The 57671-nt window shown below is 65.1% G+C and carries 50 protein-coding genes and 1 pseudogene (1 of these 51 running past the window's edge); 19 read left to right on the plus strand and 32 right to left on the minus strand.

Annotated elements, in window-relative coordinates; all coding sequences use genetic code 11:
* The 10 genes from JQ635_RS12225 to JQ635_RS12270 all read right to left on the minus strand — a co-directional run.
* Positions 1-304, minus strand: the 5' portion of a protein-coding gene (locus JQ635_RS12225; protein ID WP_211410105.1) for an ABC transporter permease. It extends 488 nt beyond the left edge of the window; only the first 304 of its 792 coding nucleotides appear in the window; the start codon lies at positions 302-304; the stop codon falls past the left edge of the window.
* Entirely contained in the window at positions 301-1074 is a 774-nt protein-coding gene (locus tag JQ635_RS12230) for an ABC transporter ATP-binding protein (RefSeq protein WP_246583469.1), read from the minus strand. Before JQ635_RS12230 ends, JQ635_RS12225 begins: the two co-directional genes overlap by 4 nt.
* A gap of 113 nt (positions 1075-1187) precedes the next feature.
* On the minus strand, positions 1188-2039 hold the full coding sequence (locus JQ635_RS12235) for an FAS1-like dehydratase domain-containing protein (protein ID WP_211410107.1): 852 nt from the start codon (positions 2037-2039) through the stop codon (positions 1188-1190).
* Between the two features lie 23 nt (positions 2040-2062).
* Positions 2063-3253, minus strand: a complete 1191-nt coding sequence (locus tag JQ635_RS12240; RefSeq protein ID WP_211410108.1) for a CaiB/BaiF CoA transferase family protein — start codon at positions 3251-3253, stop codon at positions 2063-2065.
* Positions 3250-4449 carry a CoA transferase gene (locus JQ635_RS12245; protein WP_211410109.1) on the minus strand — a complete coding sequence of 400 codons (1200 nt, stop codon included), beginning with the start codon at positions 4447-4449 and terminating at the stop codon, positions 3250-3252. The genes JQ635_RS12240 and JQ635_RS12245 overlap by 4 nt, the downstream gene beginning before the upstream one ends.
* Before the next feature lie 93 nt (positions 4450-4542).
* A complete protein-coding gene (locus JQ635_RS12250; RefSeq protein ID WP_211410110.1) occupies positions 4543-5748 on the minus strand; it encodes an FAS1-like dehydratase domain-containing protein in 1206 nt (401 codons plus the stop codon).
* 36 nt (positions 5749-5784) lie between these two features.
* Positions 5785-6675, minus strand: coding sequence for a succinate--CoA ligase subunit alpha (locus JQ635_RS12255; RefSeq protein WP_211410111.1), 891 nt, complete (start codon positions 6673-6675; stop codon positions 5785-5787).
* The gene (locus JQ635_RS12260; RefSeq protein ID WP_211410112.1) at positions 6672-7808 is read right to left on the minus strand and encodes an ATP-grasp domain-containing protein; all 1137 of its coding nucleotides are present in this window, start codon (positions 7806-7808) and stop codon (positions 6672-6674) included. The genes JQ635_RS12255 and JQ635_RS12260 overlap by 4 nt, the downstream gene beginning before the upstream one ends.
* A 533-nt stretch (positions 7809-8341) precedes the next feature.
* Positions 8342-8596 (minus strand): hypothetical protein, encoded by a 255-nt coding sequence (locus JQ635_RS12265; RefSeq protein WP_211410113.1) that lies wholly within the window; start codon positions 8594-8596, stop codon positions 8342-8344.
* Positions 8593-9447: a helix-turn-helix domain-containing protein gene (locus JQ635_RS12270; RefSeq protein ID WP_211410114.1), complete on the minus strand. Its 855-nt coding sequence runs from the start codon at positions 9445-9447 to the stop codon at positions 8593-8595. The genes JQ635_RS12265 and JQ635_RS12270 overlap by 4 nt, the downstream gene beginning before the upstream one ends.
* 467 nt (positions 9448-9914) lie before the next feature.
* Between JQ635_RS12270 and JQ635_RS12275 the strand changes: the two genes are divergently transcribed.
* From JQ635_RS12275 to JQ635_RS12305, 7 genes are all read left to right on the plus strand, one after another.
* Positions 9915-11792: a PAS domain-containing sensor histidine kinase gene (locus JQ635_RS12275; protein ID WP_246583470.1), complete on the plus strand. Its 1878-nt coding sequence runs from the start codon at positions 9915-9917 to the stop codon at positions 11790-11792.
* Entirely contained in the window at positions 11789-12460 is a 672-nt protein-coding gene (locus JQ635_RS12280; RefSeq protein ID WP_211410116.1) for a response regulator transcription factor, read from the plus strand. The genes JQ635_RS12275 and JQ635_RS12280 overlap by 4 nt, the downstream gene beginning before the upstream one ends.
* A 100-nt stretch (positions 12461-12560) precedes the next feature.
* Positions 12561-12938 carry a response regulator transcription factor gene (locus JQ635_RS12285; RefSeq protein ID WP_211410117.1) on the plus strand — a complete coding sequence of 126 codons (378 nt, stop codon included), beginning with the start codon at positions 12561-12563 and terminating at the stop codon, positions 12936-12938.
* A 170-nt stretch (positions 12939-13108) separates the two neighbouring features.
* Positions 13109-15004, plus strand: coding sequence for an FUSC family protein (locus JQ635_RS12290; RefSeq protein WP_211410118.1), 1896 nt, complete (start codon positions 13109-13111; stop codon positions 15002-15004).
* Positions 15001-15204 (plus strand): DUF1656 domain-containing protein, encoded by a 204-nt coding sequence (locus JQ635_RS12295; RefSeq protein WP_211410119.1) that lies wholly within the window; start codon positions 15001-15003, stop codon positions 15202-15204. The genes JQ635_RS12290 and JQ635_RS12295 overlap by 4 nt, the downstream gene beginning before the upstream one ends.
* Positions 15205-15215: 11 nt before the next feature.
* Positions 15216-16511 carry a biotin/lipoyl-binding protein gene (locus tag JQ635_RS12300; protein ID WP_211410120.1) on the plus strand — a complete coding sequence of 432 codons (1296 nt, stop codon included), beginning with the start codon at positions 15216-15218 and terminating at the stop codon, positions 16509-16511.
* Between the two features lie 250 nt (positions 16512-16761).
* Positions 16762-17757 (plus strand): helix-turn-helix domain-containing protein, encoded by a 996-nt coding sequence (locus JQ635_RS12305; RefSeq protein WP_246583471.1) that lies wholly within the window; start codon positions 16762-16764, stop codon positions 17755-17757.
* Between the two features lie 189 nt (positions 17758-17946).
* Here the strand turns inward: JQ635_RS12305 and JQ635_RS12310 are convergent, their stop codons facing one another.
* The 9 genes from JQ635_RS12310 to JQ635_RS12350 all read right to left on the minus strand — a co-directional run bounded on the left by JQ635_RS12310 (position 17947) and on the right by JQ635_RS12350 (position 25896).
* Positions 17947-18885 carry an acyltransferase domain-containing protein gene (locus JQ635_RS12310; protein ID WP_211410121.1) on the minus strand — a complete coding sequence of 313 codons (939 nt, stop codon included), beginning with the start codon at positions 18883-18885 and terminating at the stop codon, positions 17947-17949.
* Between the two features lie 9 nt (positions 18886-18894).
* A complete protein-coding gene (locus JQ635_RS12315; protein WP_211410122.1) occupies positions 18895-19845 on the minus strand; it encodes an AEC family transporter in 951 nt (316 codons plus the stop codon).
* Entirely contained in the window at positions 19842-20723 is an 882-nt protein-coding gene (mdcB, locus tag JQ635_RS12320; protein ID WP_211410123.1) for a triphosphoribosyl-dephospho-CoA synthase MdcB, read from the minus strand. The genes JQ635_RS12315 and mdcB overlap by 4 nt, the downstream gene beginning before the upstream one ends.
* On the minus strand, positions 20720-21400 hold the full coding sequence (gene mdcG, locus JQ635_RS12325; protein WP_211410124.1) for a malonate decarboxylase holo-[acyl-carrier-protein] synthase: 681 nt from the start codon (positions 21398-21400) through the stop codon (positions 20720-20722). The genes mdcB and mdcG overlap by 4 nt, the downstream gene beginning before the upstream one ends.
* A complete protein-coding gene (gene mdcE / locus JQ635_RS12330) occupies positions 21375-22097 on the minus strand; it encodes a biotin-independent malonate decarboxylase subunit gamma (RefSeq protein WP_211410125.1) in 723 nt (240 codons plus the stop codon). The genes mdcG and mdcE overlap by 26 nt, the downstream gene beginning before the upstream one ends.
* Positions 22084-23022, minus strand: a complete 939-nt coding sequence (locus JQ635_RS12335; protein WP_211410126.1) for a biotin-independent malonate decarboxylase subunit beta — start codon at positions 23020-23022, stop codon at positions 22084-22086. Before JQ635_RS12335 ends, mdcE begins: the two co-directional genes overlap by 14 nt.
* Positions 23019-23336, minus strand: coding sequence for a malonate decarboxylase acyl carrier protein (mdcC, locus tag JQ635_RS12340; RefSeq protein ID WP_211410127.1), 318 nt, complete (start codon positions 23334-23336; stop codon positions 23019-23021). Before mdcC ends, JQ635_RS12335 begins: the two co-directional genes overlap by 4 nt.
* Before the next feature lie 9 nt (positions 23337-23345).
* Positions 23346-24992 carry a malonate decarboxylase subunit alpha gene (gene mdcA / locus JQ635_RS12345; RefSeq protein ID WP_211410128.1) on the minus strand — a complete coding sequence of 549 codons (1647 nt, stop codon included), beginning with the start codon at positions 24990-24992 and terminating at the stop codon, positions 23346-23348.
* Between the two features lie 118 nt (positions 24993-25110).
* The gene (locus JQ635_RS12350) at positions 25111-25896 is read right to left on the minus strand and encodes an alpha/beta hydrolase (protein ID WP_211410129.1); all 786 of its coding nucleotides are present in this window, start codon (positions 25894-25896) and stop codon (positions 25111-25113) included.
* Between the two features lie 252 nt (positions 25897-26148).
* Here JQ635_RS12350 and JQ635_RS12355 point away from each other — a divergent pair, with 252 nt between their 5' ends.
* The 6 genes from JQ635_RS12355 to JQ635_RS12380 all read left to right on the plus strand — a co-directional run bounded on the left by JQ635_RS12355 (position 26149) and on the right by JQ635_RS12380 (position 33469).
* A complete protein-coding gene (locus tag JQ635_RS12355) occupies positions 26149-26508 on the plus strand; it encodes a hypothetical protein (protein ID WP_246583473.1) in 360 nt (119 codons plus the stop codon).
* A 111-nt stretch (positions 26509-26619) separates the two neighbouring features.
* On the plus strand, positions 26620-27147 hold the full coding sequence (locus JQ635_RS12360; protein ID WP_211410130.1) for a hypothetical protein: 528 nt from the start codon (positions 26620-26622) through the stop codon (positions 27145-27147).
* A gap of 20 nt (positions 27148-27167) precedes the next feature.
* Entirely contained in the window at positions 27168-28340 is a 1173-nt protein-coding gene (locus JQ635_RS12365; protein WP_211410131.1) for an efflux RND transporter periplasmic adaptor subunit, read from the plus strand.
* Positions 28337-31477 carry an efflux RND transporter permease subunit gene (locus tag JQ635_RS12370; protein ID WP_211410132.1) on the plus strand — a complete coding sequence of 1047 codons (3141 nt, stop codon included), beginning with the start codon at positions 28337-28339 and terminating at the stop codon, positions 31475-31477. The genes JQ635_RS12365 and JQ635_RS12370 overlap by 4 nt, the downstream gene beginning before the upstream one ends.
* Positions 31464-31880 carry a thioesterase family protein gene (locus JQ635_RS12375; RefSeq protein ID WP_211410133.1) on the plus strand — a complete coding sequence of 139 codons (417 nt, stop codon included), beginning with the start codon at positions 31464-31466 and terminating at the stop codon, positions 31878-31880. Before JQ635_RS12370 ends, JQ635_RS12375 begins: the two co-directional genes overlap by 14 nt.
* A gap of 215 nt (positions 31881-32095) precedes the next feature.
* Positions 32096-33469 (plus strand): sensor histidine kinase, encoded by a 1374-nt coding sequence (locus JQ635_RS12380; protein WP_246583474.1) that lies wholly within the window; start codon positions 32096-32098, stop codon positions 33467-33469.
* A 17-nt stretch (positions 33470-33486) separates the two neighbouring features.
* Here the strand turns inward: JQ635_RS12380 and JQ635_RS12385 are convergent, their stop codons facing one another.
* On the minus strand, positions 33487-35784 hold the full coding sequence (locus tag JQ635_RS12385) for an FdhF/YdeP family oxidoreductase (RefSeq protein WP_211410135.1): 2298 nt from the start codon (positions 35782-35784) through the stop codon (positions 33487-33489).
* A 246-nt stretch (positions 35785-36030) separates the two neighbouring features.
* Between JQ635_RS12385 and JQ635_RS12390 the strand changes: the two genes are divergently transcribed.
* A complete protein-coding gene (locus JQ635_RS12390; protein WP_211410136.1) occupies positions 36031-37278 on the plus strand; it encodes an oxalate decarboxylase family bicupin in 1248 nt (415 codons plus the stop codon).
* 76 nt (positions 37279-37354) lie between these two features.
* Here the strand turns inward: JQ635_RS12390 and cydB are convergent, their stop codons facing one another.
* From cydB to JQ635_RS12440, 10 genes are all read right to left on the minus strand, one after another.
* Positions 37355-38341: a cytochrome d ubiquinol oxidase subunit II gene (cydB, locus tag JQ635_RS12395; RefSeq protein WP_211410137.1), complete on the minus strand. Its 987-nt coding sequence runs from the start codon at positions 38339-38341 to the stop codon at positions 37355-37357.
* A gap of 2 nt (positions 38342-38343) precedes the next feature.
* Positions 38344-39744 (minus strand): cytochrome ubiquinol oxidase subunit I, encoded by a 1401-nt coding sequence (locus tag JQ635_RS12400; RefSeq protein ID WP_211410138.1) that lies wholly within the window; start codon positions 39742-39744, stop codon positions 38344-38346.
* Between the two features lie 15 nt (positions 39745-39759).
* The gene (mqo, locus tag JQ635_RS12405) at positions 39760-41298 is read right to left on the minus strand and encodes a malate dehydrogenase (quinone) (RefSeq protein ID WP_211410139.1); all 1539 of its coding nucleotides are present in this window, start codon (positions 41296-41298) and stop codon (positions 39760-39762) included.
* 42 nt (positions 41299-41340) lie between these two features.
* A complete protein-coding gene (locus JQ635_RS12410) occupies positions 41341-41745 on the minus strand; it encodes a hypothetical protein (RefSeq protein WP_211410140.1) in 405 nt (134 codons plus the stop codon).
* A gap of 13 nt (positions 41746-41758) precedes the next feature.
* Complete coding sequence (gene fumC, locus JQ635_RS12415) at positions 41759-43195, minus strand: class II fumarate hydratase (RefSeq protein ID WP_211410141.1); 1437 nt, start codon at positions 43193-43195, stop codon at positions 41759-41761.
* 141 nt (positions 43196-43336) lie between these two features.
* Entirely contained in the window at positions 43337-44005 is a 669-nt protein-coding gene (locus JQ635_RS12420) for a YoaK family protein (protein WP_211410142.1), read from the minus strand.
* An 18-nt stretch (positions 44006-44023) separates the two neighbouring features.
* Positions 44024-44860: a formate dehydrogenase accessory sulfurtransferase FdhD gene (fdhD, locus tag JQ635_RS12425; RefSeq protein WP_211410143.1), complete on the minus strand. Its 837-nt coding sequence runs from the start codon at positions 44858-44860 to the stop codon at positions 44024-44026.
* Positions 44861-44863: 3 nt separating this feature from the next.
* A complete protein-coding gene (locus JQ635_RS12430) occupies positions 44864-45463 on the minus strand; it encodes an HdeD family acid-resistance protein (RefSeq protein ID WP_211410144.1) in 600 nt (199 codons plus the stop codon).
* Between the two features lie 147 nt (positions 45464-45610).
* Entirely contained in the window at positions 45611-46174 is a 564-nt protein-coding gene (locus JQ635_RS12435) for a cytochrome b (protein WP_211410145.1), read from the minus strand.
* Positions 46171-47223 (minus strand): catalase family peroxidase, encoded by a 1053-nt coding sequence (locus tag JQ635_RS12440; RefSeq protein WP_211410146.1) that lies wholly within the window; start codon positions 47221-47223, stop codon positions 46171-46173. The genes JQ635_RS12435 and JQ635_RS12440 overlap by 4 nt, the downstream gene beginning before the upstream one ends.
* Positions 47224-47581: 358 nt before the next feature.
* Between JQ635_RS12440 and JQ635_RS12445 the strand changes: the two genes are divergently transcribed.
* Positions 47582-48466 carry an SDR family oxidoreductase gene (locus JQ635_RS12445; protein ID WP_211410147.1) on the plus strand — a complete coding sequence of 295 codons (885 nt, stop codon included), beginning with the start codon at positions 47582-47584 and terminating at the stop codon, positions 48464-48466.
* Between the two features lie 155 nt (positions 48467-48621).
* Positions 48622-51522, plus strand: a complete 2901-nt coding sequence (locus JQ635_RS12450) for an ATP-binding protein (RefSeq protein WP_211410148.1) — start codon at positions 48622-48624, stop codon at positions 51520-51522.
* Between the two features lie 221 nt (positions 51523-51743).
* Here the strand turns inward: JQ635_RS12450 and JQ635_RS12455 are convergent, their stop codons facing one another.
* Positions 51744-54596: an ATP-binding protein gene (locus tag JQ635_RS12455; protein ID WP_246583475.1), complete on the minus strand. Its 2853-nt coding sequence runs from the start codon at positions 54594-54596 to the stop codon at positions 51744-51746.
* Positions 54597-54712: 116 nt separating this feature from the next.
* The gene (locus JQ635_RS12460) at positions 54713-54994 is read right to left on the minus strand and encodes a hypothetical protein (protein ID WP_211410150.1); all 282 of its coding nucleotides are present in this window, start codon (positions 54992-54994) and stop codon (positions 54713-54715) included.
* Positions 54995-55051: 57 nt separating this feature from the next.
* On the opposite strand from JQ635_RS12460, the gene JQ635_RS38960 reads away from it, so the two are divergent.
* The 3 genes and pseudogenes from JQ635_RS38960 to JQ635_RS39390 all read left to right on the plus strand — a co-directional run.
* The gene (locus JQ635_RS38960) at positions 55052-55489 is read left to right on the plus strand and encodes a hypothetical protein (RefSeq protein WP_246583476.1); all 438 of its coding nucleotides are present in this window, start codon (positions 55052-55054) and stop codon (positions 55487-55489) included.
* Positions 55490-55719: 230 nt separating this feature from the next.
* Positions 55720-55947 (plus strand): hypothetical protein, encoded by a 228-nt coding sequence (locus JQ635_RS12470; protein ID WP_211410151.1) that lies wholly within the window; start codon positions 55720-55722, stop codon positions 55945-55947.
* Positions 55948-56432: 485 nt separating this feature from the next.
* Positions 56433-56717, plus strand: a pseudogene (locus tag JQ635_RS39390) (winged helix-turn-helix domain-containing protein); the annotation flags it as partial.
* Between the last annotated feature and the right edge of the window lie 954 nt (positions 56718-57671).

Raw genomic sequence — 57671 nt, forward strand, 5'->3', positions numbered from 1 at the left:
TGTCGCTCGCGCCGACCAGCAGCGCGAGCAGCACGCCCGCCGTCGCCCCCAGCACGAAGCCCGCGAACGTTTCCTTGAAGGTGATCATCAGGTGATAGCCGAGCTGGCCGCTCGCCGTCCATGTCACCAGTGTTTTGAACACGGCGGCCGGGCTGCTGACCCAGAACGGATCGAGCAGCGGGCCCGATGCGACCTGCCACGCTGCCAGCATCGCAACCAGGAAGATCGCGCGATAGAGCCACACGCGGCTGGATGAGTTCAGCGCCGGTTCGCCCTGCGCCTCGGACAGTGCCTGCGTGCTCATGACGGCCGCCTCACTGGCGCTTCCAGGGCCGCCCAGAGCCGCCGGTAATGCTCCTCGAATGCGGGATGGAATCGCACCTCGTGCACCTCGCGCGGCCTCGGGATGGCTATCGACTCGTCGAGCCTGATCTGGCAGGGGCGCGGCGAGAACACCAGAACACGGTCCGCAAGTGTAATCGCCTCCACGATGTCGTGAGTCACGAACACCACCGTCTTGCGCCGCGCCGACCATAATTTCAGAAGCTCTGCCTGAAGCACCAGCTTGAGCTGGGCGTCGAGCGGCCCAAACGGTTCGTCCATCAGCAGCACCGGCGGATCGTAGATCAGCGTGCGGGCCAGCATCGCGCGCTTGCGCATGCCGCCGGAAAGCTGGCTCGGATAATGTCGCTCGAAACCCTCGAGGCCCACCTGTGCGATCAAGTCGCGCACGCGCGCGGCTATCTCGGGACGATCGACATTGCGCAGCTCCAGCGGAACGGCAACGTTCTGCTCGACCGTCCGCCACGGCAGCAGACTGTCATGCTGCGTGAGATAGCCGATCCCGGTGTTGACCGCGGCAACCGGTGCGCCCTGACACAGCACAGCTCCCGCGCTCGGCCGATCGAGGCCGGCAAGCAAGTTCAGCACGGTCGATTTGCCCGATCCGCTCGGACCGACAATGGCGAGAAACTCCCCATTGTTCAGAGAGAAGTTCAATCCGCTGAGAACGTCGACCCGGCCATTGCGTGAGCTGAAGGTTTTGCCGACGCCGCGCAGCTCGACCGCGGGCATGCACTCTGCCTCGCATCCTTGCGCAGGGACAACAGACAGGTGCGCCGATCTCATCGCCTTGACCTCCCCTGCACTCTTTTCTTTTTATGACCGACCCGCTCCGGAAGCGGCTTTCAGACCTGTGCGGCTGCCCGCATCGCAAGCGCGCCGTCGGGGCCGCTGGCCCAGAGATCCAGCGCGCTCGCATCGCCCTTGCCTTCCAGCCTGAACGCCGAGCTCACGAACAGCGGCGAGACGCCCCTGAATTCGAACGACTTGAGCGGCTTTCCGGCATGCCGTTCCGCAAACCCCTGCAGCAGCGCCGCCGTCAGAGGCCCATGCACGACAAGATCGGGATAGTTTTCCTCGGCCTGCGCATAGGCCTGGTCGTAGTGGATGCGATGCCCGTTCGACGTCAGCGACGAATAGCGGAACAGGAGCACCGTATCGGGCCGGAATTCCTCCGACCATGTGGCCTCCTGCGGCGCGGGCGTGGCCGCAGGCGCTGGCGATCCCGGCGCTGCCGCCTCGCGATAGACGATGTCCTGCTCCTCGGTGATGCACACCGCGCCGTCGCAGGAGATGCTGTGGCTGACAGTCACGAACACCAGCTGCCCCGCACGGCCTGACTTGGCCTCGACCTTGAGAATGGTGCTTTCGCGCACGCCTTCGCCGCCAATGGTCAACGGCTTGTGATAAGTGAGCCGCCCGCCGGCCCACATGCGGCGCGGCAGCGATACCGGCGGCAGAAATCCGCCGCGCTTGGGATGGCCGTCCGTTCCGAGTTCATGGCGTGGTACGAAGCGATTGAAGAAGATCCAGTGCCATCCCGGCGGCAACGGTCCGCCCGCCGCATGATGTCCCTCGATGCCGAGCGTGGCGCCGAGGGCCGCGACACGGTCGGGCGCGATCTGCTCCCGGATCGTCTCCTTGCGACCGACCCAGGCCTGCCAGTCTTCTCCCGTCGGCGCTTGCCTCTCGCTCATCACGGCAACTCCACTTCAAGCGGTCAATAAATCACCTGCTGATCCACCAGGCTCTGGCGTTCCTCGCGGCCGAGGCCGAGCAGCTCACCGAACACGTAATCCTCGTCTTCGCCGAGGCGCGGCGTGCCGCGCGACATGCCGACCTCGGACCGCGAGAAACGGATCGGCGCCTTCAGCGCCGCGCGGCTGTGGCCGGCCGTATCCTCGACATCGACGACCGTTCCGCGCGCGCGCAGATGCCGGTCATGCGCAATGTCCTCCATGTTGCAGGACACGTGTGCCGCGATCCCGGCAAGCTGCAACATGCGCTCGGCCTCGCCGGCCTCGCAGGTCATGGTCCAATGCTCGATTTCGCCGTGCAGCGGCCGCCGGTGTTCGTGCCGGCTTGCGGCGCTCTGAAATCGCGGATCGGCCAGAAGATGCGGTGCATCCATCAGCTTCACCAACGCCTGCCATTCGTCGTCGGAGCGCACCGCGATGGTCAGCCAGCGGTCTTCGTCGCGGGTCCGGAACACGCCGTGCGGCGCCATCCGCGGATGATCATTGCCGATCCGTGTCGGGCTTCCGCCAGCCGCGGCGAACAGCAGCGCCTCGCCGACCAGCGAGCAGGCAACCTCGCGTGCGCTCACATCGACATGGCCGCCGCGCCCGGTGCGGCGAAGGCGATACACCGCAGCCACCGCCGCCATCGCCGCGTTCATGCCGACGCTGTGGTCCATCACATGCCGCATCTCGACCGGCGGGCCGTCCTCGTAACCCGTGAGATAGCCGAGCGCGCCCCAGGCCCCGAACAGCGGCGCATAGCCGGCAAAATGCGAATCCGGGCCGCTTTGGCCTGACGAGGACACGGACACCATCACCACCGACGGCTTCAGTGCGGCCAGCGCGGCATAGCCGAGCCCGAGCCGTTCCATCACGCCGGGCCGAAAACTTTCGCAGACGAGATCGCTTGCGCCGACGAGCTTCCTGGCCAGCGCGACGCCCCTGGCGTCCTTCAGATTGATGCGCACCGAGAGCTTGTTGGACGCGACCTGATCGAAGCTCGCCGGCCCCATCCGGCCATAGACCGGATGCGGCTTGCGGAAGATGTCCGGTCGCGCCGCGCTCTCGACCTTGATGCACTCCGCACCGAGCTGCGACAGGATGTGCGTGCAGAACGGCCCCGCCGCATGCAGCGTGAAGTCGGCGATACGAACTCCGGCTAGCGGTTTCATGAAGCCTCCGCAATGACGCGCGGCTGATCGCGGTGACGACTGGCTGTGAGTAAGTGCTGATGTTCGCCCAGCCGTGGTGGCCCGGCTTTCAAGCGCAGCGCCGCTGCGTCGACATGAAGCGGCGCCGACAGCACCGGCAAGGAGCCGGCGCCCGGAATCTTCACCGACTGAAACAGCTCCCGCGCGCGCTCGTGGGCACCAGACAGCACTTCGGCAGGGCTTGCATATTTTGCCATGGGGACGCCGAGCGCCTGGGCTCGCGCGACGATATCCGCCGTCTGCTGTTCGCGCGCCCAGGCACGAACGGCGCGGTTGATCTCGGCGCCACGGCGGCTGCGCTCCAGCGAGTCCGCGAGTGCGGGGTCGAGCATCCAGGCCGGACGGCCCATCAGTTCGACCAGGCCGCGCCACTGCCGCTCCTCGAGCGTCAGCAGCTCGACATAGCCGTCGGCGCACTCGAGCACGCCACCATATTTGAAAGAGCGGGTGCGACGGTGTTCCAGCGAACCGTCGCCGAAACGCTGGAGCGCGAATGCGCCCACCGCGAGCGCGGCATCCTGCACGGAGACATCGACGCTTTCGGCTCCGCCATGCTCACGGCCGATCAGCGCCGACAGCGCGCCGAGTGCCGCCACCACACCGCCCTGGTATTCGGCGAAATGCCCGTAGACTTTCAGCGGCGGACGATCAGGGAAGAGTTCGGCGGCAAGGCCGTTCGGGAGCAGGAAGCCTTCACCCGATGCGTGGATCAGGTTGATCTCCTCGGCCTGCCAGCCGGCCTTCGGCCCGACTGCGCCAAACGGCAGCACCGACACATCGATGAGGTTCGGATAACGCGACCGAAGAGACTGTTCGTCGATTTCGAGGTTCGCACGTTCGCCGGCCGAAAGGTCGTGGATGAAGACATCGGTCGCCACCAGCAGGACCGACAGCCCTACCCGACCGGCCGCCGTTTCGAGATCGCAGATCACGCTCTTCTTTCCTGCAGCCAGGAAAGCGAACAGCGCACTGGCCTCCCCCGCCGGCGGAAGAAACGGCGGCTCACGACGAAGGGGATTGCCGTCAGGCGGCTCGATCAGAACCGTGTCGGCGCCGAGGGTCGAGAGCAGCCGGCCGGCGTAGCCGGCCGCAACTCCGCGCGAGAGCTCGACGACGGTCACCCCGGCGAGCAGCGGCGCAACGGCCTCCTCCATCATGGCAACGCTTCCCCTTTTTGTTATTGGCCGGCGTTTTCGAGAGCACGACGGGAAACTACCCATCGTGCTCCCAAGACGTTCTTTGCGTCCGCTCTAGCGGATCGTCGGCAGCTCCAGCTCGAGCGCCGAGCCGTCGAAGAACACGTGGTTCTTCACGTCGCGCGAGGGCAGCATCACGGTGGCAAGGCCGGGCGTGGTCAGTTCACCGCGCTGGTTCTCGCCCCAGATCTCGAGATCGACCAGCGCAAAGCCGTCCTTGACGTACTTCTTGCTGACCTTGCCCTTGCACCAGGTGGAATCGCCCATGGTGTTGAAGCGCCGCATCTCGGTGCGCACGCGCTTCAAGAACGCCGCATCGCCCATCCAGTTGGTGACGAGGCTCGCGAGCCAGGAGGAGCGCTGCGGGCCGTAATCATAGGTGCCGGGAACGCCGACCTCCTTGGCGACCGACTCGCGGTGATGGCCGATGCCGGTATATTCGATGCCGCCGCCGGCCTCGGGATTGCGGAAGAAATGGCCGGGATGCTTGACGGCGGATTTCAGCACGATGCCGTGCGTGTGGCCGCGGCCGCAGCCGACGAGGAAGCCCATCGTGTCCATCAGCGACAACGGTCCGCGCACGATCGGCGGCAGCTCGTCGCCGACATTGACGTCCTCGAAGTAGCGGATCGCGGTACCGCGCATCCGCTCGTCTTCCTTCAGGATCGCCTCGTCGAGCGCCGCGAACTCGTCCGCGGTGTATTCGTATGGCTTGACGTCCTTGTACTTGCCGGCGTCGCGCGCGGCCTTGCGCTCGTGACGGGTGCAGGTGCCGAGCGCGCGGGCCACGATGTCGCCGCGCTGATTGGAATAGGTCGCCTCGACATATTGCAGCACGAGGCGGCCGGAGAACTTGCTCTCCTTCTCCTCGATGCCGACGACGCGTTCGATCGCGGTGATACGGTCGCCCGGACGGATGTGGCGGAACAGCTCCCAGTCGTTGCCGGCGTAGAAACCGTGCACACCGGGCAGGCCCCAGCGGGTCCGGCCGATCCAGCCGAACGCCATCGGAAACATGGGATGGGCGACGTTGGTGCCGTAGCGGCTCTGGCGTCCGTGCTCGGCATCGCGGTAGAGCGGGTTGAGATCGCCGATGCCGTTGCAGAAATTGCGGATGGTGTCTTCGGTCGCGTCCTGGAGATACGGCCCTTCGGGGCGAAGCTGGAGACCGATCATGCTGCGCGCCTGCGCGATCGCCTCGTCAGTGATTTTTCCCTCCGCCGGTGCGTGACCGACCTCTTTTTCCATGACGTCTGCCATTGTGGTCTCCATTCCCTGTTCTGAGTTTGAGGTTTGCTAGGCTGCGGGTTTCATGGTGCGGGCCAGTGCGGAAGCGGCCGCAGCCGGAAGGCCGTCGAGGTCGCGCGCGATCACGACGCCGGCGCGGTCGAGTGCCTCGACCTTGGCGGCCCAGCTCTCGGCGTAGGAGCCGATCATCGCGGCGGCATGTCCCATCTTCTTGCCGGCGGGCGCGGTGCGGCCGACCAGAAGCGCTGCCGACGGCTTCGCATCGGGTCGCTTTGCATATTCGGCGAGCGCGTATTCTTCCGAACCGCCGATCTCGCCGAGATAGATGATGGCCCGCGTCTCCGGATCGTCGTGGAACAGCGCGATAGCTTCGGCGGCATTGACGCCGCGCACCGGATCGCCGCCGATGCCGATGACGCTGGTCTGGCCGAGGCCGGCCTGCGACAGGCGGAAACAGGCTTCATAGGAGAGCGAGCCGCTGCGCGAGATCACGCCGATCGGTCCGGGCGCGTAGCAGAAGGAAGGCATGAAACCGAGCTTGGCCTTGCCGGGCGAAATCAGGCCGGGCGAATTCGGCCCGACCAGATGCGCGCCGTGCTCCAGCGCTGCCGCGCGCATCTCCATCGCGTCCAGCACCGGCAGGCCGTCGCCGGGATAGGCGATCAGCGGGCAGCCGGCCTCGATCGTCTCGAGGACCGCGTCGAGGGCGACCATGGCCGGCACATAGATCAGCGCCGCATTGGCGTGCGTTTCCTGCATCGCAGCCGCGACGCTCGAGAACACCGGGATGCCTTCGATGGCCTGACCACCGCGCCCCGGCGCCACGCCGGCGACGACCCTTGTGTGGCTCTGCGCAAGATCCTTCACCGAGAACGTCCCGAACTTGCCGGTGATACCGACGATCAGCACGCGCACGTCGGCGTCGAGGAGAATGCTCATGACCGCGCCCCCGCAACTTTCTTCACGATGTCGGCGACGGCGACCTCCAGCGTCGCATGGTTGCGGTAGCCGGCTTCACCGAGGATGGTCGTCGCCAGATCGCTGCGCGTGCCGTTGAGGCGAAGCGTGACCGGCTTCGCGGACGCTCGCCTCGCGAGAAGCTCGACGAGCGTTTTGGCCACACGATCGGTGTGCAGCCCGCCACCGAACATGCTGACCAGAATGCCCTTCACGTTCGGCGCGCGGTCGAGCAGATCGAAGGCAAGCCCGAATCCCGCCGGCGTCGGATTTCCGCTGACGTCGAGGAAGCAGGCCGGGTGCGCGCCGGCGCCGTCGATCGCGTCCATCGCGGCCATCGTCATGCCGGCGCCGCCGGAGATCAGGCCGATCTCGCCGTCGAGCCAGACCAGCATCAGATTGGCCTCTTCGCACAGCCGGATCTCGCGCTCGGCCTTGTCGCGCGCGGCCGCGATGGCCGCCGCGGTTGCGGCTCTGCGGAAGGACGCAGCGTCGTCGAGGGCGACCTTGGCGTCCGCCGCGATCAACGCGCCGCCGCGGCAGACGACCAGCGGATTGACCTCGACTGTCGTGCATTCGTTGGCCTGGGCGATCTCGAGCAGGCGCCGCGCCGTGGAGATCACGCGCTCGCGCACCTTGGCATCGCTTTCGACCGGTTCGAGAAGTGCGCGAAAGGCGTGGGCGCGGAAATTGCGCGCAAGCCCGACCGGATAGCTCAGTGGCGGCGGCCCATCCTCGATGTTGATCCCGCCGCGCGGCGAATAGAGCACGTTGAACCCGCCGACGCGGCTGTCGATCGCCACGGCGAGATAGAGCTCACGCTCGATGTCCAGCCAGGATTCGACAAGCACCGAGGACGGCGCCTCGCCGCCAAACCGCATTCCCATGATGGCATCGAACGCGCTTTCCAACTCGCTCGGAGAATTCGCCTTCCGAATTCCGCCCGCCTTGCCGCGTCCCCCGGCGGCGACTTGCGCCTTCACCGCAACAGGGAAATCGACCCGGCAATCGCGGACCTCATCCAGCGATCGGAGTTCGTGGCTCGAAGGTGTGGTGACGGCAGCGGCGCGCAGCAGCGCCTTGCCTTGGGCTTCCGTGACTAACATGAAATGCATAATGCATTCTATTTGGTAGTGGTCAACTCCTAGTTTTGGAGATTTTGGACGGCTTTTGGACAAAAATGGCGGAAAATTGCCAAAGAGGAAGTCTGCACAAGGGCATAATCGGCTCCTCATACCCACAAATAATGCATTTTCGCGACTTGATCGCACCGGTGCCGCGTCGCCAGAGGAACGCCCTCCTCGATCGCTGGCCGAAGTGCTTGGACGAGGAAATTGCCTCTTCGTCCTCCCCCGCGAGGCGTCAATGATTTTGCGTGACGGCTGCACGCATGGGGTCGTCGAGCAGATGCAGACGCAGGCGGAGCTCTACGCGACAATCGGCCTGCACGCCTACGAAGCTCTCGATCGTCGATCGTTCAGACAGTCGTTCCAGCCGGCATGCCACAACGCGAGGGCGGCAGGAGGAAGCCCTTCGATATGAAGTCTAGATCGACGGATCCCGTGGATGCTGAGGACATCTTGATTACCGGTCGGCCATGACATCGATGAGGAAGACGAATCGTTCGGCGGTCCGGGCTCCGTCTCTTTCAGCCTTGCGTGATCGTTTCTTCGATCGCCGATTCCATCAATGCATAACGCGCGATGCCGGCGGCAATGAGCTTACAGAAACTCAGGGTGACGCGGCCGTAGAAGACGCCTGCCCCGGGATCCGAAGAAGCGAAACGATAGGAGGCGCCGAGGCCGCGAGCGATCTCCAACAATCCCATGATCTCATGGTGCGCCAGAGCCGAATGAATGCCAATCAGTTGCAGCAACAGGGGTTGAATCCCGACGCTGCTCATGACGGCCTCACCTCGGGGCGCGGCAGCGGCAGGAATTGAGCGAGATGCGCACTCCTCCATTGATACGGCGTATCGCCCACGAAGCGTTTGAACACCGTCGTGAAATGAGCCTGCGTCTGGAACCCGACGGTCAGGGCGATGTCGACGAGCGAGGCGTCGGCCCGCAGCAGCAGTTCCTGGGCACGCTCGATCCGCCGCTTCAGCAAATAGTCGTGCGGCCTGATGCCGACGGCCGCCCGGAACTGCGCGGCGAAATGCATACGGCTCAGGCCGGCAACGGCGGCCAGATTCTCCAAGGTGACCTTCGCGGCCAGATTGTCGTCGACATATTGCATGACGCGCTTGAGGCGCCATTTCTGCAACGACCGCACCGCCCGGCAAGCCTGGCCTTCATGATCGCCTTCGGCCGGCTCGGGCTGGTCTCGTCCAGCCACCGTCGGCCGGCTGGCCTTGCGGGTCAGAATGGCCAGACGCAACGCATCGACAAGGATGGCGGAATGAGGATGTTGCATGGCTCTGGTGGCCGCGAGTGCATCCGAGAGACGCCGCATCACCGGATCAGTGAGCCCCTCTGCACCCGTCTCCCGATCGGACTCTGCCGATGCGCGCGCAAGACGTTTCGCGGATACCCTGAAGCTCGGCCCGCCGTCGGCGGATCCGCGCACGTCCGGCGCAGGCGGCTCGATGGCCAGCGCAACATCCAGGTGAACGAGGGAGAGCGTCATGGCCTCCTCGCCGGAGTGCCGGAGACGCTTTGATGACTGCAGCCGTCCGGTTTCGATTGACGAGACGTCGATTACGGCGGCGACATGGTCCTTGGCATTTTGCGGGTGTGACATCTGCAGCGACATCGTCGAACCTCCTTGTCCCAGTTCGCACCGGCAAAGCCTGACCGACTTGACCGATTGCGATGTGAGGAGAGTAGTCCGGCGATCCGCGCGCTCCATTCTACGCGCGGGTGCGTGGATAAGGTCTCGGGTTGACCGCATCATACGTAGGTATGATCGCGGCGGACGAGAGCTCGAGCGGAACGGCTCGTCTGTATCCAGGGACGTGCAAGCCCGGTGGTTCGGCATGCCTGCGGTAAGTTGACGCGTCCGCGATCGGCGAGATCACCGGGAAGCCTTGTTCTGCAGGGGAATCTCTTGGTCGGAACTCGCGCCGGATTCAACTTCCCACGAGGTCTTCCAAGAGAGCACGAAAATCACCGGGCTGGATATATTGTGGACGTGATCAAATCGCGGCATCAACGCCGCTGCGATGAAAAGAAACACCGCCTGCGACGATGACGAACCTTGATCGGCCCACGGGTTCATCCATGAGCCGCGCCGGCCTGCGGTTCTGGTCCGCTGTCCTCGCCTTCGCGGTCTTCATGATTGACGTGCTGACGCCGCTCGAGGGCGCGGTCGCGGTGCTCTATGTCATCGCGATCCTGCTTGCGGCGAGGACGAACCGGCGCAACGACATCATCGTCGCCGCGACCGGCTGCATCGTCCTGACCATCACCGCCTATCTGCTGTCGCACGATCTGGAGGCGATCGCCTCGCCGACCCTTCGCGCGCTGGTGAGCCTCGCTGCGATCGGGATTACGACCCTGCTGGTCCTGCAGAATCACGCCGCGACAACGCGCCTTGCGGCACAGGCACGCCTGCTCAATCTCTCGCATGACATGATCTTCGTCAGGGATCGCGGCGGCGTGATCACGTTCTGGAACAAGACCGCGGAACAGACCTACGGCTGGTCGGCCGACGAGGCGCTCGGGCAACTCGCCGACAGGCTGCTGCGCACCAGCTATCCCGACCGGCGGGAAGCCATCGAAGCCAGCCTGCTCGATACCGGGCGATGGGAAGGCAGGGTGGAGCAACGGACCAAGGCCGGCGCCGTGCTCACCGTCGATGCCCGCTGGGCCCTCCAGCATGACCATCTCGGCACACCCGTCGGGGTGCTCGAGACGCATACCGACGTCACGGACCGCGTGGCGGCGCACAGCGCGCTGGTGCAGAGCGAGCAGCGATACCGCCGGATGTTCGACGCAAGCCGGATCGGCGTCGTCGAGGAAGACTGGAGCGGACTGCGGACGGCGCTGGATTCGCTGCAGACCGAAGGGGCGGATCTGCGCGACCATCTGGCACGAAATCCGGATTTCGTCAGTCATGCCCGCCACCTGGCCAGAATCACCGACGTCAATCCGGCCATGCAGAAGATGGCGGGGGCGAACGGCTCTGCCGCCTTCATCGAGAACGTGGACAAGCTTTTGGGCGAGAACGATCGCAGTTTCCTCGACGCGCTGGTCGCATTCGCGGAAGGACAGCGGTTCCACGAAGGAGAAACCCAGCTCGTGCGCCTCGACGGGCGCAAGGTGCCCGTGCTGTTCACGATCACCTTTCCGCCCACACCCGACGGGGATCATAGCGTGCTCGTCTTCGTCGTCGACATCACCGAGCGGAAACAGGCTCAGGATGCGCTGCTCGCGGCGCAAGCCGAGCTTGCCCATGCTGCGCGCGTCGCCACCCTCGGCGAGCTCAGCGCGTCCATTGCGCACGAGGTGAACCAGCCGCTGGCGGCGATCGTCACCAGCGGCGAGGCCGGCTTGCGGTGGCTGCGGCGCGACGTCCCCGATCTCAAGGAGGTTGCGACGACAATCGGCCATGTCGTGGCCCAGGGCCGCCGCGCCAGCGAGATCGTGACCCGTATCCGGACCTTCCTGAAGAAGGCTTCGCCCCAGCAGGACATGCTGCAGATCGGCGAGGTCATCGAGGAAGCGACGGCCCTCGTCGCGCGCGAGCTCGCCAAGGACGATGTCGCCCTCGTCGTCGAGACGCAGCCCGGCCTGCCACCGGTTCGCGGCGACCGGATTCAGCTGCAACAGGTCCTGGTCAATCTTCTGGTCAATGCCGGCCAGGCCATGTCGGGCCGGCCCGGTTCCCGCACCATCACGCTGCGCGCCGGCATCGTGGACAGTGAAACCCTCGCCATCACGGTCCAGGACAGCGGCCCGGGAATCCATCCCGATGACCTGCCGCGCCTGTTCGATCCGTTCTTCACGACGAAGGATGGCGGGATGGGCATGGGGCTTGCGATCTGCCGAACGACGGTGGAAGCTCACGGCGGCCGATTGTCGGTGGCGAGCACCCCGGGCTCGGGCGCGACATTCCACCTGACATTGCCATACAGCCAAGAACACGCCCTGCCATGACTCGACCAAACCAGGCCCAACCGCCGGCGCCCCCCTCCAGCGCAATCGTCATCATCGTCGATGACGATGCAAGCATCCGCGCCTCACTCGATAGCCTGTTCCGATCCGTCGGCCTCGAGACGCGGCTGTTCGGCTCGCCGGCCGAACTGCTCGGCAGCTCGCTGCCCGACGGCCCCGGTTGCATCGTGCTGGACGTCCGCCTTCCGGGCGTGAGCGGGCTCGATCTGCAGGGCCAGCTCGTCCGGCAGGGCATCAGCTATCCGATCATCTTCATGACCGGCCATGGCGACATTCCGATGTCGGTGCGCGCCATGAAGGCCGGCGCCGTCGACTTCCTCTCCAAGCCGTTCCGCGACCAGGACATGCTCGATGCCGTGACGGCGGCGCTCGAACGCGACGCGCAGCACCGCGCCGAAGCCGCGACCAAGGAGGACATCCGCGCCCAGTACGAGACCCTGACGGCGCGCGAGCGCGAGGTGATGGGCCATGTCACCGCCGGCCTGATGAACAAGCAAGTCGCCGCCCTGATCGGCCTCAGCGAGATCACGGTCAAGATCCACCGCGGGAACGTCATGCGCAAGATGGGGGTCCGGTCGCTGGCCGACCTCGTCCGCAAGGCCGAGGCGCTCGGGGTATCCCAAACCCGCGGGACTACGGATCACACCTGAGTATAATTCCGGCGGCACCGCCCGGGGTGCATAAGGCGCCATCGGCCGCGCAAAGGGAGATGCCCTCCTTGCGGAACACCGCGGTCAGGATTGTGTGCCAATGGCCAAGACCCCGGTGATTGCGATCGTGGACGACGACGAAGGCGTTCGCACGTCGCTGGCGAGCCTGGTGCGTTCGCTCGGCTACGACGCCCAGGCCTACGAGTCCGGCGTGGACTTCTTGCAGAAGGCGCCGGAAGACGATCCGGCATGCATGATCGCCGACGTCCAGATGCCGGTCATCACCGGCGATGAACTCCAGGCACAGTTGATCGCCTCCGGCCGCCGCTTCCCGATCATCTTCATGACGGCATTTCCGAGCGAGTCCGTGCGCCAGCGCGTGATGGCGGCGGGCGCGCATTGCTATCTCGGCAAGCCTTCCAGCGGCGACGAGATCATCCGTTGCCTTGAACAGGCGCTGGCAGGCCAGACGCCGTAGCCCATCCGTGCGTCTTGCGCGCGACGGCCCTCCTCCCGCCGATCAGACGTGCATTCCGGCAACCGGGTTGGTGGACCGGAAATACCGGCAGGCCCGGCGAACCTCATATTCGTCGTCGACTTTATCGACATCGGCAGGCGACCAGCGCTGCCGGAAACGAATGAGGCACGATGCCAGTGACCGCCACCAGTGCTGCCGCACCGCGCCCGCTGGTCTTCGCCGGTTTCCCCGCGAGCTCCTGGGCCTTCGCACTGCGAGTCTGGCTGGCGATGATGCTCGCACTCTATGTGAGCTTCTGGCTCGAGCTCGAATCTCCTTCGTCGTCCGCCCTCACCGTTGCCGTCCTCGCGCTGCCGACACGCGGTCAGGGCATGGAGAAGGCCGGCTACCGGCTGCTCGCAACCGCCATCGGCGTTGCGGCATCGATCGCGATCGCGGGCGTGTTTTCGCAGACCGACGGCCTCCTGCTCGCCGTGTTCGGCGTCTGGGTCGGGCTCTGCGTCTATGTCGCCGGATTGCTGGATGGGAATCGCGCCTATGCAGCGGCGCTCTGCTGCATCACCGTCGCCCTGATCGCCATCCAGCAGATCGACACGCCGCTCCAGGTGTTCCCGACCGGCGTCGCACGTGGCGCCGCCATCGGCATCGGGGTGCTCGCGGTCGCGCTGGTCAACGAGGTGCTGGCCGCGCCGGACTATCATCCGGTGCTGGCAGGCCGTATCGAGGCGCTGCACCGCCGGGTCAAGGCCCTCGCGCAAGGTGCCGAGCGTGACTCCGCCGCGGCTGCGGCAAGCCTGTTGCATGACATCGCGTCAGTACGTCCGGAGATCGCCAGCCTTGTGACGGAATCGAGCATCGGCACGGCAAGAACCGAGGCCGCGCGTTCCGCGCTGGTCGACCTCGTCAGCGCCTTCTCGCTCGGCCGCATGCTCGCGGCGCTCCCCGCCACATCCGCGCCGGCGCAGAATGCGGACAACCCTGGCCGGGAGGCGGCCAGGATGACGTCGATGTCCCGATCCTGGCTCCAGAGCGAGATCAACCGAAAGAACGCAGAGGTCAGCAGCAGCCTCGACGCGCTGCATGGAGGGACGCGTCCGTATCGCGCATGGCGCGCGCCGCTCTATCGCTCGCGCCGCATCGCGGCCGAGACCGGCGCACGGACCGCGATCTCGTTCACGCTGATTGCAGTCTTCTTCGTGCTGGCAGGCTGGCCGAGCACCGAGCTCTGCCTCTCGCTCGTCGCGGTGATCCTCGGCCTCAGCTCGACGGCGCCCTCACCGCGCAGCTTCACGATGGTGACGCTGATGGCGATGCCGATCGCCTGCCTGCTGGCCGGCATCCTGAAATACCTCGTCTTCAACGGCGTGTCCGAATTTCAGCTGCTGGCGATCGGTCTCGCGCCCGTCGTCATCGGCTGCGCGCTGCTGATCTCGCTGTCGAGCCCTATGCTGTCGTCCCTCGGCCGGCTCGTTCTCGTGTTCACCATCGCCGTGCTCGTGCCGACCAATCCGCAGAGCTACGACCCCGAGGTGTTTCTCGTGACGAGCCTCTTTGCCTGCCTGTCGTCCGTGCTCGTGTTCGCAGCGCAGATGCTGCTGCCTCCGTTGTCGGAAGACCGGCGAGTTCGGCTGCTGCTGGGAGAGGCCCGGCGCGAACTGGACCGCCTCGACCGCGGGCGAGCCCGTCGCCTCGCACCGGAGGAAGCCGCCTTTCGCGACGCCGCGCGGATCGAGCAGATTCTGACTGCAAACGGCTCCTCCGCAATCGACGATCAGATCGCGACCACGACGATGCGCTGCTTCGACCAGGCCGAAGCTCTTCGGCGTTGCCGTGCCGAACTGGACCGGATGAGACAGGGCCCGCTCGCCGGACCAGCGCAGGCCGCGCAAGAGGCCCTCGCCCGGCGGAACGGCGGCGCGATCTTCGCTGCGGCCAAGGCACTGCATCGGGCGGCGGCACGAAGCAACCTGTTCGTCAATGCAGCCATAGCCGCGCTGCTGGCGGCAAGTACGGCGTTCACGCCGTCACAATCTCCGACCGACTCCAGCCAAGGGAAACGGCAATGACGAACACCTATCGGGAGCTCGTCATCGGCGGCGTGCTCATCGCTCCCGTCGTCTCCTATGCGGCCATTGCGCTGCTCGCCTTCCTGATGCTCCGCCCGCTGCTGCGCTTCGTCGGATTCGCAAGAGTCTTCAGCAACCCGTCGCTGGCCGAGCTTTGCCTCTATGTGGCGATGTTCGGCCTGCTCGCACTGTTCTTCTAGGGAGAAGGATCATGGAAGCCACCCTGCCCCGGGACGCCGCCCAGCTTCATGGCGAACCGCCAGCCGAAGCACCGGTCGATGCTGCAGACACCGCAAACGGTTCGGCCGCGGCGGACATCGTGGCGCGCGACATCAGCGATCGCGCGGCGGATATCGTCAGACCTCCGACCCCGGCGATGCCTTCCGCAACGCCGCTGCGCCAGGCTCTCGGCCGCCTCATGCGCGGCGCCGGAAAGCATCTGGCGACCCTCGGCATCGCACTCATCGCCATCTTGATCTCGGTTGCGACATGGCAGCATTACGTCACCGCGCCGTGGACCCGGAACGGCAGCGTGCGCGTCCAGGTCGCCAACGTCGCGCCGCAGGTTCCGGGCAAGATCGTCGAGCTGCGGGTGGCCGACAACCAGTTCGTCCACAAGGACGATATCCTCTACGTGATCGACCCCTTCGACTTCGAGGTCGCCGTTCGCGTCGGTAAGGCGCTGGTCGAGCAACGGGCCGCGGACCTCGAGGTGAAGCAGGCCGAGTTCGACCGCCGCCAGCATCTGTCCAATCTCGCGACGACGCCCGAAGAGCAGCAGATCTATGCCGGCAACGCGGCGCAGGCCAAGGCCGCCTACGAGTCGGCTGTGCACCAGCTTGCACAGGCGGAGCTGAACCTGAAACGGACCAGCGTGACCAGCCCCGTCGACGGCTACGTCACCAACCTCCTGCTGCGCGCAGGCGACTACGCCGTCACCGGCGTCAGCAACATCTCGGTGATCGATTCCAACAGTTTCTGGATCGACGGCTATTTCGAGGAAACCAAGATGGCTCGTGTCTGCGTCGGAGATCGCGTCGAAGCGCAGCTGGTCGGTTATTCAAAGCCGATCCTGGGGCATGTGAAGACCGTGACGCGCGGCATCAGCGTCTCGAACGCGGCCACCGGCACGCAGGGCCTGCCCAATGTCGATCCGATCTACACCTGGGTGCGGCTTGCCCAGCGCGTGCCGGTTCGCGTCGCCATCGACACGGTGCCGCCAGACGTGCCGCTGGTCTCCGGCATGACCGCAACCGTGACGATCCGGCAGCCTTCCGCGGGCAATCACGAGACCCGGTTCGACCAGTTCCGAACGAGCTTCGTGGATCCCGTCATGGATTTGTTCGGTGCGGGCCATCCGCAGCGCGCAAACTGCCTTCAGGCCACGTCCCAGCAGCGCCCCGAGGTGGAAGCGATTCCGTATTCGCGCGAACCCGCGGTTCCCCCGGCACAGACGATCGCGCCCGGCCTCACCCCCGGCATCGACGTGTCACCGCGCCTGCCCTGAATCAGATTTGCGCCTGTCGTCAGAATCGTGTGGCCCCGACATCGGGCCTCACAACGCATCCACCTGATCCCTTTGGTTCAATTGTACTTTTTGCGACACGCCGTCGCACCCCTCGCATTTGCAAAATCTAATACCGCTTAAGCATCCTTAACGAGCCTTGCGGTGATATCGCACCTATCGTTTGAGCATCGACCAATCGCACTCGGCAGCCGTCACGACGGCAGCGGAATTCAGGACACGGGGACGAACGATGCTCACTGATATGCAAGCGGCCGGCGCCCGGTTGACGTATCAACCCAGCCGCCGCGAACCTGCCTCCCCGCAGGAGACTCGCGCCTTTCCCCTCGAACGGAGGTGGCGTCAACCCGGTCAACGGGCCGGCACCGCGCCCGACGACATCACGATCTCGCGCTGGACCTGCACCCAAACGGGCATAAGGCACGAAGACGCGACGACGCCCGCGGACCGATACTTCTTCGCCATCGCCTTGAAGACGGCCCGCATCAAGCTGACCAGAGGCCGTCACACCATCTTCGACGGCGTCATGCCGGCGGGCACATTGTATATCGGCGCGCCCTCGCAGCAGCTCAGTGCGCAGTTCTGCGCGCCCTGCGATTTCCTCCACTTCCACGTCTCCGCCAGCAGCTATTTTCCGCCTCTGCGGTCTGGGGCCGAAGGTCTCAACGACCTCATCCTGCTACGCGACCCCTTCGCCGAGCAGCTTGCGAAAGCGCTGACCGAACGCGGCCACTCGGCCGACCGGGAATTCGCGCGCTGCATCGGCCAGACGCTGGCCATGCACCTTGCCCGGCGCGAGCTGCCACACGCGCGAGTGAATGCCCTGCCGAAATGGCGGCTGCGGCGCGTCGAGGAATATGTCGGCACGCACTTCGACCATTGCATCAGCCTGTCCGAGCTCGCGAAGGTCGCGGGACTGTCCCGGATGCATTTCGCGGCCCAGTTTCGCGCCGCGACGGGGTACCGGCCGCGCGAGTATCTACTGCATCAGCGCATCGAGCGCGCGAAATCGCTGCTGTCGAATTCCGAGACCGCCCTCGCCGAGGTGGCGCTGACCGTCGGCTTCTGCACGCAAGCGCATTTCTCCACCGTCTTCAAACGGATCACGGGTGAAACGCCTGCGCGCTGGCGCTGCGCCAGCCGGAACGCGTCGGTTTCGCTCAGGCTGTCCGATCCGGCTTCGACATCGAAGACCGCGGCTCACGCGCTGCCCGCCGATTTCTCGTGAATCATGCGAAATGAGAAAGAGCCGGGGTTCGTGAAATACTTCTGTTAGGGGATCGGCGATGCTGTGCGTGTTAGGTGACTGAGACCCCCAAGTCACCGCTCGAGCCTCCCTCCTCCCTGGGCATGCGAGCATTTCGGGGCCGTCCTCTCCCCCAAAGGACGGCCCCTTTTTTCAACAGCGCGGCCCCAGCTAGGCGTTTAGATGGCGCGCGACCCAGGCCCGGACACCCTGAAGAGTTCTGAAATCATCCAGCGAGCGCGCCGGAAGCGTGGGCGCGATTTCCGCAGCCATTCCGCTCAGCGCATGCCCCGGACCGAGTTCGAGAAAGCCCGTCGCGCCCGCTTCGACGCAGGCTTGCAGGCAATCGGCCCATTGCACGGTATGCGAGATCTGCGCCGCAAGCTTGTCGAGGCCGCTCTCGGCCGAGACGACTGGAGCAGCATCGATACCGCTCAGAATGCGCACACCGGCTTGCGGTGGGAATATCAGCGGCGTCTCGCGCAACGCCTCACGAAAGACCGACGAGGCTTCGGCGAGCCGCCTGGTGTGAGAGGCAACCTCGACCGGCAGCGCGACGATCCTTGCGGCGTGCATCGCCCGCACGTCTCCGGCAATCCCGCGCAGCGCCTCGCGGCCGCCGCCGATGACAAAGGCATCGCCCGGATTGACGATGGCGATCGCTGCGCCGTGGCGCTCGCAAAGGCGATCGACCTCTTCTCGCGAAAGACCGCGGACGAAGATCAGCCCGTCGCCGGCGCGCGTGGCGGAATCCATGGCCTCGGCGCGGCGCGCCACGAGATCGAGCGCGGTGGTCGCATCGAACAAGCCGCCGACACCCCAGGCCGCGACCTCGCCGACACTATAGCCGGCAATGATGACGCCGCGCGGAAGGACATCTGCGAGCGCGCTCACTGCTGCGAGTGGCTGCAAGGTGCAGAGAATCTGACCGGCGCGGTTGCGATGCAGGGCCTCGTCGGCTTCGCCGCGCACGAACTCGCGCGGATCCCTGCCCCCGAGCAACGCCGCGGCGTGCGCAAACAAATGCGCGGCCTCTGGCGCATCGCCCGTGAGCGCGAACATCTCCCGGTGCTGCCTGCCTTGTCCCGAGCAGAGGATCGCGAGCGTCATGGTCCCGGCTTAATGAGGAAAGAGCGTTGCGATCGCAATCGCCAGGGTCACGACACTGAATCCGGTGCTGGCGATGACCATCGATCCCACCGTCGCGGAATCCAGCCGGTAGTTGACCGCAAACAGGATACCGAAGAAGCCCGACGGCAATGCCGCAAGCAGAATTGCCGTCTTCGCAACATCAGGACCGAGATGAAAGCCGTAGACGATCGCGACGGCCAGCAACGGACGCAGAATGTCCGCAGCTCCCGTCGCCGCAACGACCCGCCAATCGATCCGTAGCGACTGGGCCGATAGAACGAGACCGGTCAGGAACAGCGCAACGCCCGCCGCCGCGTTCCCGATCAGGACAAAGCAGGCATGGACAAGTGGATCGAGATTCAGGCCGGATAACGAGAGCACGACGCCGAGCGCGGGCGCCCATACGACCGGCTTGGCGAACGCGCGCCGGATGGCAGTCAGGACCGGCGACGCCGGCGCGTCTGTGCCACGGACCTTGCTGGCGCTGATCTCGGCGATCACGAGGGTCAGGGGGCTGACGAGGATCGATCCCGTTGCCAGCGCGACGGCAACCGGGACGACACCGACCGGCCCCAGCACGGTCGACAGGATCGGCAGACCGACGCCGGCGAGATTTGGGAAACCGACCGTCAGGGCCTGAACCGCTGCATCGGACCTCGTCACCTCGAAGAATTCGCGCTCGAACCAGTACCAGGCGAGATAGATGATCAGCATGGTCAGGCCGAACACGAGGAAGACTGGAACCTGATCGGTGATCTGGTCGCGCGGGGCTGATGCGGTCGCGGCGAACAGCGAGGCCGGCAAGGCGAAATCCATCACAAGCGCATTGAGGCCCCCGACGTGACCATTGTCGACGACGCGGGCCTTGCCCGCGACGAACCCGAGCAGCAGAACGAAGAAGACCGGCACCAGCGCCATGAGTATGACATTCGACGTCATGGGCTCAGCCCCTCATGGGCGTCGACGAAGAGCGTCATCGCCAGCAGGTCGGCCGATCCACCCGGGCTGAGACGACGGGCGACGAAGCTCTCGTGGATCGTTTGCGCCCGCGCACGCCAGCCGGGCGCGCAGACGCCGCCTGAAGCGATGAAGCGACGCGCTGCGTCATGCGCAAAGCGAAGGCCGTCGAGCCCACCGCGATGCAGGAGGTTGGTGTCCTCGACGGATGCGATGAGGGCAAAGCACGCTTCGACCCGGGCGGCTTCCCTATCCCGCGGCACGACAGACCTAGCGCTGCGCAAGGCCGGCAAGCCAATTCGGTAGACGCTGGGAAATCCCATCGCGGCCTCGATGCGCGCACCAGCCGCACGAAAGCGGCGGCGGGCCGCGCTGCCATGGCTGTGCAGCAGCACCGGACCATCGAGGATGCTGTCGCCCCACATGCGCGCCACGACATCGCCAAGCGGAAGCCTGGGATCGACCAGCCCGCCGGCTTTCGCGCCGGCCGCCGCGCACAGCAGGCCGAGCCCGAAGATCGCGCCACGGTGCGTGTTGACGCCCGAGGTCGCGGCGACCATCGCGCGCTCCGCCTCCAGGCCAATGATCCGCAGCCGCCCCATGCCGCAGCCGAGTGCGCCCGCATCGGCCAGACGTTGCAGATAGGGCCCGATCGCCGCGGCGCTGCGGCGAAACGTGCCCGCATCCATGTCGTCGTGACTGCCGTTGTCGACGTGGCTCACCAGCCCCGGCTTCGGCCAGGTTTCGAGCTCCTTGACGAGGCAATCAGTGGCGACAGCACCGATGGCGGAGACATCGGGCGCGATCTGCGCCCGGCGCAGCGCCGTCCGTTCCACGCCTCTTGCGGCTGTGGTGATCATGATGCCATCGCTCCCGAAATGAATTGATGCCTGCCGAGCAGCCCAACGCTGTCGATGCTCTTGACCAGAAGCTCGGTCGCACCGCCGTGAAACTCGCGCCAGTTGACCGCAGCGCCGCCCGCACCCATCAGCTCGCCATCAAGCCGCATCGGCGCATCGGTCTCGATCGCGGCGACATCGGCGACGAAGCGATCGATGTCGGTCCCGGTTCGAAACTCGAACAGGACATCGAGATCGGAGCCAGTGGTCACGTAGTCGAGCCCGGTCAGCGACTGCCAGGCCAGGCTGCCGAAGACGCGCGCGTCCACCGCATGGCGACGCGCCAGCCCGTCGAGCCGGTCGAGCGTCGACCACCAGTTGCGCGGCGCGTAAGCCCGCGCCTGCCGCAGCAACGGCGGCCGCGCGACCGAGGTGACGTGGTCGATATCAACCAGGAGGGAGATCCGTTTCTTGCCGGCCGAGGGCGGCAAGGGCAGGCCCAAAGCGAGGCCGTTTGCCTCGCCTGGCAAGGCGCGGCGCCTGATCGTCGGCCATCGCATTTTGGGCCAGCGCGCGACCAGCGCATCGGTTGCGAGATCACCACGCGTGTCCAGAATCGCGCGCCACCCTGCCGGACTGACGAAGACGAGGTCGTGACGACCCGGTGGACGCTTAGCGTGCTTGCAGGGCGAGGTCACGAACACGCTCCGCGATCTCGGCAGCCTTGAGTCGGCCGCCGCGCACCTTGCCGAGCGTATCCCGCCCGTCCCGCGCGGCCGGCATGTCGGCCAGCAGCGCCTCCAGCTGATCGGCGAGCGAAGTCGTGTTGCTCCATATCATGTGGACCGCACCCATCTGCGCCAGATTGGACAGGCCCGGCGCGAATACCGGCGTCGACTTCGCCTTCTCCTCCAGCGCCTCCATCGACAGCTTGGTGACCTTCGCCATCGACGGCAGGTCCATCACCGCAGGGTCCGCACCCGGAAGTCCGACCAGCACGCGCGTTGCAAGTCCCGTTGCGAGCAGCGCGCCTGCGGCCGAGTGACCGTAGAGAAGGCCGATGGTCGGGCGGCCGTTCATGTCCGCGTGGATCAACACCTTGGCCAGATGCGCGAGAAATTCGTTCAGCCCGAGCAGCTCGTCGCGCTTGCTCATGCGCTGGCTGTCGCTGTCGACGAGCACCAGGATCGGGCCAGAGTCCCGGCCGATCGACCTGAGCACATGACCGGACAATCTGAGCGCCTCGTCGACGCCCAGCGCAGTCCGGTCCGCAACACCGAGAACGAGCATGCTGTCGCCGGATCGCAGCGTCGCCGAGCCGAGAAGGACGCCTTTGTCGCTCCTGACCTCATGTCCGTCGGGGAAGAGCGAGGTGATGATGTCATCGAGCGTCACGGCTGGTCCTCCCAATCCTGTCGGCGAGCGCAATGAATTGATCGGCCGGCAGCTCCGGAACCGTTTCGGCATGCACGATGCCTTCCGCCGTCCAGATGTCGACGGCATCCTCGCAGGCGCCGTAGCGGCGCAACCGGTCGGCAAGGCGCTCCTGCTCGGCCTTCAACCTCTCGAGGCCGAGAGGTCCGACCAGACCCAACAGCTCCAGCGCGGCCTCGCGAAAATCCTGCACATTGTCGGCGGCGAAGACGTCGGCGGCTCCGAGCAGGCGGCGATGCTTGCCGCCCATGGTGCGCCAGACCAGGGCACGATCGCGCGAGTCGAACTCCTCGACGCCGCGATTGGTCTCGATGACTTCGGGGCCTGAGACCGCAATGCGTCCCGGCTCCGAGACGGCGAGTGCGGAGCAGCAGCCCGCGATCAAGCCACCACCGCCGTAGCATCCGGACCTGCCGCCGATCAGGCCGATCACCTTCACGCCGGAGCTGCGCGCCTCCATCACCGCGCGCATGATCTCGGCAATGGCGAGCTCGCCGGCATTGGCTTCCTGCAGCCGCACGCCGCCGGTGTCGAACAGGATCAGGACGGGGATCGAGCCGATCTGGCGTGCCGCGCGGAGCAGTCCGGTCAGCTTGGCGCCATGCACCTCGCCGAAGGCGCCGCCCATGAAGCGGCCCTCCTGCGCGGCGACGAACACCTGCGCGCCGTCGAGCCGGCCGTGACCGACGACGATGCCGTCGTCGAACTGCTCGGGCAGATCGAATATCTTCAGGTGCGGACTGACCTCGCGCTGCTCCGGCCCGATGAACTCGACGAAGCTTCCGGCATCGAGCAGCAGCTCCAGCCGCGTCCGGGCGGATGCCTCGTAGAAGCTGGTGCTGCGGGCGCGTTCGGCCGGGGTGATGTCCTTGAGTGGCGCGGTCATTGGCCGTTCTCCGCGATCAATCGCACCGCCTGCGCCAGCCGCAGCGAGACCGTATCAGGGCGCGCGCCGCCGTCGTTGATCGAGAATCTCAGCCCGCCGGGCGAATAGCGTTCGACGAAATCGCCGACCACGGCGGTCCACACCTCGCCGAAGCCGATGGCCGCGGTCTTGATGTCGAGGGCGCATTCCGCATCCGGCAGGACGCGCTCCACCAGGACTTCCAGATTGCCCGAGGCGACCACGCCGACGATCGCGCTCTGCCTGGTGCCGCCGGCCCGTGTGCGAACCCTGTGCTGAAACCTGAGATCTTCCATGGCCCGTCCTCACCAGTTTCTGAATTTCGACGGCGGCGCATAGAGGCCGCCCGACCAGCGCACCAAATCCTTGATCGAGCGTGCCGCCAGCAGGCTGCGATCCGCATCGAGCGGATTGATGCCGAGATCCTCAGGGCGGCGGATCACCCCGCGCTCGCGCAGGCGCGCGACCATGCCGTGGTCGCGCCGACGGCCGACATCGGTGTAGCCCGCAACGCCGCGGATGGCCTGCTCGCGCTCCCGCGCGGTGCGGCACAGCAGGAGGTTGGCGACGCCTTCCTCTGTCACGATGTGCGTGACGTCGTCGCCATAGATCATGATCGGCGCGAGCTCGAGGTTCAGCTTCTCCGCAAGCTCGATGGCGTCGAGCTTCTCGACGAACAGCGGCACGTTCTTGTCGCCGAACGTCTCCCCGATCTGCACGACCAGCTTGCGGCCGCGGCGCAGCAGGGCCGCACCATCGGGGGCTGCCTCGGCTCCCGCCTTCAGCCAGGGTTCGCTGGGATGACGGCGCCCGCGGGCATCCGCGCCCATGTTCGGCGCGCCGCCGAACCCGGCGATGCGGGACGTGGTGACGGTCGAGGAATTCCCTTGCAGGTCGATCTGCAACGTGGAACCGATGAACATGTCGCAGGCATAGAGACCGGCAGTCTGACAGAAGGCGCGGTTGGAACGGAGCGAACCGTCAGGGCCGGTGAAATAGACGTCGGACCGGGCGCGGATGTACTCATCCATGCCGACCTCCGACCCGAACGAGTGGATCTGCCGCACCCAGCCGGACTCGATCGCGGGAATGAGCGCCGGATGCGGATTCAACGCAAAGTGGGTCGCGATCTTCCCCTTCAGTCCCAGCCTTTCGCCGTAGGTCGGCAGCAGGAGTTCGATCGCGGCCGTGCTGAAGCCGATGCCGTGATTGAGCCGCTGCACGCCATAGGGCGCATAGATGCCCTTGATCGCGAGCATCGCGGTCAGGATCTGTCCCTCGGTGATTGCGGCCGGATCGCGTGTGAACAGCGGCTCGACGAAGAACGGCTTGTCGGACTTGACGATGAAGTGGACGCGGTCCGAGGGGATGTCGACCCGCGGCACCGTCTCGGCGATCTCGTTGACTTGGGCGATCACGATGCCGTCCTTGAAGGCGGTCGCCTCCACCACCGTCGGCGTGTCCTCGGTGTTGGGGCCAGTGTAGAGATTGCCTTCGCGGTCGGCGCTGACGGCTGCGATCAACGCGACCTGCGGCGTCAGGTCGATGAAATAGCGAGCGAACAATTCGAGATAGGTGTGAACCGCGCCGAGCTCGATCTTGCCGCCGAACAGCATGCGGGCGATGCGCGCCGATTGCGGTCCGGAATAGGCATAGTCGAGCCGCTTGGCGACCCCGCGATCGAACAGGTCCAGATGTTCGGGAAGAACGACGCCCGACTGCACCATGTGCAGATCGTTGACCCTGGAGAGGTCGACGGCGAGAAGCGCCTGGCTGAGCAAGTCAGCCTGCTTCTGGTTGTCACCCTCGAGGCAAACCCGGTCGCCCGGCCTGATCACGGCCTCCAGGAGGCGTGTGGCATCGCGTGCCTCCACGACCTTGCCGCGCGCAAGTCCGGCGCCGGCCGCGATGCGCACATCGCGCGCGGCGCGGTTGTTCTGCCATGTCGTCATAACTGTCTTTCCTTCGCCGGGCTGGCGCGTCAACATTCGTCAGTCAGGTCGGGGAGTGCTGTCTCTCCCGCCGGCCTTCCTTCTGCCGGTCGTGCGTCAGGGCCGGCAGAAAAGGATTTCAGCGCGTGGCCGGTTGCTGGATGCTGCGCGCGGCGCGGGTGATGACGGCCGCCACTTCCTTCGGATGGGACTCGTAGACGGAGTGGCTGGCGCCCGGGATCACGGTGGTCTGGCTCTTGGCGCGCTCGTAGTACCAGCGTTCGAGATCCGGATTGATGATCTGGTCGCTGCCGGCGACGATGCCCCAGCTCGGCTTGGTTTTCCACGCAGCCGCGGTCAGCGGCGTGCTGAACACCTGGGTCGCCGCCAGCACCTGGGAGTGCGAAACGAACTCGGCCCGCTCGCGCGGCAGATCGGGCGCGAACAGCTTTGGGAATTGCACGGGATCGAGATAGGTGAACTTGTCGGGCGTGACCTTGATGACACCCTCGGTCTTGCCGAGCACGCTCGGCGTCTTCTTGCCGAGCGCCGATTCATCCTCGCCGACGTCGGGTGCATGCGCGGCGACGTAGATGAGGCCGACGACGTTGGGATGGACGCCGGCCTCGGTGATGATCGAGCCGCCATAGCTGTGACCGACGAGAAGCGTCGGGCCGTCCTGGAGATCGAGAATCCGCTTCGCCGCGGTGACGTCGTCGGCAAACGAGGTTTCGGGCTCCTGCACCATCGTCACGCGGAAGCCTTCCTTGGTCAGGATCTCGTAGACGGGCTTCCAGCCCGACGCATCGACCCAGGCGCCGTGCACCAGGACGATGTTCTTCAGGGGTTCCGCGCGCGCCGGGGTGACGGTCGCGAACAGGGAGAGGGCGGCAGCAAAGGCGAGGCCAGCGTTGAGGTGTTTCATGTCGGGATCACTCCGGATTGGAATGATGCGACACTAGGTTCGGCGCTCCCTTGCGTATTTCGGCAAACAACGGCGCTTGCCACTTCGCACGCCGGCAAATCCGTCGCCGCTCCGATCCCGCCTACGTCCGGATTCTCTGATGGCACGACCTCGCGCGCATGCAGTGCGGCTGACGTTCGTAAGCGAAAGACGGCGTGTATCGGCTCTGTCATTCGAGACGAACGTTCAACCATCGACACGAGAGGATCGACAATGACATCGAATTCACTCATCCCGATTGCAGTTGCCATGATAATCCTCGTGAATGCGGCCTCCCCGGTTCATGCAGCGTCCTGCGAGGCTTCGATCGGACGTGTCCAGGCGAAGCTGGACGCGGCCATCGAGAAGAATGCCGGCGCGCATGGCTGGGGCCCGGAAAGCCTCAGTGCGCTGCGCAGTCATCAGCCTACGCCGCGATCGCTGGCGGAGGCTGAAGGCGCGAGCGGAGCGCAGCTTCGGCTCGCGCTCGATGCGCTCGATCGCGCGCGTGCCGCGGGCCGCTCCAGCGACATCGCCAGGTGCCGCCGGGAGCTGTCCGAGGCGACGCTGATGCTTCAGAAGCAGTCGCAATGAGGGGGATGCTTCCCGATCGTGCGGTGAGACAGCGGGACGTGCTTTCAGGAAATACCGGATCGCCGGCCGCTCCCTATCGTCCCGCGCAAATGAAAGACTCCGGAGCAGCCCATGCGAGAACAGCCCCTATCGAACAGGTTCGGATGCCGCCGGTTCGCATCGATGCATCTGCGCGCGGCGCTCGCAGCTGGCCTGATATGGCTGATCCCGGCTGCGGCAGATGCGCAAATGACGCTGCCGACGACGCCGCCCTCCGTCGGCATGTCCGCGACCTCGCCGCTCAACCTCGGCGCGACGCGGCCTGAAGGCATTCCGCTGGGCTCGACCGAAATCGTAACGCCCGGAATATCCCCGATCAATCCTGTGCAGGGCATGACCAACTGCGCGCCATCAGGCAATGCGGGATCGTCAGGCGCCCCGTTCGACGGCGGCGGGCTCTCCGGAAGCTCGTCGCTCGCCTGCGCCAACGGCACGGCTTCCCAGTCGCCCTTGCCTCCCTCGACATCGACGGTCGGCCGCGTCGGGATTCCGCTTGGGTCCACCGAACTCGGCGGCGCCGGAATCAGTCCGTTCGTGCCGGTGCCCGGACCCACGTCCATGGGCAGCACAGGGTCGATGGACGGCTCCGGTAATCCCTGAGATCAACAAGGACCATCACCGTGAAACGGACTCTTACCATTGCACTCGTTGCTCTCGTCGCGATCCTGATCGGCGGAGGCCTCTGGTTCTTCGGCCGCGACAAGAAGCCAGCCGTGGCGGCCGCTCCGGTGCCCACGGCCGTGCCGGTGGTCGCCGCCACCGTCACGGGCAAGGACGTCCCGATCTACCTGCGCGGCATCGGCACAGTGATCGCCTACAACACCGACGTCGTGCGCAGCCAGATTCAGGGACAGATCGTCAAGATCGCCTTCACCGAGGGACAGACGGTCAAGAGCGGCGACCTGCTCGCCCAGATCGATCCGCGCCCTTACGAGGCCCAGATCGAGCAGCTGACCGCCAATCGCGACAGGGACCAGGCCCAGCTCGCGAACGCCGAGGCTAATCTCGCCCGCTACAATCAGCTTGGCGACAAGGGCTATGCGACCCCGCAACTGATCGAGACGCAAACGGCGCAGGTGGCGCAGCTCAAGGCCGCCGTAAAGGCGGACCAGGCCCAGATCGACGAGGCCAATGTCCAGCTCAGCTACACGCGCCTGACATCGGCGATTCCCGGCATCACCGGCGTGCGCCAGATCGACGTCGGCAACGTGATTCATCCGACCGATCCCAACGGGCTCGTTGTCGTCACGCAGATCGAGCCGATCTCGCTGCTGTTCACCCTGCCGCAGACCGACCTGCCGGTGATCCAGCAGCACGCCGCAAAGGGAGAGCTGAAGGTCATCGCCTACAGCCAGGACAACAAGATGAAGCTCGACGAGGGCACGCTGCTGCTGGTCAACAACGAGATCGCGGGCACGACCGGCACCGTCCAGCTCAAGGCGGTGTTTCCGAACCATGAGCATCGGCTGTGGCCAGGACAGCTGGTCAACGCGCGCCTGTTGCTCGAGGTTCAGAAGAACGCGCTCACTGTCGCCGGCTCGGCCGTGCAGCAGGGGCCGAACGGCAGCTATGTCTATGTCGTATCTCCCGACCAGACCGCGGCCTTGCGTCCCGTTCACGTCGCGCAGATCAGCGACGGGCAGGCCCTGATCGACCAAGGGCTGAAGTCGGGCGACGTCGTCGTGGTCGACGGCCAGTATCGGCTGACGGAAGGCAGCCGCGTCCGCGAGTTGCATGGCAAGGCGGCGCGCGAAGCCGACCTTCAGAGCTCCGTGCAGGACGCGCTTCCATGAACCTCTCCGCGCCCTTCATCCTGCGACCGATTGCAACCGCGCTGCTGATGGCTGGCCTGCTGCTGCTCGGCCTTGCGGCCTATCCGCTGCTGCCGGTCGGAGCGCTGCCGAACGTCAATTACCCGACGATCCAGATCTCGGCGCAGCTGCCCGGCGCCGATCCCGGCACCATTGCCTCGTCGGTCGCCACGCCGCTCGAGCAGCAGCTCAGCCAGATCCCAGGCATCACGCAGCTTACCTCGTCCAGTGCGCTCGGCGTCGCCCAGCTCACGGTTCAATTCGAGCTGTCACGCACGGTGGACAGCGCGGCGGTGGACGTGCTCGCCGCGATCAATGCCGCAAGCCCTTTCCTGCCGCCGAACATCCCCTACCCGCCGACGATCAGGAAGGTGAACCCGGCGGAGACGCCGATCATGCTGATCGCGCTGACGTCGGACTCGCTGCCGCTGACGACGGTGGACGCTTATGCCGAAAACATCCTGCTGCCGAAGATTTCGCAGGTTCCCGGCGTAGGCCTCGTCGGCATCGGCGGCCAGCAGAAGCCCGCGATCCGCGTCCGCGTCAATCCGCAGGCGCTTGCCGCCCGCGGCATCGGCCTCGAAGACGTCCGCAGCGTGATCGCCGGCGCCAACGTCGATCTGCCGAAGGGCACGCTGAACAGCCCGCGCGTCACCTATACGCTGAACACCAACGACCAGTTGCTGAAGCCCTCCGCCTACGAAGACCTCATCATCGCCTATCGCAACGGCTCGCCAGTCCGGATACGCGACGTCGGCAACGCGATCGAGGGGCCCGAAAACGACCTCCTGGCCGGCTGGTACGGCAAGGAGCCCGCCGTCATCCTCGCCGTCCAGCGCGTCCCTGGCGCCAACGTCATCGAGACGGTCGACCGCATCAAGAAGCTGCTGCCGCAGCTCCAGGCCTCCGTTCCGCCGGCGATCAAGGTGACGATCGCCGCCGATCGCACCGCCACCATCCGCGCCGCGGTCTCCGACGTGCAGTTCACGCTGATGCTGACGGTCGCCCTGGTGGTGATGGTCATATTCCTGTTCCTGCGGAATTTCTGGGCCACCGTCATCCCCGCGATCACGGTTCCGCTGGCACTGGTCGGGACATTCGCGGTGCTCTATGTGCTCGGCTACAGCCTCGACAACCTCTCGCTGATGGCCTTGTCGATCGCGGTCGGCTTCGTGGTGGACGATGCCGTCGTCGTCATCGAGAACATCGTGCGCCATCTCGAGCAGGGCATGACGCCGATGGAGGCCGCGCTCAAGGGCTCCGCCGAAATCGGCTTCACGATCGTCTCCATCACCCTGTCGCTGATCGCGGTGTTCATCCCGCTGTTCCTGATGGGCGGCTATGTCGGCAAGCTGTTCCAGGAATTCGCCGTCACGATCACTGCCTCGCTGCTGCTGTCGCTGGTCATCTCGCTCACCCTGACGCCGATGATGTGCGCGCGGCTCCTGAAGGACGATTCACGGAGGAAGCACGGCAAGCTCTATCTCGTCTTCGAACGCGGCTTCGATGCGCTGCTCGCGCTCTACGCGCGAGGCCTGCGCGTCGTGCTGCGCCATCGCTTCGTGACACTGCTGGTGATGCTCTCGACCATCGCGCTGACCGGCTATCTCTACGTGATCATTCCGAAGGGCTTCTTCCCGCAGCAGGACACCGGACAGATCGTCGGCATCACCGAGGCCGCACAGGACATCTCCTTCCCCGCGATGTCCGAACGGCAGCAGGCGATTGTCAACATCCTATTGAAGGATCCGGCAATTCAATCGGTGGCAAGCTATATCGGCCCCGGCGGCCCGACGGCAACGCTCAACCAGGGGCGCATCTTCATCGTCCTGAAGCCCAAGCCGGAGCGCACGGCGAGTGCCGACCAGATCATCAACCGCCTGGGCCCCCAGCTCGCCCACATCCAGGGCATCAGGCTCTACATGCAGGCCGCGCAGGACATCACCATCGGCGCCCGCCTGTCGAAGACGCAGTATCAGTACACGCTGACGGATGCCGATTCCAACGAGCTCACGCACTGGTCGGCGATCTTCCTGGAGAAGCTCCGCGCGCTCGACGCCATCACCGACGTCGCGAGCGACCAAGCCAATGCCGGTCCGCGGCTGGAGGTCACCGTCGATCGCGAAGTCGCCTCCAGTTTCGGCATCCTGCCCACGACGATCGACAACACGCTCGACGACGCCTTCGGCCAACGCATCGTCTCCACCATGTTCACCTCGCTGAACCAGTACCACGTCGTGATGGAGGTCGATCCGCGCTTCCAGTACGGGCCCGAAGCGCTCAAGGACATCTACCTGAACTCGGCCTCCGGCCAGCAAGTCCCGCTCAGCACGCTGGTTCACAGCGTCATCAAGCCCGCACCGATCCTGATCAATCACCAGAGCCTGTTTCCCTCGGTGACGATCTCGTTCAACCTGCGGCCGGGCGTGGCGCTGGGCGATGCGGTGACGGCGATCCAGAAGATCGAGAAGGACACCGGCAAGCCCGCCTCGCTATCGACCTCGTTCCAGGGCAACGCGCAGGCGTTCCAGTCCTCCCTGTCGGGCACACCGCTGCTGATCGGGGCGGCGCTGATCGTGATCTACATCATCCTCGGCGTTCTCTATGAGAGCCTGATCCACCCCATTACGATCCTGTCGACGCTGCCGTCGGCTGGCATCGGCGCGTTGCTGCTGCTGCTGGCGGTCCACATGGATCTCAGCGTCATCGCGATCATCGGCATCATCCTCTTGATCGGCATTGTGAAGAAGAACGGCATCATGCTGGTCGACTTCGCCCTCGAGGTGGAGCGCCAGCATGGGCTCAGCCCGGAAGAGGCGATCTACCAGGCCTGCACGCTGCGCTTCCGCCCGATCCTGATGACGACGATGGCGGCGCTGCTCGGCGGCGTGCCGCTGATGATCGGTTCCGGCACCGGCGCGGAGCTGCGCCAGCCGCTCGGCTATACGATCGTCGGCGGCTTGATGCTGTCGCAGATCCTGACGCTCTACACCACGCCCGTCGTCTATCTCTATCTCGACCGGCTCAGCAACTGGCTCACCGGACGCAAGCCGCGGGCCGGGACTTCCACCCCATCCAAGACCGAGGCGGAGACGGAATTGAGCCATGAATCCGCTTGAGAAGGTGACGACCGGCATGACGGCGGAAAAGCTGGTGACCGTCACGAGCGAGATGACCGTCGGCCATGTGGTGCCGGGCATGCCGGAAGTCTACGGCACGCCGATGATGATCCTGCACATGGAAATGGCGGCCGGATCGGCGGTTCAGCCGTTCCTGCCGGCAGGCCATGTCAGCGTCGGAATGATGGTCAGCATCCGCCATCTGGCGGCAACGCCGGTCGGCCGTACGGTGCGCGCGGTCGCGCGGGTCATCGCGATCGAGCCTAGAAGCGTCCTGTTCGAGGTCGAGGCCTGGGACGGCGACCGCAAGATCGGCGATGGCACGCACCGACGCGGTGTCGTCGATCTCGCCGAGTTCGAGCGGCGGTTCGGAGTCACCAGATCCGTGGCCGAGATAGCCTAAAGTCGCACGTAGCTCGGCAGCGGCTTCGTGCGTTTTGACAAAGCGCATGCGAGAACGCAAAAGACCACTCTTCGGCGTCGCGGTAGACCTTCCGCATGACGCTCGAACGCGTGGATGGCTCTAACTCCGTACAGCCCCAGCGATGGTGGCGCCGTTTGCTGCCGATCCAGACAATACAGGATCGGATTCTGCTGTGGGCTTGGGGTAGCCTTGTTTTGACCCTGCTGTCCTTCGCCTGCTCACTGCTTGGCGACAATTTCACGGCGATCGCTTTCGCCGCTTTTCTGGCCGCTTCGCTGACGCTCGTCGGCGCGATCATGGATATCACGGCCCTGAAGAAGGCCCATACCGAGCTGGAGCGGAGCGAGCTGCGCTACCGCCATTTGTTCAGCCGGATGCCGATCGCATTCCGGCAGCTCGACGCCAGCAGGCTGGTCGCACTGTTTCGAAAGTTGCGCGCCGAGGGCGTCAAGGATCTCGGCGCCTATTTCGACAGCCATCCCGAGTTTCTGCGGACCTGCATGGATGCACTCTCGTTTCAGGAGGCCAATGAACGAGCCATCCAGATGTTCGGAGGAGGCGTCGAGGGCTATGTCGGACGTTCCATGGCCGAGAGCTGGAAGGAGCGACCCGATACGTTCCGGCGGGCCATGGAATCCCGTTATCGCGGCGAGACCAATTTCGAGGAAGAGACCAGAATGGTCACGTGGGACGGCCGCGTCGTCGACGTTCTCTTCACGACCGCGCGCGTCGGCCCCATCAATGATCTCGAAGTCAGCCTGGTCGGCACCATCGACATCTCGCAGCGTATTCGCGCGCAGCAGAAGCTCCAGCAGGTGCAGGCCGAGTTCGCGCATGCCGCGCGGGTCTCGATGCTCGGCGAGCTCACCGCCTCGATCGCCCACGAAGTCAATCAGCCCCTGGCCGCCATTGCCACCAACGGCGCCGCCGGGCTGCGGTGGCTGAACAGGCCGACACCCGACATCGCCGAGATTCGCAAGACCATCGAACACATCGTCGTGGACACCCAGCGCGCCGCGAACATCGTTGCGCGCGTTCACCGAATGGCCTCGCGGAAAGCCCCCGAGCAGGAATCCCTGTCGTTTGACGAGATCATTCGCGAAGCGCTTCTGTTCCTGCGGCACGAGATGGAATCCCGCAACGTAGCGATTCTTCATCGACCTGACCCGAGCGAGCCGCAGGTGTTCGGTGATCGCACCCAGCTGCAACAGGTGATCGTCAATCTCGCCATCAACGCAGTGCAGGCGATGACGCAAGCCGGATATGACGATCGCAGGATCGTCATCAGCACGGTCACGCAGGACGCGGCCACGCTGTGCTGCTCCGTGGAGGACAACGGTCCCGGCATCGCTGCCGAACATGTCGGCCGGCTCTTCGAAAGCTTCTTCACGACCAAGGAGAGCGGCATGGGCATGGGGCTGCCCATCTGTCGGTCGATCGTCGAAGCACATGGAGGCCGGATCGGCGCGGAGGGCAGCGCCACGCATGGCGGCGCGCGCTTCTGGTTCACCCTGCCGATTTCCGCAGCGCCGGCTTCGCCGCGGTCCGATCTCCGTGCGGATGCCTGACCGCGTCTTCTCCGCGGTTACCCCTGTTGCTCCGGGCCGGCCGAGCGCACCAGACGGATCGGGACACCCTTGTATGACGGCGTGAAGCTGAGGGGGTCGCGGGCATAAAGCGGCACCAGCGGATTGGTCTCCGGATAATACGCCGCACAGCAGCCGGCCGGGAAGGAATAGGCGACGGTGCGGAAGTTGCGCACGATCCGCTCGGCGCCGTCGGTGGAGGCGGTGATCAGGTCGACGCGGTCGCCGTCGGCCAATCCCCGCTTCTTCAGCTCGTATTCGTTGAGGAACACCACGTCGCGCTGGCCGAACACGCCGCGGTAACGGTCGGACATCGAGTAGAGCGTGGTGTTGTACTGGTCGTGGCTCCGTATGGTGGTGAGCCACAGGAAATCATCATCGCTCTGCGGCGGGTCCTCGCCGCAACCCGGGAAGACCAGGAAGTTCGCCTTGCCCGACGGTGTCGCCCAGATGCGTTCGCGCGCCGTCGAGGTGAGATGGAAGCCGCCGGGCACGCGGATGAGGGCATTGTAGCCCTGGAAGATCGGGAACACCGCCTCGATCGCATCGCGGATGCGGTCGTAGTCGGCAACGAAGCCGTCCCAGTCGACCACCGTGCGCTCGCCCAGCGTCGCCTTGGCGACGCCGGCGATGATCGCGACCTCGCTGAGCAGATGCTCCGATGCCGGCTTGTTGCGGCCGCCGGACGCATGCACCATCGACATCGAGTCCTCCACCGTGATCGACTGCGGCCCCGATGCCTGGATATCGATCTCGGTGCGTCCGAGACACGGCAGGATCAGGGCGGCGCGGCCGTGGATCAGGTGGCTGCGGTTGAGCTTGGTCGAGACGTGGACGGTGAGATCGAGCTTGCCGAGGGCTGCCTGGGTCGCCTGCCAGTCCGGAATGGCGGCGGCGAAATTGCCCCCCATCGCGAAGAAGGCCTTCACCTCGCCGCGGATCATGGCTTCCAGCGCGGTGACCACGTTGTGCCCCGGCGCGGACGGAGGCTTGAAGCCGAAGCGTTGCTCCAGTCGCTCGAGGAAGTCCGCCTTCGGGACTTCCGTGATCCCCACGGTGCGATCGCCCTGCACGTTGGAATGGCCGCGAACCGGGCAGACGCCGGCGCCCTCGCGCCCGACATTGCCGCGCAACAGCGCGAGGTTGGCGATCTGCTGGACGTTGTTCGCACCGCGCCAATGCTGGGTGATGCCCATGCCGTAGACGAGGATGGCGCGCTCCGCCTTCCTATAGGCGCCGGCTGCATATTCCATGTCCTCGCGCGTCAGGCCGGACTGGCGTTCGATGTCTGGCCACTGCGTGCGCTTGAGATCGTCGATCAGCGCCTCGACGCCGACGGTGTGACCGCGGATGAAATCCCAGTCCAGGATCTCCGGCTGCTCGGCGGCGCGGGCGGCCTCGTCCGCCTCGACCAGGACCTTCATGATCCCCTTGAGGACGGCGACGTCGCCGCCGACCCGGACCTGGAAGAGCTTCGAGCTGATCGTCGTCGACGACAGCGTGATCATCTCGACCGGGCTCTGCGGCGCCTGGAAACGCTCCAGCGCCCGCTCGCGGAACGGGTTGAAAGAGATGATGGAGGCGCCGCGGCGCGCCGCATTGCGCAGGCTGGTCATCATCCGCGGGCTGTTGGTTCCCGGGTTTTGGCCGAAGATGAAGATGCAATCGGCCTTGTCGAAATCTTCCAGCAGCACGGTGCCCTTGCCGACGCCGAGCGAGTGCGGCAGGCCGACGCTGGTCGCCTCATGGCACATGTTCGAGCAGTCGGGGAAATTGTTGGTGCCGTATTCGCGCACGAAGAGCTGGTAGAGGAAGGCGGCTTCGTTCGAGGTCCGCCCGGAGGTGTAGAACTCCGCCATGTTCGGATCCGGCAACGCCTTCAGCTCACGCCCGATCATGTCGAACGCATCGCTCCACTCGACCGGGAGATAGCGGTCGGATGCGGCATCGTAGGCCATCGGATGGGCGAGCCGACCGACCATTTCGAGATCGTAGTCGCTCCAGCCCGCAAGTTCCGTGACGGTATGCTCGGCGAAGAATTCGGGCGTGCAGCGCTTCGACGTCGCCTCCCAGGCGATCGCCTTGCCGCCATTCTCGCAGAATTCGAACGACGATGTGTGCTTCGGATCGGGCCAGGCGCAGCCGGGACAATCGAAGCCCTCCGGCTGGTTCATCCGGCGGAGCGTCGCCGCGCCCTTCAGCGGCACCCGCTGCACCAGCAGCGCCTCGCTGAGCGCCTTGAGTGCGCCCCAGCCGCCGGCAGGTTCACGGTAGGGACGAACCGATTTCGTGGTCATCTCGATGTCTCTCGATCTGGCAATTCTCCGGCGAGTTAAGGATTGGGCGGGCATGGCCGTCTTCTCAAAACGACGTGGAATTTCTCAATTGCACACGTTCGGTCCCAGCCGTCCTGCCACAGCAGCCAGTGCGTTCCGGCAAAAAGAGCGCTGTTCCCGGAAGCTGAAACCACGGGCGGAAACTAGGCTTGGCGGTTGGAGCCCGTCGCCACGGAGGGCTTTCGACAATTTCAGGAGCGCCCCAAGATGTTTTCAAGACGTGATCTGCTGGCCATGTCTGCGGCAGGTGCCGCCATGGTCGGCTCCAGTGCGCAGGCCGCAACCTTCGGCAATCCCGATGAGCCGCCGCAAGGCGCCATCAACGCCAAGAGCCCCGGCAGCCTGACCGATCCCGGTCCGCAGAATCCCGCACTGGCCAAGCAGTTTCCCTCCGCGCAGACCCCGCCCGCGACCGACGTCGGCGGCCTGCCGATGGATTGGGCCTCGTTCAACAATGCGCCGAAGCGTATCCAGAATGGCGGCTGGGCCCGTCAAGTCACCGTCGAGGATTTTGCCATCTCCAAGGAGATCTCCGGCGTCAACATGCGCTTGTCTGCCGGCGGCATCCGCGAGCTGCATTGGCATCAGGCCGCCGAATGGGCGATCATGACCTACGGCAGCTGCCGCATCACCGTGCTCGACACGCAGGGGCGCCCCTATGTCGGCGACCTCAAGGCCGGCGACCTCTGGTACTTCCCGCCGGGCGCGCCGCATTCGCTGCAGGGCCTGGGTCCCGACGGCTGCGAGTTCGTGATCTGCTTCGACGACGGCCACGCTAACGAGTTCAACACGCTGCTGGTGACAGACTGGCTCGCCCATACGCCGCCCGAGGTGCTGGCCAAGAACTTTGGTGTGCCCGCGGACGCCTTCGCCAAAATACCGCTGCACAATCTCTGGATCTTCCAGGGGACGGTGCCCGGCGATCTCGCCGCCGATCGCGCCGCAATCGCCAAGCATGCGGAGGCACCGCCCTACCCCTTCATCCATTCGCTCGGCAGCTCAGCCCCGGTCAAGGAGAGCTCCGCCGGCAGCATCCGCGTTGCCGACAGCAGCAACTTCAAGGTGGCCACCACCGTCGCTGCGGCGCTGGTGACGATGCCGCCGGGCGCGGTCCGGGAGATGCACTGGCACCCGAACGCCGACGAGTGGCAGTACTACATCAAGGGCAAGGCGCGGATGACGGTGTTCGACACCGGCCCCAACGCGCTGACAACGGATTTCTCGGCCGGCGACATTGGCTATGTCCGGCGCAATCTCGGCCATTATGTCGAGAATATCGGCGACACAGAGCTGCAGTTCGTCGGCGTGTTCCGTGCGCCGCGCTACGAGGAGGTCTCGCTCTCCAACTGGCTGACCCACACACCGCCCAAGCTGGTGGCCCAGCACTTCAACATCGACGAGAAGCTGGTCGCGCAATGGCCGGACAACAGCCCCGGCGTCATGCCCAAATCCTGAACGACTTCGGGCCCTGAATGAGAAAGGCGCCGAATCCGGCGCCTTTCTTTTTATTCGCAGTTTGAGCGTGTCCCCGTCAGTAGTGATCCACCGCCGCAGCCGTCTTGCCTCGGAAGACGCGATAACCAACCGCGACATAGAGCAGCATCAGCGGAAAAACGAACAGGCCGGCGCCCCAGAACATGAAGGCGAGACTTGCATGCGGCGCCGCGGCCTCGTCGATCGTCACGACAAACGGAATCATATAGGGCCAGAACGACAGGGCGAGCGTGCCGAACGCCGCCGCGAAGATCAGTGAAACCATGTGGAATGGCCAGTAATCGTCGTGGCGCAGAATGCTCGTGGCGAGCACTGCGGCGGCACCCGCACCGATGAGGGGAAACAGGAAAAGATAAGGCCGCTCGATCCATCGGCGGAGAATCGGCAGATGCTCGATAAGGGCATGCGTGAAGACGACGACGAGGAAGGCCAGCACGGCAACCGCGAGCAACGGGATCTGGCGCCGCGTGGCTTCGCGGATCGGACCCTCGCACTTCCTCACCAGCCAACAGGCCCCGAGCAGCGCATAGCCGAAGCACAGGCCGACCCCGCACAAGACCGAAAAGGCTGTCAGCCAGCCGAAGGTGCCGCCGACATATTCGCCGTTGGAAAATTGCAGTCCCTCGACGAGCGCTCCGACCATCGCGCCCTGCATGAAGCTTGCGGCAAACGATCCCACGGTGAAGCTGATGTCCCACACCCGGCGCGAGCGCGAGGCCTTGCCGCGAAATTCGAACGCGACACCGCGCAGGATCAATCCGAGCAGCATGACCACGACCGGGATGTAGAAGGCCGGCATCAGCATGGCATAGACCACGGGGAACGCACCCCACATGATCACGCCGGTGACGACCAGCCAGGTCTCGTTGCCATCCCAGACCGGCGCGATCGTGCGCAGCATCGCCTCACGCCTCGCCTCGCTGCCTGCAAGGCCAAACAGCATGCCGACGCCGAGGTCGAATCCGTCCAGAAGGAGATAGATCAGGATGCTGATGGCAAGAAGCGCAACCCAGAACATCACCATGGCTATTCTCCCGCTTCGGCGATTGCCGGCATTTTGTCGGCGAGCGACATCGGCCGGTTGGGCACCGGGACATGCAACGGCTTGCCGACGAGTCCCGCCGGACCGGCGCGCAGCAGCCGGTAGATGTAGTAGGTCCCGAACGAGAAGATGAAGGCATAGACCGCGACGAAGAGAATCAGCGAGGTCAGCGCGGCGGACGCCGTCAGGAACGGCGTCACGGCATCGGCGGTCCGCAACACGCCGTAGACCGTCCAGGGCTGGCGGCCGACTTCCGCGGTGTACCAGCCCGTGAGAATGGCGATCCACGGCAGCGGGAAGCTCAGGAAGATGCCCCACAGCAGCAGGCGGCTCCGATCGAGCCGGTGCTTGAGGCCGAGCCAGCTCCCGAGCCAGGCCAGCCCCAGCATCACGAAGCCGCAGCCGACCATGATGCGGAAGGCGAAGAACGGGATCGCCACCGGCGGCCGGTCCTGCGGCGCGAAGCTGGCCAGCCCGACCTCCTTCGACGTCAGACTCATGCTGCCGATGATGCTCCCGAGCACGGGGATCGATATCGCGTATTTGTTCGATTCGGTGTTCGAATCCGGAATGGCGATCAGCACCTCCGAGGCCGGCTGTTCATCATGCCAGCGCGCTTCGATCGCCGCGAACTTGGCCGGCTGGTAGTCGTGAACATAGTCGCCGACGAGATGCCCGATGAAGAGCTGGGCCGGAAGCAGCACCGCCGCAAGCGCAAGGCCCATCCGCAGCATGACATGCGCCTCGGCCCGATAGGTCCGCCGCAGCAGATACCACGCGCCGGTCGCCGCTACGCAGAAGGCGCCGGTGAGATATGAGGCAAGGAGCATGTGCGGGAAGCGCACCCAGACCACGCGGTTGAAGATGATCTGCGCCCAATCATCAGGCACGAATTGGCCGTTCTCCAACACGTAGCCGGTCGGCACCTGCATCCAGCTGTTGTTGACCATGATCCAGAACGCCGAAAGCGTCGTCCCGAGCGCGACCATCGCGGTCGAGAACAGGTAGAACCAGGGCGGCACCCGCGGCCGCCCGAAGATGAGGATGCCGAAGAAGCCCGCCTCCAGCATGAAGGCGGTGAACGTCTCGTAGGACAGCAGCGGACCCTGGATCGGGCCCGACATCTTCGACAGCACGCTCCAGTTCGTGCCGAACTGAAACGCCATCACCACACCCGACACCACGCCCATGCCGAATGCCACGCCGAAGATCTTCAGCCAGAATTCGAACAGGGTCCGGTAGACGGGCTTGCCGCTGTACTGGTGCATCGCTTCGAGCACGGTGAGCCAGGCTGCAAGCCCGATCGTGAACGCCGGAAAGATGATGTGGAACGAGATGGTGAAGGCGAACTGCAGCCGCGACAGGAGGAGTGCCGTCGGATCCATCGGACAACCTCCCGTTCAGGCCCGCTTGGCGACCGCCGGCGCGCGTGCGGCCGGCTGCGGAATGTTGTCGACCTTGAGGACCGCCGCCGTCGCGGCACGAATCTGACGGCAGAAATCCGCATCGTCGATCAGCGATACGCCGTAGGACGGGACAATCTGCTTCAGCTTCGGCAGCCAGGCGCTGGCCGTCAGCTCGCCGGCGAAGCACTTCTCCAGCACGCTGATGGCGATGAATGCCGCGGTGGAGGCGCCCGGCGAAGCGCCGAGAAGGGCGACCAGCGAATGATCGTCCGCGCCGACCAGCTCAGTTCCGAACTCGAGCAATCCGCCGCGCTTGACGTCAGGCTTGATGATCTGGACGCGCTGGCCCGCGACCTGCAATCTCCAGTCCTTCGGGTCGGCCTTCGGGAAATATTCGTCGAGCGCCGCGAGCCGGTGGCCCTCGGATTGCAGCACCTGCCCGACCAGATATTCGGTGAGATCGAAATTATCGCGCGCCACCGACAGCAGCGGCTTGACGTTCGCGGGGCGAATGGACTCGAACAGGTCGAGCAGCGAACCGTGCTTGAGGAACTTGCTCGAGAAGCCCGCATAGGGGCCGAACAGCAGCGAGCGCTGGCCGCCGATCACGCGCGTATCGAGATGCGGAACCGACATCGGCGGGGAGCCGACGGCGGCCTTGCCGTAGACCTTGGCATGATGACGCTTGTTGATCTCCGGATCGTCGCAGCGCAGCCAGATCCCGCTGACGGGGAAACCGCCATAGCCGCGCCCCTCCGGGATGCCGGATTTCTCCAGCAGCGGCAGCGCGCCGCCACCGGCACCGATGAAGACGAATTTTGCGCGGACCGAGCGCACTTCACCGCTGTCGGTGTCGCGCACCTCGACGCGCCACCGTCCGCCCTGCTCCCGACCAAGACCGGTGACGCAACTGTTGTAGTGGACCGCGCAGCCCGGCTGGCTGACGAGATGACTGACCAGCAAATGCGTCAACGAACCGTAGTCGACATCGGTGCCGGTGATGATCCGCGTTGCGGCAATCGGTTCGTCGCCGCTGCGACCGTCCATCACCAGGGGCGCCCATTCTGCAATCTTTTTGGGATCCTCGGTATGCTCCATGCCCTCATAGCAATGATGCGCCGACATTGCCTTGAACCGCTTCCGCAAGAAGTCGACGTTCTCCGCGCCGTGCACGAAGCTCATATGCGGCACCGGATGGATGAAGGACCGCGGATCGGCGATAGCGCCCCGCCCGACGAGATAAGACCAGAACTGCCGGGACAGATCGAACTCGACATTGACCTGGAGCGCCTTGGAGATGTCGATGCTGCCGTCGGGCCGCTGCGGCGTGTAGTTCATCTCGCAATTCGCCGCGTGGCCGGTCCCGGCATTGTTCCAGGCGTCGGAGCTTTCCTGCGCACAGTCTCCAAGACTCTCCAGCATCTGGATCGACAGCGAGGGCTCGAGCTCCTTGAGAAAGACGCCGAGGGTCGCGCTCATGATGCCGGCGCCGATGAGGACGACGTCGGTTTCGCGATCGGAAGCTGCTGACATGGTCTTTTCCTTCGTTGGGTGTTGCTGTTGCGAATGGCTCGATCAGGCCCGTGCCGATTGCCGCGCCTTGGCGCGGAACGGCACCTCTGCTCCCGGCCGCAGGATCACGTAGGCACGGCGCCAGGACGAATCGTCGGTCAGTTTCCAGCTGTGCCCGGAGCCGGCAGTGTCTTCAGCCAAGAGGACATTGCCGGGATGGATCAGGAAGTGGTGACCGTCACGCGTCTGGAAATCGAGCGTTCCGCTCAGCGTGAGCACGAGCTGCCGGACCGGCGCGGTGTGCCAGGCGAAAGCGCCGCCCGATTCCGTCTCCTGGAAGGAGACGCTGACGGCATCGATCTTGCCGGTCAGGAAGTCGCCGCGCTGGCCCGGCTCCAGTTCGAGGAAGCCCTCCTCGAAATGCGAGTTGTTGTCTTCTCCGGTCCATAGACGCACACAACGGATCATCGTCTTTCTCCCTTCAGCTGGCTTTCGCGCCGATGGCGAGCGGCACCTTGATCTCGGCAACGTAGGGCCTGACCATCTTGGCGGGATCGACGATGCGGTCGAACTCCGGCTCGGTGACGAAGCCCAGCTTCAGCGCCGCCGACTTCAGCGTGAGGTCGTTGTCCATCGCGTAATGCGCGATCCGCGAAGCCTTGTCGTAGCCGATCACCGGTGCAAGCGCGGTCACGAGCATCAGCGACCGCTCGACATATTCCTGGATCTTCTTGCGGTTCGGCTCGGTGCCCTCGACGAGGAAGGTGCGGAAATTGGTGCAGCCGTCGGCGAGGATGGTGATGGACTGTGCGATGTTGTGAATGATCAGCGGCTTATAGACGTTCATCTCGAGATAGCCGCCGGCGCCGCCGAATCCGACCGCGACATCGTTCGCCATCACCTGCACGGCGATCATCGTCAGCGCTTCCGCCTGCGTCGGATTGACCTTGCCCGGCATGATCGAAGAGCCCGGCTCGTTCTCGGGAATTTTCAGCTCGGCGAAGCCAGCGCGCGGACCGCAGGACAAAAGGCGGATATCGTTTGCGATCTTGTAGAGCGAGCCGGCGAGCGTGCGCAGCGTGCCGGAGAGCTGCACCAGCGCGTCGTGCGCGCCCTGCACGGCGAACTTGTTCGGCGCACTGACGAAGGGCAGGCCGGTCAACCGCGCGATCTCGGCGGCAACGGCTTCCGCAAAGCCGGGTGCTGCGTTGATCCCGGTACCCACGGCCGTGCCACCCAGCGCCAGGCGGTAGACGCCCTTCAGCGCGTCGTCGATGCGCGCCAGATTGTCGGCAAGCACGACGGCGTAGCCAGACCATTCCTGACCGAGCGTCAGGGGCGTTGCATCCTGCATGTGAGTTCGGCCGATCTTGACGATGTCGTCCCACTGGCTCGACTTTGCCGCGATGCCGTCGTGCAGGGCTTCGACCGCGGGGACTAGGCGCTCCGTCACATTCAGCGCGGCCGCGATGTACATTGCTGAAGGGAAGCTGTCATTCGACGATTGCGACATGTTGACGTGATCGTTCGGGTGAACCGGAAGCTTGCTGCCGAGCGCGGTGCCCGCGATCTGGCTGCAACGGTTCGAGATCACCTCGTTCACGTTCATGTTGAACTGCGTTCCACTGCCCGTCATCCAGACATGGAGGGGGAACATGTCGTGATGCTGGCCGGCGAGGATCTCGTCGCAGACGTGGACGATCAGCTTGTGGATCTTGCCGTCGAGACGACCGCCTGCGTAATTGGCGTTCGCTGCTGCCTTCTTCAGGATCGCGTAGGACTGGATCATTTCGCGCGGCATCAGGTCCCTGCCGATGCTGAAATGCTCGAGCGAGCGCTGCGTCTGCGCACCCCAGAGCTTGTCCGCGGGAACGTTCACTTCACCCAGGCTGTCTGTCTCTTTGCGGAGGTCGTTCATCCCAGCCTCTCGTGGTAGTTGATGTCGGAAGCATCTTGTCGGCACTGACCGAAAGTGTACGGACCACCCGGCGCACACGCTTCCGCGAACGAACGTCCTTTTGCCGAATGGCATGGCAGGCGCCCCGGCAGACGAGCAATGTCAGTGCGAATGGCCTGGGTGCCGGCAGAGCCAGAGAACGCATGCCGACGACGCGATCGGCAGAGCGAGGCTCCACGTACCGAGCCACCTCGTCACGCAGGCGCCGACCGCGGCGCCCGACAGGAACATCAGGCAGAGCACAAGCATGGCTCTCGCGCCGCGCGCCGCATCGCCATCGGAACCTGCAACGAGCTGATCGATGGCGCGGAGCATGTTTCCGGTGACGGTGACCGAGAGATAATTCCAGCGGCCGACCAGCCTGAAGCTCGCCGATTGCAACGCGACGCCGAAGGAGATGACTGGGATCGCGACCTCGTCGGGAACACGATGAAGCATCAGCATCGCCGCGGCCAGGCACACGATCTCCCCGACGAGACAGCGCAGCGCCGCCCGGCTGCGAACCGCCACCAGCGATCCCAGGACGAAGGCCACGGGCGGAAGCAGGTGGTGAAGCGCACGCTGCCATTGCCCTGATAGCGCATAGATCCCGAGGAAGACGACATTGCCGGTCTGCGAACTCGCGAAGACGCCAAGCGACAGCCACGTGAAGGCGTCGAGGAAGCCTCCCGATATGCTGAGCACGGAAGCAACCAATAACGATCGTTCCGGAGCGAAGACCTCGACGCGCGTCTCGGCCAGGGGTTCCGGTGATGCGGCTTGCATCGCCATGTCTGCAGACCCGCGCGTTCAGCAGCCGGCGCGCGAGGCGGCCTCTTCAGGCAGCAGGACGCGACGCGGATGCGTGAAGACGCCGTATCCGTCATCACGGGCGACGGCGAGCAGCGTGATACCCGCTTCGTTCGCGGTCTGGATGGCGAGCGCGGTCGGCGCGGAAACGGCGACGACGACCGGCGCACCCATCATCGCTGCCTTTTGCACCATTTCCACCGAAACGCGGCTCGTCAGCAGCACGGCGCCGTCGCGGGCCGAGCTGCCGTCGCGGACGATCGCACCGGCGAGCTTGTCAAGCGCGTTGTGTCGGCCGACATCCTCCCTGACCAAGGTTATGCCGGTACGGGGACGCCAGAACGCTGCTGCGTGAACGGATCGCGTCTGCTGGTTCAAGGTCTGGAGCGGAGACAACGCTTGCATGGCGCCCAGCAGGTCCCGGGCATGAAAGGCAATGCCGCGCCCCTCGACCCGCGACGGCGTACGACGCGCCTGTTCGAGGCTTTCGATGCCGCACAGCCCGCACCCGACCGGACCGCTGATGGCGCGGCGGCGCGCGGCCAGGTTCGCCGCGCGATCGCCATCGAGCCACATCCGCACTTCCATGCCGAGCTCGTTCGAGATCAGCTCGATGCTCCGGATCTCGCTCGCACTATCGATGATGGCTTCGGTGAGGCTGAAGCCGACACCGAAATCCTCGAGATCAGCCGGCGTCCCCATCATCACGGCATGGGTCGATCCGTTGTAGGTGAGCGCGATGGCGCTCTCCTCGGCAACCAATCGCGACGTCGACGTCGTTCGGCCGCCGCGCCAGGCGATCTCGCGATGCCGCGTGAATGTCGAACCCGTCATCATGGCTCACGCCGTCGCCGGCTCGGCCGAACGCCGGGAAGCCCGGCTTCTGAGCGCGAGCCCGAATGCAATGAAGCCCCATCCCTGGAAGATCAGGTCGACGACCAGCATCGCACCGAGCAGCCACAGGCCGATGGAAGGCCAGGTCGCAACCAGCAATACGCCGACGCAGAACGTGACGACGCCCGCAGCGACGATCCAGCGCCAGCCCGCGGCCGGCCGCATGTGGAAGCCCGCCCAGATCCGCGTCACTCCGGCGACGACCAGGAAGGCGCATACCGCGAGCGACAGCGTCAACGAAGCCAGCAGCGGATCGTAGAGAATGACGGCGCCAGCGGCGCCATAGACGATCCCGGCGAGCAGCCAGAACAGGAAGCCGCGCAGGCCCTGCACCGTAAAGGCATGCACGATCTGGAAGATCCCGGCGGCTGCCATGGTGGCCCCGATGACGAGAACGGAGGCGAGACTCGCCGCCATCAGATTGGCTGACGCAATGCCGCCGAGGATCAGTTCACCGATCCCCAATGCAACGAACCAGCCCCACTTTCCAGAAATTGCGTGAATGGCCCTTCCGAGCGACGCTTTCGAGTTCGACACATCCGTCATGGCTTGATCCCTGAACGTATGACCGGTCTGCCGGTCATGGATGGGAGCAAGCGTACAGAGACTGGCTCGGGGTTATCTTTCGAGGATGCCGCGCTATTGTCTCATCCGCACGACGCGGGACGCACGTTTCGCCGGCGCGCGAAGCGTTCATTCTGCCGGCGTCGCCTTGTTCCGAAGCGGCAGGAGCGCGATCGTCGCGAAGACGCCGTCGCGGCGGAGCAATGCATGGAACAGCGCTGCCGCCAGATGCAGCAGCACAAGGGCAAAGAACGCGAAGCCGAGATAGAAGTGAGCATTCCACAGCAGCGTGTGCACACGGTCGCTCTGCGCCAGCAACGCCGGAATTCGGATCCCGCCGTACAGGACGACCGGATAGGCCGCAGCCCAGAGCATGCCGAGGCCCAACAGCGGCATGATGATCATGAAGCCATAGAGGGCCAGATGCGACAATCGCGCTCCCAGCTTGATCGCCGGCGGAAGATCGTCCGGCAACGGCGGCGCGCCGTAATGGAGTCGCAGGGCCAGCCTGACCACGACGAGGATCAGAAGAGTGACGCCGAGCGTCTTGTGGATCAGGATGAGCGGCAAATATTTGGGCGCCACGGTAGACACCATGCCGACGCCGATGAAGAGCATGGCGATGATGCAGGCTGCCATCAGCCAGTGCAGAGACCGCTGGATCGGGGCGAAACGATGGGGCTCATTGCTCATGGCTTGGCGGCCCCGGTTCGCGGATAGTCTCGGGCTTCGGCCGCACGCAGATCGTAGGACTTGCGATAGACCGACGAGCGCGCGGCCGGGAACGGATCGTCCGACGGCCGGATCCCAGGCGGCAGCACGGTCGGATCAAAGTTGACGTCGCGGCACGGTCCGTCCCGCTCCTGTTCGATCCGCTGCACGACGAGCGTTCCGACCTGCACCGTATGGCGGCTCTCCGGCCAGGCCTTGCTCGGGTCCGCGGTCGGATCACCGGGATCGGCGACCGTCGTGACCATGCTCCAGCGTTGCGGGCCGGATGCGCGGACGCGTTCCACGATCTCCTGCTCGAGAAAATCCGGACCGCGCTTGTCCAGCTCGGCTTGCGAAATTGGGGTGACCTGCGCCATCGGCAGCAGCGACCATCGCACCGCGTGCTCGCCGCCCTTCGCATCTGTGAAGATGAAACTGTTGAGCCCGTGATAGGGCTCCTCCGCATAGCTGGCGGTCCAGGGCGCCGTCTTGGCCCAGGTCGCGAAGGCGGCGAATTCCGGATTGGCCTGGATGAACGTCTTCATCGCCTCCGGATCCTTCTTGCCGGATGCAATCAGCAGGTCGTGAAATGCCTGCGGCGTGGAAACTGCAAAGAACGGCGGGTTGATCAGCGCCATCCGCCACTCTTCGCCGTCCGCCGCGATCTGCAATCCCAAACCGCGCACCCGCACGGTTGCATCCACGGCGTTCGGATCGGCGGTGCCGAGATTGAAGCGGCCCAGCGCCGGATGAGTGCCCCGTTCAAACACCCTGGCCCGCGAGAGCTCCAGGCCATTTCCGTTCGCTTCGAAGACGCCGGTGAAGCAGATTCCCTTGGCGTGATTTCGCCGGTGCCCGAGCGGCGCGCCGCTCGGAGGCGTCAGCGCCGCGATCATCCGCTCCGGCGTCAGGCGACCCGGCGAGAGCCAGCCCGCAGTATATGCGAACGCGGCAGCACCGCCTCCGAGGACGACCGCAATCAACACGAGCGAGCCGAGTCCCGAGCGCGGCAGGTTGCCTGACTGATTCATCTCTTCTCCTTGCAAGGCGCAAGCCGCCTCGCCGAACGGCCACACGGCCCATCTCATCGAGCGGCACAGACTCCTCATAGCCGGCACCCGCGCCCTGATCTTCTGAAACCCCCTGTCAATTTCGCGAAGGCACGTCCGGGCTTGTCCGGTCCGCGGCGGTTCATACGGAACCGGTTTCGGGCATTCTCGAAATTTTTCGTGCGATCTGAAAATCGCTCGCTCGGCTCGAAAGACCCCTCTTGCGCCAGGTCCTATTTCAGTTGCTCCTCGCGCAAGGCCGGCGCTCGATCGCCGAACGATGAACGTGTCGCGACGGCGCTGGCGGCTTTGCGGAAGCTGGAATGCGATCGGGAATCGAATGAGCAAAGTGATCATCGTCACAGGAGCTGCAAACAGCATCGGGCGATGCACCTGCAGGAAACTGGCGCAAGCCGGCCACACGGTCTACGTCTCGATGCGGGAGACGGATGGCCATGATGAGCACGCCGTTGGGGAGGCCGGAACCGAAGGCGGCGTGGATCTCCGCACTTTGGAATTCGACGTTTCCTCGGAAGCCTCCGTGAACTCGGCCATCGACACCATCGTCGCCGAGAACAGCCGCCTCGATGTGGTCGTGCACAATGCCCGGCAGGTCGTCTACGGACCGGCGGAAGCCTTTACGCCGGAACAGCTCGCCGAACTCTACGACACCAACGTGCTGAGCGCGCAACGGCTCAACCGGGCCGCATTGCCACAGTTGCGCAAGCAGGGCCAGGGCCTGCTGATATGGGTTTCGTCAAGCAGCGCGCGTGGCGGCTCGGTTCCGTTCCTCGGCGCATATGCCTCCTCCAAGGCCGCGCTGGACGCGCTCGCACTAAGCTATGCCGGCGAGCTCGCGCGCTGGGGTGTCGAGACGACCATCGTCGTCCCAAGCGCGCTTGGACCCGGCCACTACATTCGCTCCGGCCGGCCGCACGACACCGTCAGAGCCGAGGAATACGCAGATGGTCCGACGGCCGATTTGAGTGAGATCGCGCTGTCGGCACTCGCCCAACTCTCGGCGCAGGATCGAACTCCCCAAGACGTCGCAACCGCCATAGCCGATGTCGTCGACATGCCGTTCGGACAGCGGCCGCTACGGGTTCATTTCGGTCCGGACGACGACGGCGCCGCGGCTGTCGACGCCGTCGCCGAAAGCGTCCGCGCGGAACTGCTCCGCCGGATCGGACTGGAAGACATCCTCAAGCCCGCATTCATTGCATAGGACTCTCTTCGCCCCCCAGACGAAAGTGATAGGCCCCGATCCTTTACCCCAAAACTGCCGGATGTTACTTTTCGCGGACCACTACGTTCACACGTCTTGGTGTGCCTCCAAGTCATAGAACGTGACGAGTCGTGCGCCGGGTTGATATCTCCCACATGGCCACCCGCTCGCAAAGCAACAACATGATCACCGCTGCTGGCTGCTCCGCCCAAGACGAAGCCGCCCGGGAGATCTTCGTCTTCGGGCCGTTTCGGCTCGATCCCTCGCAGAGGCGGATCGAGAGAGACGGGAATATGCTGCAACTGTCGGGTCGCGCATTCGACCTCCTGCTCGCACTGGTCCGGCAGGCCGGCAACGTCGTCAGCAAAACGGATCTGATCGCCAAGACATGGCCGGGCACTGAGGTCGAGGAAAACAACCTGCGTGTCCACATCGCCGCACTCCGCAGGGCACTCGGAGACGGCAACGATGGTGCCAGATATCTGAGCACTGTCTCCGGTCAGGGCTACTGCTTCGTCGGTGCGGTCTCGCGCCCGGAACAGATGCAAGCGGCGCCGGCCGATCCGACTTACGCCCATAATTTGCCTGCACATCCCCGGCAGATGGTGGGGCGCGAGCAGGCCATTCAGGACATATCGGAACGACTGACAGCCCAACGATTCGTCACAATCGTCGGCCCGGGCGGCATCGGCAAGACCACAGTCGCCGTTTCCGCGGGCCACGCCCTGCTCGCCGACTTCGCCGGTCATGTCCATTTCGTCGGTCTCGGTGAGACCGGCAATGCCGCTCCGGTGCCGGCGATCGTCGCATCTTCGCTTGGGCTGCGGGCGCGGTCGAATGACCCGACGAGCAGCCTCGCGACATTCCTGCGCGACAGGCGCATGCTGCTCATTCTGGATTGCTGCGAGCCTGTCATCGAAGCAGCAGCTGCTCTGGCCGAACGGCTCTACCAGGCCGCACCGGAGCTGCACATCCTGGCCACAAGCCGGGAATTGCTGCGCGTCGAAGGCGAGTTCACATACCGGCTCCCGCCGCTGCCGAGCCCGCCGGAGAAGGCCGCTCTAACGGCCGCGAACGCCCTTGCCTACCCTTCCGTAAGACTCTTCGTCGAGCGCGCGACTGCGGGGGGCGGCGAGTTCGCGCTGACGGATGCGAACGCCTCTGACGTCGGCAATCTCTGCCGCCGGCTCGACGGCATCCCGCTTGCCATCGAGCTCACCGCCGGTCATGCGAGCACATATGGCGCGCGAGCAATGGTCCAGCTCCTCGACCAGCACCTCAACCTGCTGTGGGAGGGACGACGCACCGCACTGCCCCGGCACCGGACGCTGCGCGCAACCATCGAATGGAGCTACAATCTCCTATCCGAGGCGGAACGCGTGATTCTCGGCCGACTGTCCGTGTTCGTCGGCAGCATGACCCTGGACGCCGCGCGGTCGATTGCCGCTGACACGGAGGATGACGACGCGATCCTGGCAATCATCGACAGCCTCGTCGCCAAGTCGATGCTCGCACTGAACACCGGCTCGCAACCGCCCCGCTACCGCCTTGCCGACTCGACCCGGGCCTACGCGCAAGAGAAGCTTGCCGCCAGCGGCGGCGCCGCCGCGATCGCGCGACGTCACGCCGGCTACTTTCTCGACCTCCTTGAAAAGGTCGGCGGCGAAGCAAGCCGAGACCTTGCGGCCGTTGCCGAGGAATTCGGAAACGTCCGCGCCGCGCTGACGTGGTGCTTCTCGGATCAGGGAGACCGCGGAGCCGGCGTGTCGCTCGCTGCAGCAGCGATACCGCTGTTCTTCAAGCTGTCGCTGCTGGCGGAATGCGAGCTTTGGGTCGCCCGCGCCATCGAAGCACTCGACGAGATCGATGGGAGCGTCAGGCAAGGCCTCGTCCTTCACACGGCGCTGGGAGCTGCCCGCATGCTCACGGGACAGCTGGATGAGCTGGGCGCCAATCACCTCAAACGAGCGCTCGAGCTGACGGAAAGGATCGGCGACATCCCCGGGCAAATCCGTTTGATCGACCAGTTGCATTTGCTGCAATTGTTCGTCGGCAAGTATGATGAGGCATTGGGCACCGCCAAGCGCGGCGAAGCCGTCGCCCTTGCTGGCAACGATTCCATCGCGGTGGCGCGCATGCGCGTGTTGCTCAGCATCTCCTGCCAATATCTCGGCAAGTTCGCGGCCTCCCGCTCATACGTCGAGGCGGCATTGCTGCAGCCGGGCCTGGATGGAGAGGTCCTTGGCGGCCTCACGCTTGAATATCCCAAGCGCGCTCAAATCACCCTTGCGCGCGTCCTCTGGCTTCAGGGATATCCCGACCAGGCAGCGCAAATGGTGCGGCGAGCCATCTCGGACGTCATCGCAGCGAACCATCCGGTCATGTTCTGTCGAGCGCTTCCCTGGGCATTTGGCGTCTTCTTCTGGAATGGCGACACGGAGGATTGCGAAGACCATATCGACAGATTCATCGTGGAGGCGCGAAGGCACAATCTCGCCATCCTCCAGATGGTCGGCGAGGCCATGAAGGGTATCACGTTGCTGGCCAGGAATGAGACCAGTGCCGGGCTCGCCATGCTGAGAGGCTCGATCGAGAAGCTGCGGAGCCGGTCGTTCGGTGCCGTAGCGGGGCTTCGCATGCCCCTCGCCGAAGCCTTGGCGGCGGCAGGTCACGGCGACGAGGCCCTGGACACCATCGATCAGGCGATCGCCCAGGCCCGGCATTGCAACTTCATGATGGACATGCCCGACATGTTGCGCGCCAAAGCGGAAGCGCTGATGCGCAAGAGCCATCCGGATCTTCCGCAAGCGGAGCAGAGCCTCGTGCAGGCGCTCGACGTCGCCCGCGGTCAGGGGGCGCCGGGCTATGAGCTTCGCGCGGCAATCGCGCTTGCGAAACTGTGGCAGCGATTCGGTCGCCGCCAGGAGGCGCGCGATATGCTTGCGTCCGTCTATCAGCGATTTAACGAGGGATTCCAGACGCGCAGTCTCGCGACGGCAAGAGGCCTGCTTGTCGAGCTGAGTCCTCCGTACTCATCCTCGTTTGCGGCCAAATGACCGCCTCGGCCGTGCAATCGCGATAGAGGGGTGCAGTCTCGAACGACACGTGCGGGCTGCCGGCCCATGCTGCGCTTGCAATGAGACGTCGGCGCCGGCAGTCGCCATGGCGGCGTCATGGGTGAATTGCGGAACGTTCCAGAGCACGGGGAATGCGGCGCTCGCCGAGGCCGCACCGGCATCCGATCAGTTGAATCGGATGCCGCTCCCCGGGGCATCGCCTACGATCCCAGCTTCGCCATCATTGCACGCGCGTCGCGGAAATCCGCGATCTCGAAACCCTCAGTGAACTTGCCGCACACGGCAGCGAGCACATGGCGAGCATCGGCCGGATGCCCCTCACGTATCCGCAATCGTGCCACACTGATCGCCGTCCTCAGCTCCCAGAACATTGCGCCCTGGCTCCGCGCCACTTCGAACGCCCTGTCGAAGGCCTGCGCAGCTCCGGCCGGCGAGCGGCGCTCGCCGGGAAGCAGCAGCAACTCGCCCTTGATGCGCCAGAGCTCGGCGACATACCACCCCTCGTCCCTCGCCTCGCAGCGCGCGAGCGCCTCGTCGGCGGTCGCAAGCCCTTGCGACACCTCGCCGGCCTCTCCGAGACATGCCGCGAGCTCGCCGAGAGGAAGCAGAAAGCGAGGCAGGAAACGCGCCTCGCCCGCGAGCTCGAGTGCCTTGCGCAGCAGCGGCAATCCGGTCGAGAGATCACCCCGGCGCGAGATCAGCATGCCCCTGAAGGCGCGCGCCCACACGTTCCACAGGCGGATCGGGTGGCGCTCGGTGTGTTCGAGCAGCATCGTACAATAGCGCTCGGCCGCGTCGAGATCGCCGGCGAGGAAGGCGATCGGGCAGGCACTCTGGCCGAGGACGCTGCAGTACGTCAGAGCGTGACCGCTGGTCCGGCCTTCCTCGACGTTACGGTCGACGACGCCCAAGGCCTGGTCCGCGAGACCGAGCAGCCACAGGATCCGCGCCTGGAAGTAGCGCGCCGAGACCCGCAGGTCGAAGCGGAAACGAATAACCTGCGGCTTTGCCGCAAGGTCCGAAAGGCGAGACAGGGTTCGCCCGATATGATGATAGGCCAGCCGCTGGTCGCCGCGATAATGCAGCGTGGTCGCAAGAAGCCGGTCGGCCATCATACGATCGACGGGACTGCTGGAGTCGGCCACGACTTCCGCAAAACGATTGGCAAATTCGAGCGCCCTGCGGAATTCACCGTTGTTGAACTGGTCGATGCAGAGACCCCAAAGCGCGCGCAACAGGTAGTCCCTGTCACCGAGTTGCTCGGCAAGCTGAAGCGTCGCTACCCAGGCGGGACCGGCCTCCCTGGCCCTTCCGACACCGTACATCAGCGACCAGCCGCGCGCGGCCGACAGCTGCATGCGAAGCCGCGCCGCGTTCGCGGCAGCCGGATCGAGGCGCGCCAGCGCAAGTTCGGTCCGCTCGCGGCATTCGGCCAGAAGCGACAATTGCACCCAGAGCGGGACCGCGGCCGCCGTCAACGCCGCGCCCACTTGCGGGTCTCCACTGGACGAGAAGGCCCAATCGAGGCTCGTTCGCACGTTGTCGATGTGACGGCCATAGATGGCGAGCCACTCCGCCTGCGGCCTCACCTCGCTGTCGACTTCGGCGCCGGCAAGAAATCCCGAATAGTACTTCGCCTGGCGGCGGGCGGCGTCGGGATATTCTCCGCCGGCATGCAGCTTCTCCAATGTGTAGGCACGCGTCGTATCGAGCAGGCGGTAGTGCGGGCTCTCGCCGCGAATATCCGCGAGGACGAGGGACTTTGCCACCAGCCTCGCAAGCTGGCCGGTGACGTCGCCGCACCCCTCGCCGGCAACCGCAATCACTGCATCGAGCTGGAATTCGCCGGCGAATATGCCGAGCTGCCTGAGCAGCCACGCCTCGTCGTCCGGCAACAGGTCATAGCTCCAGTCGAGCGTTGCACGCAGCGTTTGCTGCCTCGGCAACGCCGTGCGCCGGCCGGTCGTCAGGAACTTGAACCTGTCATCGAGCAGCGCCGCGATCTTCGGCGGGCTGAGCATGACGGCGCGCGCCGCCGCAAACTCGATCGCAAGCGGAATGCCGTCCAGCCGCCGGCAAATGGCTGCGATGGCGCCGATGTTCTCCTCGTCAGACACGAAGCTCGAACCCAGCGCCTTCGCTCTGCTCGTGAACAATTCGACTGCGCTGTACGCGGATGCGCCGGCGGGCTCGTGCCATGTTTCGGGCGGCACGCCCAGAGGAGGCACGCGGTAGACATGCTCTCCCTCGATCCGCAGCGCCTCCCGGCTCGTCGCAACAATGATCGTGCCTGCACAATGGCTGAGCACCAACTCGGCCACCTGTGCGACGGCATCGATGACATGTTCGCAATTGTCGAGAATGAGCAGCAACGGCCGGGAGCCGATCGCCCGCGCGATGGAATCAGGCGAGATCTCCTCGCCCTCGAGCTTGGTGCCAAGCACGCTGGCGATGGCCGAGCAGACGAGCCTGGGATCGGACAGCGAGGCCAGTTCGACCAGCAGTCTGTCCGCCTCGAAACCGGGCGGCGGCGTTCTGGCGGCTTCGAGCGCCAGCGCCGTCTTTCCGATGCCGCCAGGCCCGATCAGGCTCACCACGCGATAGGCCGACAGCAGCCGCCACAAATGCGCGATCGCCGTGGTCCGGCCGATCAGATCGAATGACGCGCTGGGAATGTTGACTGACGGCGGCAATTCGGTTGCGGCATATTGCAGCGGGGGGTCCATATGGCGGATCCCCCACGCGCCGAGCAAACGATAGCCGCGGCCGATAGTGGTTGACAGCATGTCGCGGTCAGCACCGAGAACCTTTCGGATCGCCGCGATATGCACGCGAAGCGCGCTCTCCTCGACAAAGACGCCTCGCCAGACCCGCTCCGTCAGGTCGTTCTTGGTAACGAGCTGACCCTGCGCCTGAACCAATTCCGCAAGAATCTCAAAGGCGCGCCCACCCAAAGGAACGAGCTCTCCGCTCAGGCGCAATTCGCGTCTGGCCAGATCGATTTCCCATTCCGCGCAGGTGTAGACGGGACGCTGGCCTGGCTCAGCCATCATTGGGACAGCCCCAAGCGGTCTAGTCATTTTCTCCCCAGCCTACCACCAACCCTTTCGAAAGACACAGGTGGCCGGACGGGCGCAGCCGTCCGCCCCCGTCTCGTCACGCGCACTCTTCAGCAACCGCGGCAGATCGATCCTTCCAGCATCTTCTCAAGCCGCGCATCATCCTTGTCGATGGTCGGGTCTGTGCCGAGCAACGGGCCCTTTATCGCATGACCACCACCGTCCGATCCCGGCAGCGCAGTGCCCAGCGAGTTCGTTCCGGGCGCGGCGGCACTCGTACCGAGCGCGCCGCCGCTCTCCATCGACATATGCGATCCCATGCCGCCGCGGGCGGACGCAGCGCCCGAGAGTGCGACGCAGGCGACGACGCAAATAGCGGAAAACAATCTCATTGCTCACACTCCACATGTTCAAACAACCTGCTCCCCACAAACGGGTACCGGACGCGTTTGACCACGCACATTCGCGCGAGAATTCTGACAACGCTGACAGACTCTTCCCGCAAGAGTGATGCAGATCCGCCGGGATTTTCCGAGCGGCCGACCTACATGACTCTCATCAAAACAATTTTCGGAAACGCCACCAGCCGAGCAGCGATCATCGCCAAGCGACTCTCCGCACAGATCAAGCAATGGAGAATCGCTATGAATACATTCAAGATCCTGATTGCCGCGGCGCTGATCTCAACGGCAACGATTTCGTCCGCATCCGCAGCCTGGTCCTTCGCCGATCAGGAGCCGGCGGCCTTCGCATCGATGTACCCCGATCGCGACGTGCTGAATGGCGGCGCGCTGACGCCCGCCGGGCGAATGGGCCTCGAGCGGCCGGGTGGTGCCGCGCCCGTATTCGCCGCGGGCCACCTGAACAGCCACCACGAGCGGCGATGACGAACCCCGCAATCGGGGAGCCCGCCGCACCACGCGGCGCGCCCCCGCGGGCCTCGAAACAAGGTCGATCACATCGATCCGAAAGCAATGTTGTAGTCAACGCACAGCGACGACTTCGTGCAAAGACGAAAATGTTCGTTCGATCAACACTGCGGACTCCGCACAGGCATGCACATGTCTCGCGTGCGGGCCGAAACGTTCCCGGCGTCGCTTTCTCAAGGAGATGTTCAATGACGACACTGAAGCTCTTGTCGGCCGGATTCGTGGTCGCAGCCATGATTGCCTCCCCGGCGATGGCCCGCGAAGGCAGCGCGAAGCGCACAAATGTCGACGCCTATGCGTCGGCCCAGCGCGTTCCGGTCTCTTCCAAGCGCGGCTGCGCCCGTGCTCCCGACGTCGGCGCGTACGCAACCGCTCCATGGCGCCGGCCGCCCTGCGAGCCGACGTCGGGCTACTGAGCTCGCGAACCGGAGCAAGTCCGGTTGACGCCGACTGGAAGTTGATCGTCTCAACGTTCCGGATTTCGACCTCTCGGCGGAAGGAAGAACGGCGGCTCACGATCAGGCCGCCGTTCTTGCGACTACCATATGTCTCTCTGAAGCAATTGTGCTCTGGCGTTCTTGCGCTGACGCTTCTCCGCTATGTGAGTAAATGATGCTTCCATTGATGGCATCAGGCTCCATTCGATCGTCTCTCATTGTGACACACTCCATACGGCCGTCACGAATTCGTGTATCGAACACGAGCGCGTCGGGTGCCAGCATCGACGGTGAACGAAGCGCCGGCGACTGAGCGGGCGTTCTTGATACGCCGACGACCTCCCCTATACGACACCTCAAGCGCCTTCTACGCTTTCCAAATTCTTGCCAAGGGTCGGTGATCTCAAGGGCGGTCTGGTAATTTCCCCCGGATCACAGCAGCAAAGTTGATGCACGGACCCTCTATGTCATCGCCGGTTGATCGCACCTACTCTTTTGGACATTGGCTGATCGATTGCCAACGGAGAGAGCTGAGATACGACAACGTCGCGATACCGATCGGAAGCCGCGCGTTCGAAATTCTCGAGAAGCTAGTCAGCTCGGCGGGTCTCCTCGTCACCAAGGACGATTTGATCGGAAGCGTCTGGCCGGGCCTGACCGTCGAGGACAACACTCTCCAGGTTCATATTTCGGCTGTCCGCAAGGCGCTCGGTGAGGACCGCAATCTGCTCAAGACGGTTTCGGGCCGCGGATATACCCTCGGCGGGACCTGGCGAAGCGGGCATTTGGATCACCCGGCAGCTGCACCCGTCACGGTGCCTGCCGATGCGTCTTTTTCCAGCAACCTGCCGAGCATCCGCGCGCCTCTCATCGGTCGCGAGGATTATCTGAGCGAATTGGCTGATGTGTTGTCCGCATATCGGGCCGTGACTCTCGTCGGCCCCGGCGGCATCGGAAAGACGAAGCTGGCCATCGAGCTCGCGCGCCGCGTGGCGTCCTCCTTCAACGATTCCGTGGCGCTGGTCGAGCTCGCGACCCTGCAAGATGCGGTGGGCGCCGCATCTGCGACTGCCCGTGCACTCAAGCTCGCCTCGAATGACAAGGAAGTGTCACCCGCAAGCATTGCTCGAGCCATTGGGACGTGCCGCTTGCTTCTGGTCCTGGACAATTGCGAGCATGTGATCGAAGCCGCCGCACAAATCGCCAGTGCCGTGCTTCGCTATTGTCCAAACGTCACCCTTCTTGCGACCAGCCGCGAAAGCCTCCGCATCGACGGCGAATACGTTGCGGCCATTCCGCCACTGTCGGTCCCTGGTCCCGATACCCGCGATCCCGATCTGCTGCTCCGGGAAAGCGCCGTGCAGCTGTTCGTCGCGAGAACGCGAGCGTTGCGCACAAGCTTCGTTGCGGGCGCAGCCGAGCTTCAGAAGATAGCCGCCATCTGTCGTCGGCTCGACGGAATTCCGCTCGCATTGGAGTTTGCCGCAGCCCGGGCCGCCAATCTCGGGGTGGACACCGTGCTGCTTCGCCTGGACAAGCGCTTCGAGCTCCTGAGCGGCGGCCGCCGCGACCAGTTGCCGCGACACCAGACGCTGCGGGCGACATTGGACTGGAGCTACGACCTCCTGCCGCCGGCAGAACAGAACCTGCTTTGCCGGCTCGCGATGTTCCCCGCCGGCTTCACGCTCAATGCGGCCATCGCG

It is taken from the genome of Bradyrhizobium iriomotense, from assembly GCF_018130765.1.
Taxonomy (GTDB): Bacteria; Pseudomonadota; Alphaproteobacteria; order Rhizobiales; family Xanthobacteraceae; genus Bradyrhizobium; species Bradyrhizobium iriomotense_A.

What these genes read in the sequence shown, in the direction of transcription:
- JQ635_RS12375 (WP_211410133.1), top strand. Translation starts at nt 31,464, where the DNA reads ATGAATCCGCTTGAGAAGGTGACGACCGGCATGACGGCGGAAAAGCTG.
- JQ635_RS12245 (WP_211410109.1), bottom strand. Translation starts at nt 4,449, where the DNA reads ATGATGGAGGAGGCCGTTGCGCCGCTGCTCGCCGGGGTGACCGTCGTC.
- JQ635_RS12390 (WP_211410136.1), top strand. Translation starts at nt 36,031, where the DNA reads ATGTTTTCAAGACGTGATCTGCTGGCCATGTCTGCGGCAGGTGCCGCC.
- JQ635_RS12355 (WP_246583473.1), top strand. Translation starts at nt 26,149, where the DNA reads ATGACATCGAATTCACTCATCCCGATTGCAGTTGCCATGATAATCCTC.
- JQ635_RS12315 (WP_211410122.1), bottom strand. Translation starts at nt 19,845, where the DNA reads ATGACGTCGAATGTCATACTCATGGCGCTGGTGCCGGTCTTCTTCGTT.
- JQ635_RS12285 (WP_211410117.1), top strand. Translation starts at nt 12,561, where the DNA reads ATGGCCAAGACCCCGGTGATTGCGATCGTGGACGACGACGAAGGCGTT.
- JQ635_RS12235 (WP_211410107.1), bottom strand. Translation starts at nt 2,039, where the DNA reads ATGAGCGAGAGGCAAGCGCCGACGGGAGAAGACTGGCAGGCCTGGGTC.
- JQ635_RS12370 (WP_211410132.1), top strand. Translation starts at nt 28,337, where the DNA reads ATGAACCTCTCCGCGCCCTTCATCCTGCGACCGATTGCAACCGCGCTG.
- JQ635_RS12290 (WP_211410118.1), top strand. Translation starts at nt 13,109, where the DNA reads ATGCCAGTGACCGCCACCAGTGCTGCCGCACCGCGCCCGCTGGTCTTC.
- JQ635_RS12350 (WP_211410129.1), bottom strand. Translation starts at nt 25,896, where the DNA reads ATGAAACACCTCAACGCTGGCCTCGCCTTTGCTGCCGCCCTCTCCCTG.
- JQ635_RS12445 (WP_211410147.1), top strand. Translation starts at nt 47,582, where the DNA reads ATGAGCAAAGTGATCATCGTCACAGGAGCTGCAAACAGCATCGGGCGA.
- JQ635_RS12250 (WP_211410110.1), bottom strand. Translation starts at nt 5,748, where the DNA reads ATGGCAGACGTCATGGAAAAAGAGGTCGGTCACGCACCGGCGGAGGGA.
- fdhD (WP_211410143.1), bottom strand. Translation starts at nt 44,860, where the DNA reads ATGATGACGGGTTCGACATTCACGCGGCATCGCGAGATCGCCTGGCGC.
- JQ635_RS12300 (WP_211410120.1), top strand. Translation starts at nt 15,216, where the DNA reads ATGGAAGCCACCCTGCCCCGGGACGCCGCCCAGCTTCATGGCGAACCG.
- JQ635_RS12470 (WP_211410151.1), top strand. Translation starts at nt 55,720, where the DNA reads ATGACGACACTGAAGCTCTTGTCGGCCGGATTCGTGGTCGCAGCCATG.
- JQ635_RS12260 (WP_211410112.1), bottom strand. Translation starts at nt 7,808, where the DNA reads ATGCATTTCATGTTAGTCACGGAAGCCCAAGGCAAGGCGCTGCTGCGC.
- JQ635_RS12230 (WP_246583469.1), bottom strand. Translation starts at nt 1,074, where the DNA reads ATGCCCGCGGTCGAGCTGCGCGGCGTCGGCAAAACCTTCAGCTCACGC.
- JQ635_RS12270 (WP_211410114.1), bottom strand. Translation starts at nt 9,447, where the DNA reads ATGTCGCTGCAGATGTCACACCCGCAAAATGCCAAGGACCATGTCGCC.
- JQ635_RS12265 (WP_211410113.1), bottom strand. Translation starts at nt 8,596, where the DNA reads ATGAGCAGCGTCGGGATTCAACCCCTGTTGCTGCAACTGATTGGCATT.
- mdcB (WP_211410123.1), bottom strand. Translation starts at nt 20,723, where the DNA reads ATGATCACCACAGCCGCAAGAGGCGTGGAACGGACGGCGCTGCGCCGG.
- JQ635_RS12400 (WP_211410138.1), bottom strand. Translation starts at nt 39,744, where the DNA reads ATGGATCCGACGGCACTCCTCCTGTCGCGGCTGCAGTTCGCCTTCACC.
- JQ635_RS12305 (WP_246583471.1), top strand. Translation starts at nt 16,762, where the DNA reads ATGCTCACTGATATGCAAGCGGCCGGCGCCCGGTTGACGTATCAACCC.
- mqo (WP_211410139.1), bottom strand. Translation starts at nt 41,298, where the DNA reads ATGTCAGCAGCTTCCGATCGCGAAACCGACGTCGTCCTCATCGGCGCC.
- JQ635_RS12335 (WP_211410126.1), bottom strand. Translation starts at nt 23,022, where the DNA reads ATGACCGCGCCACTCAAGGACATCACCCCGGCCGAACGCGCCCGCAGC.
- JQ635_RS12240 (WP_211410108.1), bottom strand. Translation starts at nt 3,253, where the DNA reads ATGAAACCGCTAGCCGGAGTTCGTATCGCCGACTTCACGCTGCATGCG.
- JQ635_RS12460 (WP_211410150.1), bottom strand. Translation starts at nt 54,994, where the DNA reads ATGAGATTGTTTTCCGCTATTTGCGTCGTCGCCTGCGTCGCACTCTCG.
- mdcA (WP_211410128.1), bottom strand. Translation starts at nt 24,992, where the DNA reads ATGACGACATGGCAGAACAACCGCGCCGCGCGCGATGTGCGCATCGCG.
- JQ635_RS12420 (WP_211410142.1), bottom strand. Translation starts at nt 44,005, where the DNA reads ATGGCGATGCAAGCCGCATCACCGGAACCCCTGGCCGAGACGCGCGTC.
- mdcC (WP_211410127.1), bottom strand. Translation starts at nt 23,336, where the DNA reads ATGGAAGATCTCAGGTTTCAGCACAGGGTTCGCACACGGGCCGGCGGC.
- JQ635_RS12275 (WP_246583470.1), top strand. Translation starts at nt 9,915, where the DNA reads ATGAGCCGCGCCGGCCTGCGGTTCTGGTCCGCTGTCCTCGCCTTCGCG.
- JQ635_RS12295 (WP_211410119.1), top strand. Translation starts at nt 15,001, where the DNA reads ATGACGAACACCTATCGGGAGCTCGTCATCGGCGGCGTGCTCATCGCT.
- JQ635_RS12255 (WP_211410111.1), bottom strand. Translation starts at nt 6,675, where the DNA reads ATGAGCATTCTCCTCGACGCCGACGTGCGCGTGCTGATCGTCGGTATC.
- fumC (WP_211410141.1), bottom strand. Translation starts at nt 43,195, where the DNA reads ATGAACGACCTCCGCAAAGAGACAGACAGCCTGGGTGAAGTGAACGTT.
- JQ635_RS12310 (WP_211410121.1), bottom strand. Translation starts at nt 18,885, where the DNA reads ATGACGCTCGCGATCCTCTGCTCGGGACAAGGCAGGCAGCACCGGGAG.
- JQ635_RS12280 (WP_211410116.1), top strand. Translation starts at nt 11,789, where the DNA reads ATGACTCGACCAAACCAGGCCCAACCGCCGGCGCCCCCCTCCAGCGCA.
- JQ635_RS12360 (WP_211410130.1), top strand. Translation starts at nt 26,620, where the DNA reads ATGCGAGAACAGCCCCTATCGAACAGGTTCGGATGCCGCCGGTTCGCA.
- JQ635_RS12385 (WP_211410135.1), bottom strand. Translation starts at nt 35,784, where the DNA reads ATGACCACGAAATCGGTTCGTCCCTACCGTGAACCTGCCGGCGGCTGG.
- JQ635_RS12440 (WP_211410146.1), bottom strand. Translation starts at nt 47,223, where the DNA reads ATGAATCAGTCAGGCAACCTGCCGCGCTCGGGACTCGGCTCGCTCGTG.
- JQ635_RS12450 (WP_211410148.1), top strand. Translation starts at nt 48,622, where the DNA reads ATGGCCACCCGCTCGCAAAGCAACAACATGATCACCGCTGCTGGCTGC.
- JQ635_RS12410 (WP_211410140.1), bottom strand. Translation starts at nt 41,745, where the DNA reads ATGATCCGTTGTGTGCGTCTATGGACCGGAGAAGACAACAACTCGCAT.
- JQ635_RS12455 (WP_246583475.1), bottom strand. Translation starts at nt 54,596, where the DNA reads ATGATGGCTGAGCCAGGCCAGCGTCCCGTCTACACCTGCGCGGAATGG.
- cydB (WP_211410137.1), bottom strand. Translation starts at nt 38,341, where the DNA reads ATGGTGATGTTCTGGGTTGCGCTTCTTGCCATCAGCATCCTGATCTAT.
- JQ635_RS12430 (WP_211410144.1), bottom strand. Translation starts at nt 45,463, where the DNA reads ATGACGGATGTGTCGAACTCGAAAGCGTCGCTCGGAAGGGCCATTCAC.
- JQ635_RS12435 (WP_211410145.1), bottom strand. Translation starts at nt 46,174, where the DNA reads ATGAGCAATGAGCCCCATCGTTTCGCCCCGATCCAGCGGTCTCTGCAC.